This window comes from Parapedobacter sp. SGR-10, assembly GCF_011030405.1.
Taxonomy (GTDB): domain Bacteria; phylum Bacteroidota; class Bacteroidia; order Sphingobacteriales; family Sphingobacteriaceae; genus Sphingobacterium.
Genome location: NZ_JAAJTJ010000005.1, coordinates 1 through 57,671, shown reverse-complemented (window position 1 = coordinate 57,671; position 57,671 = coordinate 1). Strand labels below are relative to the sequence as shown.

Below are 57,671 nucleotides of genomic sequence, written 5' to 3'. Positions count from 1 at the left end.
TCATCGAGACGATCCTCATCTATTTTACGTTTTATCCTGTCCAATACAGCCTGCAATGTAGTGTTCATAATCATTCCTCTTTTTTTATAGTATAATAACAATGATAGCGGCAAATATGTTTGAATTATTGTAGAGACACGATTCATCATGTCTCTACAATTATGATAATAAATCAATAAATCCTATATTCACACCTGAATTTATCCAAAAATTATATATGCAGGTAAAGAAATACTCCGGAGAACTCGTACCTTTCAACCCCGACAGCTTAAGACATTCACTGTCCCGCTCGGGTGCCACAGCAGACGAAGTGGAAAAGGTCTTTTCCCAGATCAAGCACAAGCTATACGACGGTATCAGTACCAGAGAACTCTATGAGTTGGCCTTTGAACTCTTAAAAAACCACCGGAATGTCTACGCCGCACGGTACAGCCTCAAGAAAGCATTACGCGACCTCGGTCCCGAAGGTTTTTATTTCGAAAAATGGGTATCCAAGCTGTTCCAGACCAACGGTTACGAAGCTATCACAGGACAAACCATACAAGGCCATGCCGTGACCCACGAGATCGATGTAATCGCTATGAAGGAAAATGAACTGTTGGCCGTAGAATGTAAGTTCCGAAACGATATCGACGCAAAAATATCGGTCACCACCCCCATGTACTTCATGTCCCGGATCAAGGATATATCCGATATAGACTATACCTTCTTCCAAAAAACGAAAAAAATAACGTCCGGATGGCTTGTGACCAATGCTTACTTTACCACCGACTCGATCAAGTTTGGTAAGCACTACAACATGAACTTGCTGGGCTGGGACTATCCCAAAGACAATAGCCTCAAATTGCGCGTAGACGACAACGGGGAATACCCGATTACCTGCCTGACCACACTCAACACCCGTGAAAAAACACTCTTACTCAAACAGCAGTGTATATTGGTCAAGGAGATTGTCCGTTACCCCAAATTTCTGCAACATATACGGGCAGATGCACAAAAGACAAAAAAAGTATTGATGGAAGCACAGGGGTTGATCGACAGCCCGTTGGAGCATGTTTAGGAGAGAAGAGGGTGTCTAAAAAGTCCTAAATTCCAATTCGTCATCCTGAGCATGTCGAAGGATCTCGTTCATAGTGAATGCTTTACTAAAATGAGATGTGTTCGACTTCGCTCAACATGACGACTTTTTAGACACCCCCTAATACCTATAGTTTAGGATATTTTCAAATAATAATCCAACGCTTCTTTGATATTTTCCTCCCCGACATAGCTATTGTACTGGCAATCGCCGATCGATTTCAACAACGAGAAACCAATTTTATGGTTTTCATTTTTCTTATCGTTCTTCATCAAGTCGATAAATTGCCCATACAGGTCTGAAGAGTAAGAATAAGCCGGATACAAAGACAACAAATAAGAGGTGATGTCCTGCAGCCCCTCATCCGACAGCCCACCATATTTATGGGAAAGATATGCCTCACAGATCATTCCGATGGCGATGGCCTCTCCGTGCAACAAAGGCTGTTCGTCATTAAGCAACGAATACCCCTCTATAGCGTGGCCTATCGTATGTCCAAAGTTCAATATCTTGCGCAGTCCCTTTTCAGTAGGATCTTCTGTGATGACCCTGTTCTTGATCTGTACCGAACGGTGAATGACCGAAGCGGGCACATCCGTATAGAGAGTCGATTTACATACTACATACAAATCCCGGTCTTGGATCAACCCGTGCTTGATTACCTCTGCATATCCCGAGAGCAACTGCCGCTCGTCCAGAGTCTCCAAAAATTTCGTACTGACAAAAACAGCCACAGGCTGTGTAAATGTGCCGACGATATTCTTGACATTGTCCAGATCGATTCCCGTCTTGCCACCGACGGAGGCATCCACCTGCGAAAGCAATGTCGTCGGAATATGGACAAAGTCGATACCACGCTTGAACGTAGAAGCCGCAAAGCCGCCCAAATCCGTCACGACACCCCCGCCTAGATTGATCATCAAGGCCTTGCGCTCTACTCCAAAATCGAGCATTGTCTTCCAAACCCCAATGCAATAATCAATATTCTTGTTTTCCTCACCCGGATCGACCTCTATGATATCGTAATCCAACAGATCCGGCATAAAGGACTGAAAGATGGGCAAACAGTGGTCGTTCGTATTCCTATCGACCAAAATAATGACTTGTGAATACGCTCTTTCTGCAATAAACGATTGCAAAGATTCTAGGTTTTCTTCAAAATATACGTGGTAGCCGAGGCTCTCTATAGCTTGCATAGTTTCTGTAAAAAATGAATGGTAAAGATAGAAAAATTATACGACTTTGACCTTCATGCCGTCAAACTCGACCACATCGCCACGCTTTACTTTCAGTCTCTTGCGATAGTCTATCTCACCATTGTATCTGACCAAACCTTCCATGACCACTTCCTGCGCCATGGCGCCATGCTCCACCCAGTTCAGGACTTTCAACAACTGAATCATATGGATAAATTCTCCCTCTAGTACAAACGTCTGCATCGTATTGGTTATTTAGCAAAATCCGTATATTATTTAACAAAATACATCATCAAAGGTACATGATAATTTAGTTAATTTTGTAGTGAAAGACCGGAAAAATGTTATTACAGGAAAATACAGAACGCTTGAATTTCGACAACACCGAAATAGCTTTTCGCAACAAATCCGACAAAGATCTGGATAGGGCCAGCTGGCTGTTCAAAATAATTGCAAGTCCTACGCTTATCAAGATCGGTACGCCGCTGACCAATGCTGCGCTCAAGATCGGATTGCCCATTCAGGGACTGATCAAAAATACCATCTACCGGCAATTTTGCGGTGGAGAGACCATTCAGGGATGTGCCAAGGCCATCGAAGAGCTTGGAAAAGGAAAGGTCACGACCATATTGGACTATTCGGTAGAGGGAGAAGATTCCGAAGAGAGTTTTGACGCCTGTTGCAACGAGGTCTTGGCTACAGTTTCTTACGCCAAGACAAATCCTCTTATCTCCTTCTGTGTATTCAAACCCACCGGACTTGGCCGATTCGACCTCTTGGCAAAAAAAGATGCCAAAGAGCCGCTCACACCAGAGGAAGAAGCCGAGTTCCAACGCCTGTTCGACCGTTGTGATCGAATATGCAAAGCTTGCCACGATGCCGACATACGCGTATTGATCGATGCCGAACATTCCTGGATACAGGAGACCATCGACGATATCGCCCGTGAGATGATGGAAAAGTACAACCGAGAGAAAGTCATCGTGTACAACACCTACCAACTGTACAGACACGACAAGCTGGCTTCCCTGAAAGCCGATTTTGCCTATGCACAGGTACGAGGTTTCTATTTCGGCGCCAAGCTCGTGCGGGGAGCCTATATGGAAATAGAGCGCGAAAGAGCGGAGGAAGAAGGCTATCCATCGCCTATCCAAGCGACCAAAATCGCTTCCGACGTAGACTATGACTCGGCTATCCTATTCTGTCTGGATCATATCGACCGTATCGGAATGATGGCAGGCACGCACAACGACAATAGTTGTATGCTGTTGGCACAAGAAATGGATAAACGCAATATTCCGCACGACCATCCGCATGTATTTTTCGCTCAGCTCTTAGGTATGTCCGACAACCTTTCATTCAATCTGAGTGCAGCCGGTTACAATGTCGCCAAGTATATGCCCTATGGCCCCGTAAAATCTGTCATGCCTTACCTATTCCGCAGAGCACAGGAAAACACCTCCGCCGCCGGACAGACCGGACGCGAACTGAGTCTTATTATCAAGGAGAAGAAAAGACGGAAATCGCATCAGTAGAGACGCAATGCATTGAGTCTCTACAGGTTTTCCTTATCTTTGCAGCAACAATGACAGACAGCGAAAGAAACAAACTACAAAAACTAAGGGAAATAGCTGACCCATTCAAAGCCCTGCTATTTGATGTGGACGGTACATTGGCAGACAATATGCACGCACACAAGGCTGCCTACGTCGCTACGGCAAAAGAATATGGCATCGATCTGGACGAAGCCTTGATTGACGAAACAGCCGGATGGCCTACTGTGGCCGTAGCCGAAGAAATCTCCAAAAGATATGGTGTGGAATTCGATTTTGCCCAGTTTTCCAAACGCAAATCCGCCATTTTCATCGAACGCTTTATACAGGACACCCAACCTGTAAACTATGTCCGTGAATTGCTGGTCGAGAATGTAAGCAAGAAAAAAATAGGTATTGTATCCGGCGGCAGCAGATCTACTCTACAGATCACACTACAGGTCATCGATGTACACGACAAATACGAAACCATGGTATGTGCCGGAGATACGCCACAGGGCAAGCCCTCTCCTGCTCCATTCCTGCTATGTGCAGAGCAATTGAATATTGCTCCCGAAGAGTGCCTGGTTTTTGAAGATGGCGATCCCGGTGTACAAGGCGCCGTCCGTGCGGGCATGGCTTGGGTGCGTATAGACCAACTCTAGAAGCTGGTCATAATCCGTATACCCCCGTTTGTATAGTCCATATCTGCTCTACGGTATTGTCCTACAGGGATTTTCAGATAAGGTTCTACGGATATACCTACCCTTTTATTCATTTTCACTTCTTTGCCGAGGGAAAAATTCACAAAACCACTGAAACCATTGGTGTTGACATTATTCTCCATCGACTCCACAGACTTGGTGATCGGTTTTACGGTCTCCTCAGCTTGTTGTTTGTTTTCAGGGTAACCATCGGTAAATGTTTCTTTATTCACATTGTCTACATAGTATGCATTACGTTCTTGATGTAGAATAGCGGAATAGGACAGTCCCGCCGCTGTATAGAAAGATCTGCTGACATTGAATTTCAGTTCGACAGGAATATCAATAGCCTGTACCGAGCCCCTAATGGCATTGATATTGGGGATGACTACTTTATTTTGATACGCCGTAGCACTCGCAGATTCCATCCGCAGAGCCGATTTTTCTTCCACCACCATAGCTTCGATACGGCTATCTTCCTGCACGGGATCTTTGAGCATATTGACCTCATAGGTATTATAGGAAGCACCTGTACGGACACTCAGTTTATTGCTCAGCTTATAAGCCAATGCAAAGCCTCCACCTACATTCATTTTCTGGCCCGTAGCATAAGGAGAGACAAATACACCCAATTCAAACTTATCATTCAGACGAACGCGTTGCGTCTGGTCCAGAGGTTCAACCTCTTTCATGGCCAGAACCCGTCCTTGCGGTACGGGAGAAGAAGCAAGGTGCTCATCTAATCTGCTTTTGCCCGTACTTTCTACCTGTTCTTCCGAAATAAAAGAATAGGTATAGGACAAATCCCTGCCCTGCAAAGGCAACATTGAAGGTATTTGTGCCTCCGCAGACACTTGTATATTGCTTTCGTCATGCAGCAGGGACAATCTGGTCTCTCCTTTATCCGGAGAAGAAGTCACAAAAGATTTCATGTCGTCAGCATGCAGGCTACCTTTCTCATCCATAGCCACGACATCTGGTGAAGGAGATACCGCTGGGTTCTTCTCCGGATCAACTACCCGCTCAGATGGGCCGATCTTGTCTTGACGCGGTGCGGTCTGCACCAACTCCTGTCCAGGGTTTGCCACTTCACGTGTCATATACCAGGCCCCCCAGCCCCCTAGCAACAACAAGACAGATGCAGCTGCATACCAAACCCTACTCATCCGATATACGGAAGCTCTGGGTACGACATGCTCCGACCTGAATTTTTCCCAAGCCCCGGCCTTATACGGTAGCCCTTCACTCTTCTTCAGCCTGTCGACAATGTAATCTATTATTTCTTTTTCTTCTTTCATTCCAATCCTATATTTTTAAGAATGATGTATTGTTTGTACTGCACAGAACTGATCTGTGTAAAGTTTTCTCAACCGACCTTTTGCCCTGGTCAGATACGTACGTGAGGTACTCTCCGGTACGTTCAGCATCTGGCCGATCTCCTGATGCGAATACCCCTCGATTTCGTAAAGACTGAATATAGAACGTTGTATTTCGGGTAATTGCTGCAATAACTTCAGGATATCCTGCTCTTCCAGCCTTGTCGACACCATAATAGCATGCGAAGAGAGCTCATTGGCAGAAACATCGTCCAACGAATCCATTTCTTTACGTGCTCTGATCTTGTCTATCGATGTATTGACGGCAATACGGGCTATCCACGATTTGAAGGTCTTCTCCATGATCCCTTCGTCACTGTCATATGTAAACTCGTGTATTTTGCGGAAAACCTTGACAAAGGATTCATTGACCACATCCTCGGCCTCCATCTCATCCTTGACATAGCGGAGTGCTACAGCCATCAAATAACCATAATATTTTTTGTAGAGAAAAGACTGGCTACGTTCCGTTGCGGACAATGCACACTCCTCCAATGCCTGCTTTAATGACAAAGGCCTCCTTTTCAGATATTTAGGTAAAATCTTCAAAAATGAACGTTCAGATTCTCTTTTATCTAAATATAATAAATCGTCTTCTAATATAGCCGTGCCATCCATAGCACTTTATTTATTATATATGTAAACGTAATAAATGTGCCACACGCTACAAAATAATATGACAAATTCCTTTTGTGCCCACATCTATATTTTCGTATATTACATATATCATAAAAATGTTCAATATTTCCGTGATGAAACCCTCATAATTGTCTAGATCGTATCGTGAGATCGCGTCTCATCGCCCCTATAAAAACAAAAATTACATACAGATGAAAAATATCTTAGTCCCCACCGATTTTTCAGAAAATGCAAATAATGCATTTCTGCACGCCTTAAAAATTGCCAACCAGCTGGATACACAATTATATGTACTGTATTGCTATCAGACACCTGTTGTCTCTTTTTCGCATGCCGGCCAGCCCACGCTTGTAGATGAAGTCTATAAGGAAATTGAACTGTCCAAATTTGACTTTTACAAAAAGCAAACCCCAAAGTTGCACCAATTGGCAGAGGAAAATAACCTGAACCATAGCAAAGTCATCTTTTTGTTTGAGTATGGCACAGTCGTTCAAGCGGTCATAAAGACCATAGAAAGTGAGCAGATCAAACTCATCGTCATGGGTACATTGGGAGCAAGTGGCCTACAAAAGCAGATTGTAGGAACCAATACGGTCAACGTTATCAAGAATACACGTGTACCTGTTTTGGTCATCCCTACACAAGCTTCGTTTACGACTATCAAAAAAGTAGCCTTCACGACCCTATTCCGCGAAAAGGACAAAGCCGCCCTGCAGGAAATTCTGCAGCTGGCTTCTTATGTAGATGCGCATGTACATGTATTGCATGTCTTCGATACCCAAAGCTCCACAGCAGATATCTTGCAGTACAGCGAGCAGTGGCGAAAATCATTTGACGGCAATAACCTGGATTTTGTCTTTCTCGAAAAGGAAGGAAGCGTGGAAGATACCATCGACACATTCATGCAGGACAACAACATTGATCTATTGGCTGTGATCAAAAGAAATCGAAACTTCTTTGACCGGATCATGAGCTCAAGCTTTAGCAACAACCTCGCTTTTCATGCCACAACACCGGTATTGGTGTTTCATGAGGAATAAATTAGGTAGACTTCCGAAGTTTCCCAAAAACTTCGGAAGTCTACCTCTATTTTCTTACAGCGAAGCAATAGCCGCATTCAAGGTTGCGGATGGACGCATAGCTGGAGAGGCCAATTCATCATTAGGGAAATAGTATCCACCGATATTTTGTGCCTTTCCTTGGGCTGCGATCAGTTCTTCGTTGATCTTGGCCTCGTTTGCTGCAAGGGATTTGGCCAATGGCGCAAACAAAGCTGCCAATGCAGCATCTTTTGTCTGTGCGGCCAAAGCTTCTGCCCAATACAGAGCCAGGTAGAAGTGCGAACCACGGTTGTCGATCTGTCCTACCTTACGCGCAGGAGATTTGTCATTCGCCAAGAACTTCGCATTAGCTTCATCCAAAGCATCCGCCAATATCTGTGCTTTCGGATTGTTTTGTGTTTGTGCCAAATGCTCAAGGGAAGCCTGCAAAGCCAAGAATTCACCCAATGAATCCCAACGCAAATAACCTTCTTCCAAAAACTGCTCGACATGCTTAGGCGCAGAACCACCTGCTCCGGTTTCAAACAATCCACCACCATTCATCAACGGAACAATGGACAACATCTTGGCCGAAGTACCCAATTCCAATATCGGGAACAAGTCCGTCAGGTAGTCACGCAATACGTTTCCAGTGACCGAAATTGTATCTTCACCTCTACGGATACGTTCTACCGAGAACTTTGTCGCTTCAATAGGCGAAAGGATACGGATATCCAATCCTGTCGTATCGTAGTTTGGCAGATAGGCATTGACCTTCTTGATGATCTCCCTATCATGCGCCCTGTTTTCATCCAGCCAGAACACCGCAGGGGTATTGGACAGACGTGCACGGTTTACGGCCAATTTGACCCAATCCTGTATCGGCGCATCCTTGGTCTGGCACATTCGGAAGATATCGCCCGCTTCTACAGGTTGCTCCATCAATACCTGCCCATTGCCATCCACTACGCGGATCGTACCGTTGGCCGATGCATGGAAAGTCTTGTCGTGCGAACCGTACTCTTCGGCTTTCTGTGCCATCAAGCCTACATTTGGTACCGAACCCATGGTCTTTGGATCATAAGCACCATTGGCTTTACAGTCTTCGATCACGGCCTTGTAAACACCTGCATAAGAACGATCCGGAATAATTGCCAAGGTGTCGCGCTCTGCACCGTCCTTGTCCCACATCTTGCCACCGATACGGATCATGGCCGGCATAGATGCATCTACGATCACATCCGAAGGTACATGCAGATTGGTGATCCCCTTGTCCGAATTGACCATCGCCAGATCTGGCCCATTATGGATAGCAGCTTCGATAGCAGCTTTCACTTCAGCTTCCTGTGCATGGCCCGCGATCTTAGCATAAATCTCTCCCAGACCGTTGTTTTTATTGATACCCAATTCGGCAAATAGGCCACCGAATTTGGCAAATACATCCTTGAAGTACACCTCGACGATAGCGCCAAAAATAATCGGATCCGACACCTTCATCATCGTGGCCTTGAGGTGTGCGGACAACAATACACCTTGTGCTTTGGCTTCTTCTATCGCTTGTGCGACAAAAGATTTCAATTTGGCCACATTCATGACAGAGGAATCGATGACCTCACCGGCTTTAAGATCGGCCAAACCTTTCAATTCGGTCACTGTGCCGTCTTGGGCAACGAATTCTATTTTGTACTGTGTGTCGTTAGCTACAGTTACGGATTTTTCCGTCGCGTAAAAATCTCCTTCGCTCATCGAGGTGACTGCGGTCTTACTGGCGGCAGCCCATGCGCCCATACGATGCGGATTGGCCTTGGCATAGTTTTTCACAGCCTTTGGGGCACGACGGTCTGAGTTACCCTCACGCAATACGGGGTTGACGGCAGAACCCAACACACGCGCATATAGTGCTTTGATAGTTTCTTCTTCCGCATTGCCCGGCGCATCCGGATAGTTTGGTACGGCATAGCCGGCTTTCTGCAATTCGGCAATAGCGGCCTTCAACTGGGGAATGGAAGCCGAAATATTGGGCAATTTGATGATATTGGCATCCGGAGTGGTTGCCAATTGACCCAACTCTGCCAAAGCGTCGGAAGTCTTTTGGTCTTCCGTCAAATAGTCGTTAAAATTGGCCAGGATACGTCCTGCCAATGAAATATCCCGAAGTTCTACAGCTACATTCGCCGTTTTGGCAAATGCCTGTACAATAGGTAGAAAAGAGTAAGTTGCCAGTAATGGCGCTTCATCTGTCTTGGTGTAAATAATTTTAGATGACATAGTTTCTATTGAAATTATATGAATTTTTCGTTATCAAAATTTGAATTTCGGCAATAGAACACGCCTATTTTAAAAATTCGCCTAAAGATAAGAAAACCAATGGAAATAGCCATAAAAGGTTTAAAAATGGCAGTGACAAAAAAATAGATGGCAGGAATAGATTATTTTGATTTGAATTATGATTTTATATCAAGCTTATTTGCGAAAATTCACCGAAGTTTTGCAAACTTTAGCGAAGTTTGCACACGTGTTATGAAATATTACCTTTCTGCCGTAACAGGCTTTGCTATCTGGGGTACATTTGCATGGGTACTAAAGCCTTTAAGTGCTTTTGCAGCGCTTGATATCCTTATCCATCGTGTCATTTTCGCCACTATCAGTATTGTTGTTGCCTGTATTGTTTTCAGAAGAAAGGAAATAACGGCCAGTATACATTATCTCTCGGATACACCCCGCAAAGAAAAATTTATGTTGGCGATAAATATTTTTTTGAGTGCTGTAATGCTAGGTCTGAATTGGTTTTTATTCATATACGTGATGAATTCCGTCAGTGTCAATGCAACATCCTTGGCGTATCTGATCTGCCCTATCTTAGCCACTGTACTTGCCCGTATTTTCTTACATGAGCAACTGAACAAGGGACAATGGCTTGCAGTACTGTTGAGTGTGGTGAGCTGTGTGATCCTGGCGTATGGTCATTTTATGGATCTTCTTTACAGCATGTTGATCGCGTTGTCCTATGCAATCTACCTTGTGCTCCAGAAGAACAGGTTTCGGATGGACAAATTTATTACATTGACCTTACATATCGTCCTCAGTACCTTTCTACTTCTCCCGATATTACTGTTTGTAGATGCTACAGATACGAAACCTGTTCTGTTCTATAGCTTGGTGACAGTCATAGCGGTAGTCTATACCATTATCCCACTATTCCTCAACATTTATGCTTTAAAGGGCTTAAACTCCTCCATTGTAGGTACCTTATTATACTTAAATCCGATTATCAGCTTTTTATTGGCTGTCTTTTATTACAAAGAGCCTATCAACACCGCACAGATCGTTGCCTTTGGAATGATCTTTACAGCTGTTGTCGTATTTAATGTTGCTTATCTTTATGGAAAGAAAAGGAATATAGATCACTAACCACAAACTGCTCATCGTATCTATCTAAAAAAACCAATTCCTTCCAAATTTGTTCATTTATTATATAAATACAAAAAACAATGCTATGAGAGCTATTTGGACGGGAGCCATTGGGTTTGGACTGGTCAACATTCCTATCAAAATCTACAGTGCAACACAAAGCAGTGCACTCGATCTGGATATGCTCGATCGTAAGGATCGTTCCAATATCCGGTACAAACGCATCAACGAAAACACGGGCAAAGAGGTGATATGGGACAATATTGTCAAAGGATATCTGCTCAAAGATAAATATGTGGTCTTGGAAGATTCTGATTTTGAGGAGGCCAGCCCCGAGAAGAACAAAATGATCAATCTGCACTCCTTTGTCAAAATCGAAGAAATAGACAGTATCTATTTTGAAACCCCCTACTACCTCGAACCGGCAAAAGGTGGGCAAAAGGCCTATCAGCTCTTACTCAAAGCCCTGGAAAAAAGTAAGACGGCAGGCTTAGGCTCCTTCGTGATGCGAAATGTAGAAAACCTGGCTGTAGTCAAACCACATCAAAACTTCCTTATCCTCAACAAAATCCGTTTTGAAGAAGAAATACGTGCTACCGATGACCTAAAGCTACCGGGAAATGTACGTCTGAAAAAAGAGGAAATGGATATGGCCCTCCAGCTGATCAAACAGCATTCACATCCCTTCGATATCTCCAAATATAAAAATGAATATATGGCCGAACTGCTAAAGATCATCAAACAGAAAGCCAAAGGTAAACATACCTCCATCCGCAAGATCAAAGTGGAGGATACTACATCGGCCGATCTACTGAGCAAATTGAAGGCGAGTCTCGCATGAGGGAAAAGGTGAGAATATATAGTCCTACAACCTCGAAAGTGCTTGCTTGATATTGGCGGGACTATCCCATAGCTTTGCCCAGGGATCATCGGTCTGCTCTACCCGCTTTAGCATAGTCTTGATTGTGTAATCTTCGATCCGAAGCCCAGATTTCAGCTCTTCCCAAAATAAGGGCGCACTGACAGTCGCTCCCGGCTTGGGTCGCAACGAATAGGGTGCGACGACAGTCTGCCCTCGCCTGTTTTGCAAGAAATCCAGGTATATCAATCCTTTTCGCTTCTTAGGATCACGGACAGTGCTGGTCGTATCGGGATGTTTTTCGTGCACCATCTGTGCCAATAGCTGTATAAAATCCCGCGTGAGGTCATAGTCATATTTTTTGTTGGCATACAGGTATATATGCAATCCCGTAGATCCCGACGTCTTCAAAAAAGCCGGCAGTTCCATATCGTCCAATAGCTCTTTAGCAGTCTGTGCTACTCGGACCACCTCTTTAAAATCTGCTCCGTTGGGGTCGATGTCCAATACCGCAAAATCGGGATATTCGGGTTTTTGGTAGGTAGAGAGCCAAGGATTGATTTCGATAGAACCGAGATTGGCAATATACAGTAGTGTAGCCTTGTCGTTGCAGATGATATAGTCCACGTCTTTGCCCGTACTCTCGGCAAGTATGGGTACAGTCTTTACCCAATCGGGTATCTTGTCCGGATCGACATCCTTTTGGAAGAAAGATTCTTCCTCAATTCCGTTGGGAAAACGGTGTAAGGAAACGGGCTTGTTTTTGAGATAGGGCAAGATACGGTCAGCCATCGATTCGTAGTAGGCGATCATCTGCCCTTTGACATAGTTGTCTTTGGGCCAATATACCTTGTCGAGGTTTGTCAACTGCACCTGCTTACGTCCTATGCGCACCGTACCTTCTTTCACTTGATTTTCCATAGTATTTTCTTTTTCGATTTCATGTATGTCTTTGTCCATACGCAAGCCTTTGAATACCGGATGGCGCAGGCGTCCATCGGCTGTCCACTCCGAGTAGTAGACTTCACATACGAGTACCGGACGCAACCACGTCACTTCCTTTTCCTTGGCAACTTTGGCTTTAGCATCAAAAGGCTTCTTGGTGGTCTCCACCTCTTGCATTTGCCGATGGAGATCTTTCAACTGGGCAGTATCAAAGCCTGTTCCGCAATTGCCGATATAGCGCAGCTCTCCCTCATCGTACATACCCAAAACCAATGCACCAAATGCAATACGGCCTCCCTGCGGTGGCGTATATCCGCAGATAATAGCTTCCTGACTTTGATTGAGTTTGAATTTTTTCCAAGCCGTACTACGTTTGCCTTCGAGATAGCTGCTGCTCTTTTCCTTGGCCACAATACCTTCCCACCCCTGTGACATTGCTTTATTTTGTACCGTTTCGGCAGTGCCTCGCAATTCTTCTACACTATGGACAATATCGGCACCCTTGATCCGACGTAGCAACAAAGCCAGCAACTCCTTGCGATCCTGAAGTGGATACCCCGTCAAATCCTCACCCTCTAATCGCAGGATATCAAAAACATAGTAGCGCAACCGTAGGGTACTGGGTATAGGTTCGCCGCTCGCAATCAACTGAAAGTGTGGACGACCCTGCTTGTCCTCAATGGCCAGTTCACCATCCAGACATACTTGTTTGTCCAATTGAGAAAGTTCTTCCAACAGGGACGGAAACAAAGGATTCATATCTTTTCCGTTACGGGAATAGAGATGGACTACTGCTCCATCACACACACTTAATATACGAAAGCCATCGTATTTTTTTTCATAGATCCAGTCCGAACCTGAAGGCAATTCCTGCACAAGCTTGGTCAACATAGGCTTGGGTGTTGTCGTTCTATCTGGAGGAGCCTTCTCGTGCTTTTTGTCCTCCTCTTTGAAGTCTACTCCGGCTTGCTTGACCTTCTTAGAAACTTCATCTTCGCTATTATAGGGTACATCCGAAGCATATCTATCCCGGTGCTTGATCAACAGCCAGGCTTTATCGTCGTCCCCCTTCATACGCACAAGTGCAAATTCGCCCCGCAGTATATGTCCGTACAACTTGAATTTCAGACTGCCTTTTTTCCAATCCTGCAGGAATTCCTTTTCGTCCTTCGCTTCCATAAACTCATAGTACCCAGAGTCAAAAATATGCACGACTCCTGCCCCGTAGTTGCCTTTGGGAATGATTCCTTGGAATGACGCGTAGTCGATGGGATGGTCTTCTACCTGCATGGCCAGGCGTTTGTCCTTCGGATAAAGCGAGGGTCCTTTGGGCACCGCCCAACTTTTCAACACCCCATCGAGTTCCAATCGAAAGTCATAGTGAAGCCGCGAAGCATGATGCCGCTGTACCACAAAGCGCAGCTTGCGGCTGCTTTCTTTTTTCGTCGTGGTCTTGCCCTGCGGTTCTTCGGTCTTGCTAAAATCGCGTTTCCGTTGGTATGTCGACAGTTTTGCCATAGCCTTTATGTTGTGAACAATCCGAGGGGGATTAGGTTTTTATATTTCACCCTGTTCCTCTCTCATGGCTGGCATAAAATAGATCAATCATCTTCTTTTTTGAATAAACCCCGAAAGAAATCTCCGGTTTTTTTCAAAAAGTTCTTTGATTCACTGTCCTCTTCCGGTTTTTTGTCGGTTTCCTTCGTTTCGCGTTCCGCTCCTTTGCCTATACCGACACACTGGAATATGCCTTGTTCCAAGCTTTTCCATATAGTTTTGAAATGGGAATATTCGGGCACACGGGTATACTCGACATTTCCCACGAGATAGACCTTATCGGCACCGGGATTGCTGTCGCGGATCAGTAGGGCATTGACAAGGAATGAAAGTACCCCCTTTTTGCTTTGTTCTGTATCGTCCTTGGGAGCATGGAGTAGGTCTATTTTCATCTCGTCATACTCAAAACGGAACACTCCCCTAGTCTTATAGTCTGTCGCCTGCATATCAAAGCGTATACCATGGATATTCCCCGAACTAAACTCCAGATTACGCAAAGGCGTCAAGATTCGGTTGAATGCCGATGCCTGCATGCTCCCCAATGTACCCGCATACGTATGGCTTCCTACCTTGCTCAGCATATCAAACCCAAATCGGGCATGCAACCTGCCTGAACCCATCACTCTAGCCTGCAGGTCGGCACGCATAAACCTGTCCTTGGACAGCTGCACTGTGTCGTTTGTCAAATTGGTGATCGTTCCTTTTGCATATTCAAAAGAAATGGATCCTTCCCGATCATACTCACCGCTATACTCATGGTACGATACATCGGTATTGTCCACGAAGACCGTATCAAACCGGATGGTCTGTCCCATTTTCATGACCTGCTGATGAGGTGCCTGACCAATTTTGTTGACATTGTCCTCTTGATAGCGTTTGTCCTTGTGGAATGAGGCACTGCCGCCCTTGAGATACGCATACCGAGCAAAGATCCGTTGATTATCCAACATATCCTGTAGGTTCAACTTCTCCAGCCGCAGTGTATCCCATTTCAATACAATCATTGCCTTATTCTGCTTATCCGTTTCAAAGTATTTCTGCTTGGTAATACGGGGATGGAGGGCAATCTTTGTCAAAAGTGCCTGTTGCTGCCGTGTATTGACGATACAATGATCGAAGCTGATCTTGTACACACTATTTGGGATATCATACGCAAACTCCGGTATTTCCACTTCTATTTCTTTGGTATAAACCATGCGGGTGGTATCGCGATGACCATTCTCATCAATCAGGATGTCGTCCAAACGTACACGGACCCGGTCTACGCTTGTCGTATCCAACCTACCGTTTTGCATATTGGACAGCTTAAGGTTAAGGTTGTTTATCATACTCCGCTGGATGTGTACCGTATGAAATATGTCCTTGATCCGTTCGTGCAACGGCATAGCGATGGAATCACGGGACTTGTTGTAGGCGTGTGACTCTGTGATCAAGTGTACGTCGGCATGATCGAATGCCACCTCCCTCATGTGGAGTTTTTTGGCTACAAGGGCTGACCATACGCCTACACCGCTTATGTTTAGCGATCTTAACTTGATATGAATACGATTGTCGGGTGCTTCTCTACGCTGGACCTGCGTACGATACACCGCAGAATCGGATAAAAGTTCGATATTTTTCAAGGCTATACTGCCCGATAGGAGATTAAGTTCCATGCTATCATACGATAGCTTGTACAATCCTTTTGTAGATGTACGTATATTTTCCTCCAATTTTGTCTGGATAATGGATTTCCAATGTTGACCAAGATACCACCCGATCCCCGCCAATATGACAATAATCGCCCCAACAATACCTATGATCCACTGTCTTTTGTTCTTCATGCTTGATGCAATGGTCTATATATACAACAAAGCTGTATGGGATATGTTTAGGGGAAGTCATCACAACATGAGAAATATGCTGATGACCCCACAGATACAGAAGATTGTTTTTGCTACCCAAACGGATAGCCTTGATATGTAAATAGGGACAGATTACTTCCTTATCTCAATCTCCACATCGTATCCTCCTCCATAGGTATCGCCTTGCATGAGACTTTCGGCGATAATCAACTGATAAGTGCCCGGTATATATAAGCTATCCTTGTAAGTCTTGCCAAAAGGGCCGTCCATCGTACCATCGGGCATAATGATCTGGTTGATACGGATATTACCCGTGTCGGAAGGTGTGGAAAGAGTGGCTGTGACCAACGATGGCTGTTCTATTTCGAAAGAGATCGTATCCCTTTCTCCTGCGACCTTAACGAGATGAAAGCGCAAAGGTTCGTTGGCTACAGTGGATAGTTGTTGTGCAGTCGTATCAAGTGTATGGTCTTGCGCTTTATCACCTCTCGACCCCGATTGACACGCATACAGAATCCAAAGCAGAGAGGCACATCCGGTTAGTATTTTATTTTTCATAGCATTCCTTTCCTAGTGTACAACACCGCGCGGCAAAAATTGTTTGTTGTGAATAATTATTCGTGTTTGTTTTTATAGAATGAATGAGATCGCTTCGCTAAGTTCATGGGCTCACTATGTTCGGTTCTTTCTTTGATTTCGATGCGTTAGGTAACATGGCAGACCGGAGGTTGTGAATTGCTTTATTCGTAATTTGTCTGTCTTTAATGGTACTCATGAGCTCACTGCGTTCGGTTCTTTCTTTGATTTACTGATATTTACAACAACTTTGATTTACCGCCCGTTGCCATCCATGTGTTGTGAATTGCTTTATTCGTAATTTGTCTGTCTTTAATGGTACTCATGAGCTCACTGCGTTCGGTTCTTTCTTTGATTTACTGATATTTACAACAACTCATCGACGGTATCCGTGACCTTATATATGGTTGTGAATTGCTTTCTTTCTTTGATTTACTGATATTTACAACAACTCTTCAAAAACAACTATACGACCAACTAGAGTTGTGAATTGCTTTCTTTCTTTGATTTACTGATATTTACAACAACGTATCATAAATCAAAATTCTGTAAATCAATAGATTACAAAGAAAATTAGAACTAAAAAATCCAAGCCATATTTGCTTGGATTTTTTGGCTTTATGCCATTTTTCAGTATCCTATAAAACGCTTTTTTGCCTGATTCTCTTTTATGTTTTGTTACAAAAAAGAAATGTGGAAAACTTTTAAAAGCAAATTCTCAAAACAAGATGACTTAAAGAAATTACGGACATCAACAAAATGTCGGTTGAATTTCCTTGGGAAAATTCATTACACCGGCATTTCTGAAGTATTTATTCTCTGGTACATGGAGTTTGTACGGCCGGTTGAATGCTTCTTGAGAAATAGCAAAACGATTAGCCAGCTTACGGATTACCTCTTTAGAAAGTCCCTTTTTATAATTTAGAATATCAGAAATACACCCTTTACTGACTTCCAGAGAAATAGCCAGATCCTTGGATTTTAATCCATGATCTTTCATAAGTGACTTCAACAATTCAATTGGGTCCATTTCATTAAAATTGCTGTTCAAAGCATCATAATGTTCTATCAATAATGTTAATAATTCTACCTCTTCTGTATCTACAGAATCCCCATCCAACAATGCTTCCAACTTTTTGCAATAGGAATCGTATTGCACCTTATCTTTTATGACGCTATATTGTAAAGTAGCCATGTTCTATTTTTTAATAGTTATTCACTGTATATTGTAAACCCTTCGCACATAACTTATCGTATGCTGTATATTCCGTTGATATGCACCCAGGGTTTCCGGGCATATGCACCCAGTTTTAGTGCTGTGCTTTTTTGTTTAGCATGACAAAGTTACCGTTTTTTACGTAAGCTTTCTCCCTTTATAGTAAACCTGTGTGCCGTATGTACAATTCTGTCGAGTATGGCATCGGCGATTGTCTGCTCAGGGAAGATATCGAACCATGCGGCTACGGGTAACTGGCTCACTATAATGGTTGATTTTCGGGCATGCCGGTCCTCAATTATTTCCATGATATCATTCTGTTGCTGACCGTCCAGCGTAGTTAGCCCGAAGTCATCGAGAATGAGTAGATCCGCTTTAGCGATCTTTTCCAATCTTTTTATCAGTACCCCTTCCAGTCTGGCAATTTTTAATGCGGGCAGTAGTTTTTGGGTGTTATAGTACATCACAGAATACCCCTGTCGGCACGCCTGATGCCCCAGGGCTGTTGCGAGCATGGATTTACCCACGCCCGTAGCACCTGTGATCAGGATCGATTCTCCGTTTTTGATATAGTTGCCAACGGCGAGCGCACTGAGCATGCCCGGGTCAATGCCGCGCTGCGCTGTGGCATCGATCTGCTCAAGGGCAGCGGTGTAGCGGAAGTTTGCGTTTTTCAGCAATCTGCTATAGCGGTTGTTCCATCTGACGTCGCTTTCGGCCTGTATCAGCATCTGTAGGCCATCGACCAGTGACAGCTCATGTATTTTTCGGGTCTCATAAAGTGCCTGGAGGCATCCGGCCATGCCCGATAGCCGTAAGGCCTGTAGCTTTGATTTTTGTTCTTCCATTTTTTTAGTTGATTTATTGATGTAATTAATTGTAATAGTCCTTGCCCCGGATGTTTTCGTGCATCGGCAGCAATGTTGTCTGTCCGGCTACCTGTTGCGCCTTGGCAAGGGCACATTGCCGTATGATGCCGCTTAACCGTTTGTAGCTCAGCAGGTCATTGCTGTACGCAATTTCACAGGCCTCCTCAAAGACATCCGGCTGGGTCTTGCGCTGCAGGCTGAGCAGCCCATCGCAGGTCCTGAAAGCCAGTTCAGGCGTCTTTTCCATCTCGAAGATCCGCTTGATCAACCGGGTGAGGCCAGTGGACCGCTGGGCGGCCATGCCGATGTAATAATCGGGACTTCGCCTCATTTGGTGCCCGTTGTTGGAGGCAAAGTGCTCCAACTTCGTAGTGTATCCCGAGCCCTTTTCGCGTGGATGGGCGGCGATCTGCTTGCCTTCGCAGTAGATGCTGACCAATGTCCGCGTATAGATGACCTGTGTTTTTTTGCCGATATATTGGGAGGGTACCGAATAGTGCCTGTTATCCTGTCCCAGCAGCACACAGTTGTTGGAGGCGACGACCAGCTCTGCGTAATACCGTTTTTCAAAGAGGGCCGGCGGCAGCGCTTTGAGCAAATGCTTTTCATCCGCCAGAAAGCGTTCCTGACGGCTGACGGGTTCACGCTGCATACGCGTCTGGTTATGTTCCCTGACCTTGTCCATGATGGCTGCATTGAGATCGGTGATCGAGAAGAACAATTGATTGCGCAGTTTGGCAAACACGCGCTGATAAACCAGCTTTACCGTGTTCTCCACGCTTGGTTTGTCTTTAGGCTTCCTCGGCCTTGCGGGCAGTACCACCAGACCATAATGTTCTGCAAAGTCTTCCATCACCTTGTTCAGTACAGGCTCATACCTGTCTGATTTGATAACGGCCGCCTTTAGATTGTCCGGGACAAGGACCTGGGGAACGCCACCAAGGTGTTCAAGACACTTGCCCAGCGCATACAGAAAGTCATCGGTCCCTTGGGTCGGGACAGCAAGAGCGTAAGAATAATTGGAGTACGGCAATACGGCAACGAATACCTGGACCTTGACAAGTTCGCCGCTGTCCCTGTCGATATATCCCGGTGTGTCGCCTACAAAGTCAACCTGGAGACGGTGTGCCGGGTCATGCGTAAAGACAGCGCCGCCCTTGCGGGCAACTGACAATTGGTTCAGGTGGTGGCAAAACTGGGAATAGCCGTATCCACCGGGATGCGCCCCCCGGTATTCCTCCCAGAGCAGTTTACGGGTGACGTACTTGCGACCCAGTTCCTTTTCCAGGTAAGGTATAAGCGGTTTGAGGTCATCAAACTTCTCCTGGAGATAAGCGGGGGAGATCACCTCACCAAAAATCGGATAGGATTCGTCCATCGGCTGTGGCCATGCTTATTTCTAGCTCTTACTCGAAAATAGATATATTGCCCGGGCGTAAAACCGGGCATATATGACCGAAATGATTTCGTATTGACATGGATCTCACCCCAAATTGGCTCTCCGGAATCATTCACTCCCATAGCAAAGCAATACTCATAAAACATATCCCTCCCTACCGGTTTAAAGCCAAACCCTACTTCGCCGCTCCTGCGTCCATCGCACAGATACGGATCGGCAGGTGTATCAGGCGACTGTCCCTTACGCTTTCCTGTCAATACCGGAAAACCTGAGCTCAGCAGTTGTGCCAAATCCCCGTCACAAACCATATTGACATAGAAAGCAAGATTTTGCAACAGATCAGACAATCTGCGCTTGCTCTCCCGCTTATAAGCAGCTGATAAGCGGCTTTTGTTTTTCGCTTCGATTACTTTCTCGAAATAGTCGGTATAGGCTTCTTTCACTTCGGCGAGAGATGGGATGGGATCAACAAATAATGAAGAATTTTCCATTCGATCCAGAATATGAGCTGCCGTAACAACGAGCTTTTCATCAGCGTACCGATAGAAATTTGCTTTGGCCCGGATGTACTTCATATCGTAAGGTGATTTTTGGAAGTTTATCAATTAGTTTATATCACAATGACTGAGGGATTGGCCCCCTATGAATGCATTTAAAGATAAGATTTTTTCGAGAAATTCCTATAGCCTTTTCATATTTTCCCTGTTTTCAACCTATACAGTCTAGCTGTAAGAAGTACATTGTGACCAAGCTTGCAGAACTTGCTCAAAAAGTGACGTTGCTTTTATCTAGACGTACATGACTTGTCCTCAAACTGCTCTTACCTGTATTCAGGCTCATGGAACTTGTTTAGGAAGAGTGCTTACGTAGACCTGGACTCAAACAACTTGTTTAAGAACAGCGCTTAATTATACCCAAACCTGGATAACTTGTTTAAGAACTGTTCTTACTTATAGCCAAACTCAAACAACTTGTAGGAGAATCGCGCAAACAGATTAGGGAACTGTTCATACATGAAAGTAGATATAGTTTACTTGTCACTCTTGCTACGTAACATGCGCTAAAAGAAACAGTTATTTAACAAAAAAACATATACGTTTCTTTTAAAGATATTTGCAATACAATAGAGTCGACAGTTCTTCAAAGGGAAGTATCTTAAGATCCTGTTGAACAACACTGTTTCTTTGTAGAATCTGAGGTTGTTTTTAAATAAGTAGGCAAAGTTTGTCAAAAAAGCAAAGAAGATACTGATAAATCACCATAACGACCCCAAAAAGATCCGTTCATCTGTTGCAAACGTCATTGAGATCGTCAGCCAGAATACCGCGTTTGATATAAATTACAATCGTTTTCTTGCAAAGTAGGATGAGTCTGTATCCATGTTACGTAGCAATATTAGGTGTTTTTTTACTCCATTTTCTCAACAAAAAAGCCTGTCTATCAATTGACGGACAGGCTTTTTCTTATATTCTCTATAACTCCTATTCATTAATCGCTTTCCACAACATATCCTTCAATTGGGTAATATTCTTACCAGCAACGGAAGAGATAAAAATCGAAGGAATGCCGGCAGGGAGCTGGGCTCTCATTTCTTCTTCCAGTTCCTCGTCCAGCATGTCGGATTTGGTCACAGCCAGCAGGCGTGGTTTATCCAACAATTCCGAATTATACGTGGCCAGTTCATTCAACAGGATATTGTACTCCTCCTCTATTGTCCTATCCGTATCTGCCGGCACCATAAAAAGCAAGACCGAATTGCGCTCAATATGACGCAGGAAACGAATACCCAAGCCTTTGCCTTGTGAAGCTCCTTCGATGATACCAGGGATATCGGCCATGACAAAGGACTTGTTGTCCCGATAGGCTACGATCCCTAGATTGGGCACTAATGTCGTAAACGGATAGTTGGCAATCTCGGGCTTGGCTGCCGACACAACGGATAATAAGGTAGATTTGCCCGCATTCGGAAAACCGACCAATCCTACATCGGCCAATACTTTGAGTTCAAGGATGATCCACTCTTCCTTACCGGGCATACCGGGCTGTGCAAAACGGGGTGTCTGCTGCGTAGGCGATTTAAAATGCCAATTGCCCAAGCCTCCTCTTCCTCCGGGTGTAAGTACTTTTGTCTCGCCGTCTTCGGTAATCTCAAACAGCACCTCCCCTGTTTCGGCATCCTTGGCCACCGTACCAAGCGGTACTTCCAGGATCTCGTCTTTCCCATTGGCACCGGAGCGCAAGGCCGAACCACCGGGTTGGCCGGCTTCAGCAATGATATGCTTGCGGTACTTTAAATGGAGCAAAGTCCAATGCTGTGAGGAACCTTTGAGGATAATATGCCCTCCACGGCCACCATCGCCACCATCGGGCCCACCTTTTGCCGTAAACTTGTCCCGGTGCAAATGTGCAGATCCTGCTCCACCATGTCCTGAGCGGCAACACACCTTTACATAATCGACAAAATTGGAACCTTGAGCCATTGTTAGACGTTAGATATTAGACGTTAGATATTAGATGCTATCTAACGTCTTAAATTCACTAAAAAATTAAGCGTTATAGCCATCTATGACAGCAGACAGTTCGTTAAAAATAGTGTCGATATCGCCAATACCGTTGACTTTGGTCAATTTGCCTTGTGCTTCGTAGTATGGCAATACGTGGATGGTCTTACCGAAATACTCTTCGATACGTTTCTTCAGCTTGTCCGCTGCATCATCTGCACGTCCGGAAATCTGCTGACGCTTGGCGATACGTTCCGTCAGTTCTTCTTCGGTCACATCCAAAGCAATCACTCCACTGATAGCGGTACCATTGTCTTCCAGAAACTGATCCAAGGCCTCTGCCTGCGCCACCGTACGTGGAAAACCATCGAAGATAAACCCTTTGGCTTGGGGATTTTTCTTGATTTCTTCTTCCAGCATCGCGATGGTGATGGAATCGGGGACCAGATTACCTTCGGCAATGATCTGGCTGACCTGCTGTCCTAAAGCGGTCTGATCCTTGATATGCGCACGGAAGATATCTCCTGTAGAGATATGTACCAGTTGGTATTTTGCGATAAGTTTTTCAGACTGAGTCCCTTTTCCAGCCCCTGGAGGGCCGAATAAAACTAGGTTTAGCATAATGTTGATTTTTTATTATAGTAAAAAATAAAAGCCTAATCCCGATGAATAGAATTAGGCTTCTCAATTAACCAAGTGCGCTCCAAGGGAGTCGAACCCCTAACCTTCTGATCCGTAGTCAGATGCTCTATCCAATTAAGCTAGGAGCGCAAATACCATCACTTCACAGGTGTAGCCCTTTCTGTTTTGGTGTTGCAAAGATAGGGAAATAATGTTTTTGTGCAAATTTTTTTTCAAAGAATATCAGAAGCTAGAGCCCGTAATGATGTCTTTCAGCTTGTCTACCTGGTAATCTACCAATTTCTGCAAAGGTCCCGACGCCATCATTCTCATCATCATATTGAATTCGGCTTCAATGGCAAAGGTCGCCTTGGTCTCCTGCTCAGAAAGCTCTTCCAGTTTCCAGCTCAGTTTCATGGCAAAAGGGACTTCTTCGGAAGGAAGGCATACGATCTCACGGTTTTCTATCCGTTGGGAGACCTTCAATGCCAACTTGATCATATTCTTAATGGTAAAACGGGCTTCATCAGCCGTAGAGGACCAATCCTGAATATTATCGGGCATCAATTGCTCGTGATTGTTCAAGTCAGCCAAGAAGGCATACACCTTATCGATAGGTTTTGCAATCTCTGTGCTGTTCTGAATTACCGTCATTTTTGAAATATTTTAGGCTTCCGAAGACCAGGTCGATGGATTTTTCCGCCACTGCTCCAACATCTCCACATCACTTTCCAGAATATAACCTTTTTCCAGAGCAACTTTGATCAACGCATTATAGTCGCACAAGCTAAACAAGGCACATTTTGCTTCGGCAAAATTCTGGGTCGCTTCATCAAAACCATAGGTAAAGATAGACACCAAGCCTACCACATTGCAACCTGCCTCACGTAATGCCTTGACGGCTTGTAACGAGCTCTTGCCTGTAGAAACCAAATCTTCAACGACGACAACACGCTGTCCGCTGACAATTTCGCCTTCGATCTGATTTTGTCTACCATGGTCTTTGGCACTGCTGCGTACATAGGAAAAAGGCAAACCCAAATCCTGGGCAACCAGTACGCCTTGTGGAATCCCTGCCGTAGCTACTCCCGAGATCATTTCTACAGAACCAAACTCGTCCTGTATCAATTCTGAAAGCTTTTGGCGGATGTACGTACGTATAGGAGGATGTGATAATGCGATGCGGTTGTCGCAGTAAATAGGAGATTTCCAACCCGAAGCCCATGTAAAAGGATTTTTAGGTTGCAATTTTATTGCTTTAATTTGCAATAAGGATTCAGCAATTTTTTGTTCAACCTCATTTAGATTATTCATGGCGCAAATTTATAAAATTTATATGAACCAAAGTCTGCTTATTTTAGCAGATTTTGTCCCCCTTGTCAACAAAAAGCTACAAACAATTGGAATACAAGACATTGATCTGGAAAAACTTTTCAATAACTCCACAAAGGATTCTACCAAGGTTTATCTATTTATCCACCCCGAAATAAATAAAATTTTCAAGAATATACTTTCATCCGTACCATCGATAAAAGCTGCAGGAGGACTGGTCAAAAATGGCAGTGGAGAATATCTCTTCATCCATCGCCTGGGCAAATGGGACCTCCCTAAAGGCAAGGTAGAGGAAGACGAAAAAATGCGGGAAGCTGCCTTGCGAGAGGTTGAGGAAGAATGTGGCATCAAAGTCGATTACCTCGGCAAAAAGATCGCCACCACATATCACACCTACTATATGCGCGGCAAATTCGTGCTCAAGCAAACACAATGGTATGAGATGGGCGTCAACAAACAGCCACGCCTCATTCCGCAGCAGGAAGAAGACATTACGGAAGCCATTTGGTTGGACGCAAAGGACTTGAAGAAAATCAAGGAAAATACATACCCTTTGATCGAAGAAATTTTGGAAAATATATAGTACCATACACCTCCAAAACCAAACAGCCTGGAGACTGTTTATATACTATATATAAATGTATTTAATATTTTTCAATCATGAGCAAAAAAATAGGTCTTATTGTAGGCAGTCTTCGCAAAGAGTCTTTTAACAGAAAGGTGGCGAATATCCTGATAAAAATGACATCGGAGGCAAGCAAGCATAGTTACAATATACTTGAAATAGGACACCTTCCTTTTTACAATCAGGATTTTGATGAGGAAGGTTCACCGAAGAGTATAGCGGATTTTAGGCAAGAAGTAGACAGCTACGATGCTTTTATATTTTTTACCCCCGAATACAATCGCTCTATTCCGGCTGTACTCAAGAATGCATTGGATGTCGCTTCCAGACCCTACGGACAAAGTAAATGGAACGGCAAACCTGCCGCTATCGTATCTGTATCCATAGGAGCAATAGGTGGGTTTGGTGCCAATCATCACCTGCGACAATGCTTTACTTTTCTCAATATGCCTGCTTTGCAGCAACCTGAGATGTATATTGGTAATATCACCAAATTGCTGGATGAAGAGAGAGGATTTAAGGAACAACAGACAATAGATCTGTTTCAGTCATTTATCAAGGCTTTTGAACAATGGATTGAAAAGGTTTAGTCCACTTGGGTAGTTAAGTTTCCCTGCTGTTTTTCCCATGCCACGACAAGCCTGGCCATCATGCTATAACGCTCCATCCCTTCAGGCTGGTTGTTATGCATCAAGTATTGGTCGTAAAAAAGATTGGACAATCTGTTTATCCAACTACTATATTGCCGCCAAAAAGCCCGTTCCTCCTCCAGGTCCTGTCGGACCTTGGGGGACAGCATATGTCTATATTTTTCATATCTCTGCTTATCGACAGTATACAACGGATATATAAGATACTGTGTAGCTTCGTAATAAGCCGAATACCTATACCAAGCATTCGGATGATCCATCAGCTTGCGAAAGGCAATAAAATTACATTCATCCTCAAAACCGACACCCATCTGATGCGCAAGTTCATGCACATTCACAAAGGGATAAGATACCAGAGGAATACGTTGGTTGACGTGGGCTTCCAAAGTAAAAGGATTGAAGTAACCCGACACCGAAAAGTAGGAAATAATTGTACTGGATAAAGGAGATTTTCCATGTATTTGGCTATGGCACAACATATCCTTAAACACCGTATCCTGCCTCATCCATTCCTGCAGATCTTTGCCAACTCCTCTCCTTTCTCGGCCATTCAAGGCTAAACTATCCCTCAGATCGTTTGTAATACCTATATATTTTTCAATCACTTGTGCATAGTCTTCTATAGAGATACTTTTTACATCAAGACCGATTTGATCGGCTAGCGGAACCCGAAAATAGTTCAATCCCCAATTGACATAGAAAAAGGTATAGAGAAAGGTGATCAACGCAACAAGCTGTATCGTCCTGCAAACAGCATCCTGCCATTTCTTCCGAAATAAAGCGCTTATTCCCCTGTACAAAAGCACGACAAACAGCACGACAACCATACCATACATCAAGTCCCCCACACTAAAGGGAAGCCAGGAAAAAAGAATAATGGACAAAAAGGAAAATTTGGGATAGAAACCTCGGGAATAATACTGCTCAACCCAATGTGGATTGCTTTGCACTATACCGATAAAAAATTGGAGCAATAGGCATATGACAATTACCCCCAGATAGAATCTGTTTTTACCCTTTGCTACCCTGCCCCAATCAACTTTCATTTTCGTAGTACAACTTATAGTAGTTCATCCCCTTGTCTTCGTCAAATCCATGCTCCAGGTATTCTCGCTTTCCGTGTACATATACATGAAAATTCTTGTCCAGCTTGATGACACTTTTATAGTTGGACTGCATCTTCTTGACAGCAGGAGCCGCAATGGCAAAATTGCTTTGAAATGGTTGGTCAAATTCTTCGGAAAAAGATTCCTTATAGTCGTTGAACAAGCTTGCCGCCTGCGGATTGCCAATGACTTCTTCCTCAAATTCAGCACTGTCAAACGTTTCTTTGGACTTGAAATAGTTCATGGAGCGATTCAGCAGGTCGATCTTGTCAGCCGTTTGCAGTTCAAACACTTCGTCCAGCTTTTCGTTGACAAAGTTCTTGTACACCTTCATGATATTCCCGGTCTGCTGGTACTCGTCGTTCCGGTATTTGAGCTGCAAAAAGCTATCCTTCCAATACACGGCTTCAGAGGAGTTTGTCTGGTCTACGACCAATACCTTATAGCCTTCTTCTTGCTCATCATTCACGATGACGACACCCTTGTCCAGTTTGTTGATATTGATAGCCTCCTGTTCGTAGTTGAGCTGAAAACCTCCTTGATTCGGGTAGACTTTGAGATAAGCTTCTTTATTTTCGGATTTGAAGATACCGACAGCTTCTCTATCCTCTCCTTCCATCTGCACGTTTTTCAAACGGACAATATACAGTTCGCCCGACTTTATCTTGGGATGTTCCGAGATCTCGTACAGGTGCCTCGCAATTTCCTGGCTATAGGCGTGGAATTCGATTTCCTTGTCAAATAGTTTCTTGGTAAAGTGGTACACCTCGTTGAGCTGAAGCTCTTCGTTGGGATGAAAGAAGCGGTACACTTCCTTCACTTTGGCAAAGGGTTTCATAAAATACTGCATCAGCAGGTCGGGAAGTACTTCGTCTCCCTGTAGGGATACAGGTTCTTCAGATAGTATATAAAATTCCTCGTTGGCCTTATTGCCTACGTGATGGATAGATAAGTGTTCTAAAACGGCATCTTGATGAAAAAACATGGCTCAAAGTAAAAATTAAAAAGTCATAAATCAAAGAGTATATCCTTATTTTTCCCGCGGATCTTAACAAATATCTTTATGCTGATATCGCAGACATTTCAATTCATAAAATCTGCAGGCTCAAATCTGCCTACATCTGCGAGAAACAAAACTATTTTTGTATCTTGGGTGAACAAAAATCACCAATTATGAATGAAAATGAAATTTCGTATGAAATACGTGGTTCTATTTTCGACGTATATAACCATCTTGGGCCAGGACTATTAGAATCAGCTTACGAAGCTGCCTTAGGGTATGAACTTAGCAAGAAAGGATTATCGTATGCAACACAAGTGGGCTTACCAATGGTCTACGATACGTTACGGTTACAAATAGGATACAGAATAGACATACTAGTCGAAAAGAAAGTTATCATTGAAATAAAATCAGTCGAAAATCTTTTAGATGTACATCATAAGCAGGTCATTACCTACTTAAAACTATCTGGACTAAAATTAGGTTTATTAGTTAATTTTAATTGTGATGATATTTCAAAATCTATTTTCAGGAAGGTAAATGGATTATAATTTATCTCCCGCTGATACACGCAGATATCCTTACGCAGAGTGCGCTGATTTCTATGTTCTGCGATTATCCGTGGATCAAAATCTGCGCACATCTGCGGGAAATCAAAAAAACAAATCAATCGCGGCACGATAAGTCTCCACATGCGCATTGACAATATCCCGGATATGAGGTGAATATCCCCCTCCCATGCTGATCTGCACAGGTATATTTCGGTCACGGCATAATTGCAAAACCAATCTGTCCCGTTGCCTACACCCCGCTGCTGATACTTTCAGCTTCCCTAGCTTATCCGTGTCCAAAATATCCACTCCGGCTTGATAAAACACAAAGTCTGGTTTTACAGCAGAAAACAACTCAACAAGGTTCTTTTCCAAGATTTCCAGATATACCTCGTCCCCTATACCATCATCCAATCCCACATCCACATGCGACTGTGCCTTGACGAATGGAAAATTCTTTTCCCCATGCATCGAAAAGGTTACAATATCACGATGTTTTTCAAAAATATCGGCTGTACCATTGCCTTGATGTACATCCAGATCCACGATCAAAATACGCTTTGCCATATCCTGATAGTGGAGATAAGCTGCGGCAACAGCCTGATCATTCATCAAACAAAACCCCTCTCCAAAATCCCGACCTGCATGATGTGTACCTCCCGCCGTATTGAGCGACACTCCATATTCTATAGCATACAAAGCAGACTTGATCGTACCATCCACAATGTAACGTTCCCTATCGACCAAACCCTGCGACAACGGAAAACCGATACGCCTAACCATTCGGGCATCCAATGTCAGATCAAACAACTGCCTAACATAACCGGAGTCATGTGCCAGACAGGCAGTCTCAACATCCACTAGCTGAGGCACAAAGAAATTAGCCTCCGTAACCAATCCCTGATAAAGCAACTGTTGCGGTATAAGTTCATACTTCAACATCGGAAAACGATGACCTGCCGGCAAAGGATGTATATAACTGTTATGGTGTGCTATTTTTAACAATTTCAATCAATTTTGTTAGGTACGAAAATACGGGGTGCACGACAGATTTCCGTTATATCTCCAATATGCGTTTTATTGTCATTCTGAGTGCCAACGAAGAATCTATACAGCATGCTTTTTCAGATCGTTATTCATCTTTTGTCTGTTTTTAATGGCATTCATGATTACTTCGTAATTCGGTAACCCTCAGGATGACAAACGGATTTTTGTCATGTACAAAAGTACGAAGAACTAAATTATTATTATCTTAGTGGCAATCAAAATTCGTACTATCCGTAGTGTTGAGCGAAGCGGTCACTACGGATCAATAATAAGATGGAGTCTGAGACTCCTATCCATTTTTCAAAGTTCGTAGAGACCCTACGGAACTCTACGAACAGTAAGACGGTATTTTCAACATCAACACAAAAGATAAAACAATCTAAATGGAAGAAACAAAATCATTACCCCAACTCAGCTCCGAAGAAATCCGCGTGTTAGGTTCTTTATTGGAAAAGTCAAGGACAACACCAGAATATTATCCTATGACCATCAATGCCCTGCAAGCAGCATGTAATCAAAAAACTTCCCGAAAACCCGTGGTATCCTACGATGAGAATACCATCATATCCACATTGGATTCGTTGAAAAAAAAGGGCTTGGTATCGACCGTAGTGGGTGGTGGTAGCCGGGTGACCAAATACAAACACAATCTCGCTATACAATATCCTTTGGTTCCGGCCGAACTGGCGGCACTTTGCCTGCTCTTCTTGCGCGGTCCACTGACCGCCGGAGAGATCAATTCCAATTCCGGTAGGCTATACGAGTTCGAAACACTAGACGAGGTACAGGAGCTGTTGAACAAACTGTCGGAGGACGAGCCGGCATATGTCAAACTCCTGCCCAAACGTCCGGGCCAGAAAGAAGCCCGTTATATACATCTTTTTGGAGAATTCAACGAAGAAGAATACGAAACCTCCTATCCTTCAACAACAGCTAACCCTAATCAAATTCAGGCTTTGGAAGAACGTGTGGCCACGCTTGAAGAGCAGTTGGCAACATTACGGGAAGAGTTTGACAGGCTATTGGCGGAGCTCACCTAAAACCAACACAAATGAGATATTTTTTCTTTTTGATCATTGCCCTTGTAACTGTTTTCCAAGCAGGAGCACAATCTTTTATTCCTCTCGTGGAAGGTATCAAATCCGGTTTTCGGGGATTGGCGACACATGGTAAACAAACCATCTGGGTCAGTGGTAGCAACGGAACGATTGGCTACTCCACAAATCAAGGGAAAGATTGGAATTGGGTCAATCCCAAAGGGTACGAAACTTTTGACTTTAGGGATATCGAGGTTTTTTCGGCCAAGGAAGCCGTAGTCATGAGCTCAGGTACACCCACAGTCATTCTAAGGACGACAGATGCCGGACGTACGTGGAAGGAAGTCTTTCGTGATGACAGACCTGCTATTTTCCTCAATGCGATTGCTTTTGAGGGTAAGAAAGGATATGCATTGGGAGATCCCATAGACGGACTGTTCCAACTTTTCACGACGACCGACAAAGGCAAGACATGGCAAGACATCAGCCAGGATATGGTACTTTTTGCCGATCAAAGCGAAATTGCATTTGCTGCTTCCGGGTCTTCCATTCAACTGCTCAAAGATATCTTGTACATCGGCACAGGGGGCAAATATTCGAGCATATTCGCCTACAACCCCAAAGCTTTGCGTGTAGACAAGTACGATTGCCCAATATGGTCAGGGCAGGCATCGACGGGGGTATTTGCCATAGATTTTTGGGACAAGAACTATGGAATAGCGGTCGGCGGCAACTATATGGATGATAAGGAAAGCCCCAATAATGTACTGATCACTCGTGACGGTGGTCTATCTTGGATCAAGCCTCAAACGGGTGTGCACGGTTATCGATCGGATGTAGTGTTCCTAACCAAAGATCGTGTGCTCGCTACGGGAACATCGGGGACGGATTTTTCGCAAGACGGTGGCATGAACTGGAAAAACATCTCTTATCTGAGCTTCAATACCCTGGCCAAGACTAAGGATGGAAAAAGTATCTATGCTGCCGGATCAGAAGGAAAAGTATACAAAATAGTTTTGTAGATTTTGGTCTTTCGATGATAAAGCGAAAGACCAAATCTATCCTATATTTACCACATTATGCGTTTTGCCGTTGAAACTGAATGTATCGCCTAATGATAGGCCAACCAATAGCTTGCCAATAGGAGATTGTGGAGAAACGCAAAAAACCTCCTCTTCATCTATTTTTACATGACCGATACTGATTGCCATAAAATAATACCCTGAGTCGGTTTGCACCAAACTACCTAAGCTCACAGCATGGCTTTTCTGTTTGGATGAGGTTAGTTTATCCAACGTATTCATATCTTGCCCTGCGATCGCCAATTGTTGTTGGTATCGGTTCAAGTCTTGCTGAATCATTTCGCGGCTCGTTTCGTACTTATCGCCTGCACTGCTTTTGGTTTCTTCCTGCAAAGCAGATGTAGCGTCTCCGATAGCAGTTTGAATCTCTTGTATCCGTTTGTTGACAAGATCCCTGCAATATTCCAATATTAATTCTTTATCCATGATTGTGGGTCGGTTCTATATCAACGTAATAAGCGCCTGTATGAGTATACTAGGCGCTTATCGCTAAATTGTCTTAACAGCAATCCCCTAGGGGGCAATGTGTCACATCAATGACTATTCTCCGTCAAAAGTTACTTTGACCAAATGTCTGTCAATCTCCCATTTTCCAGTACCTTCTTCACCGATCACATCAAATAACTCAAGTATCCTTCTGGCCACATATTCTTCTTCTACCTGTTCTTCCAGGAACCATTGTAAGAAGTTGAATGTCACAAAATCCTTTACCTTCATACATTTGTCCGCAATATTGTTGAACTGCTCAGTCACGAACATCTCCTGCTCCAAAGTCTGCTCGAAAACACCTCTGAACGATTCGAAATCCACCGGAATATTTGTTATTTCCGGAGAAATGGCACGTCCACCTCTATTGCTGATGTAATGGAAAATTTTCAGCATATGCTCCCGCTCTTCGTCAGACTGCTTAGCGAAAAAATTTGCCGCATTGTCCAATCCTTGATCATCGCACCAAGCGGACATGGCCAGGTATAGCGATGAGGAATGTGCCTCGACTTTGATTTGAGCATTCAATATATTTTCTATCTCTTCGGACAAGGATGATTTTAATTTCAATAGATCTTTCATATCAATCGTTTTTTATTTGTCTTGTTTTTAAACACAACAATAATTTCCCATTATTGTTTGATACAAAGATAAAGCCAATGAAAGGGATATAACGAAGAAAAGTACAATACGAATTCAGTCTAAATTAGCCACCTAAACAGCTAACTTATTTGGAATCAGTATAATTTCAGACAGAAGATGAAGACAGGAATATAAATAACTTTGGGCTTGGCTCAATCAAAATCAGAAAGCAGCAAAGACAGCCCCCCGCTGTAGGATAGCTTTTACTTCACCTTTCAATTCCAGAACGAACTTTGCTCCGGACAAGAGCTCACGCAGATTGAGAATATCCTCTACGGTCAATAGGAAACAACGCTCTGTCCGAAAAGGCATGACGATCTCAAAGTCCGAAGAGCGGGACGAATCGCACAGCATCTTCTCGATATCGATAGCGTCGATCCTTTTCTTGAAATGGATAAAATCACTGACCTTGAATGCCGTCGTTGTATGTTGGAATTCCAACCAATAGCAATTCTTTCTACTGCACTGATACACTGCTCCAAAATCGGTCTTGAATACTTCCTCTACGTGTGCTAACGGACAAACCATCTTTCCAAATCAACTACTTATTGTTCCTACTTTTTATAATAAAGCCGAGCAAAAATAACTTTTGTTAAGAATTAATCCAAATAAAAAAGCGACTATTTTACTAGTCGCTTCATTTTTTTAAATATTTTATCAGTTATGAAAGTGAAGAGCTTTAAAACTCGCTTTCCTCTTCTGTCAACAACTCTTTGTGGTTGCTGACATTCGTTCTGTTTTTGGTTTTATGTTTGTTGATCTGTCTTCTCAATGATTCTACGGCAATATCTGTGGCTTCTTCAAAGGTTTTGGCCTGCGCTTTGGCAAAAAGCTGGTTGCCCGGAATATTTAACTTCAATTCCACCACTTTGTTTGCCTCGTCTTCCACGTTTTCCAATCTCAAATAACACACTCCTTCGATGATATTATCCAGATATTGCTCCAATTTGCTGGATTTGCGCTTAATGAAGTCTATCAGTTTCTGATCTGCATCGAATTTAATGGATTGCACGGTAATGTTCATTTTTCCTCCTTTTTTAAGCTTTTGGATGAGCTTGTTTGTAAATTGATTTTAAACGTTCTGCTGAGTTGTGCGTGTACACTTGGGTCGAGGCCAATCCAGCGTGGCCCAATAGTTCTTTGATCGCATTCAGATCCGCTCCGTTGTCCAAGAGGCTAGTCGCAAAACTGTGCCTTAAAACATGTGGGCTTCGCTTCTTCTGTGATGTTATCATCGACAGATACTTTTGGACTATCCTATAGATCAACTTGGGATATGCTTGCTTTCCTTCTTTAGTAACGACCAAACAGTCGGAAATGTTTGCTAAATTTTTCTGTTTTTTCTGTGTTATATATTTTTTTAGTTCATCGATTAAGGTTGTGTGCATCGGAACAAATCTCTCCTTGCTCCTCTTTCCGAATATACGGATTTTTTTATTAAAAAAATCAATGTCATACTCTTTTATTTTCAGCAATTCCGAAAGACGTATACCTGTACCGAACAGCAGTTCCATAACAATAAAATCCCGATAGTTTTCGAAATCATCGTCCGTTTTTTCCCATGATTCCAACAGGTGGTTCAACTTATCTTTTTCCACAACTGTAGGCAGTTTTTTCGGTGTCTTCAAGACCTGTACTAAGCGCATAGGATCACTTTTCACCAGGTTTTCACGAAGCAGAAATTTATAATAGGACCGCAATGCAGAAATAGCACGATTGATAGTGACGGCTTCCTTACCCTCTTCTTTCATTGTAGCAAGGTAGTAGCGAACCAATTTATGATCAATCTCTTCAAAAGGCACCGATTCCCGTTCTACAAACGCGATAAAACGGTTTATCTCCATCTCATACGCCGTAATAGTATGTAGAGAACAACGCTTTTCGTGCGTCAGATATGTCATAAACCGGCTTTTGTACATCCTTGCTTAAATTCTCCTTTAAGTTAGGACATAAATATGGAATTCTATAATAGTTTGCCGTAAAAGATTGTTAAAGTTTGTGAAATAGCTGGCGTAAGGATAAACGAAGTGATTCTTGTGACATAAATGGGCAGCTAAGGTGTATCTGTCTACCGCAGGCAGGCACACAAATATTAGTAAGCTATATAGGTAGCACGTATACATATCCCCCTTTGGAGGGGGGCGCGAAGGGAATAGCGTTGGGCAGGGGGAGGAAAAAGCTACAAAAACAATTGATAAATAACGTCTTGTATATAAATCCTCCCCCTACCCCCTCGGAGAGGGGGACAGTGATTAACAACGGCATCATGAAAACAAGTAGAGTGCAAGTAACAATAATATTAAAAGATGCTACCGGACAGACAGGCTTGCGCCAGGCGAAAAAATAACGCTCGGTCTCGCCCTCCGTAATAAAACCTTACTTGAACCCTACAAAACTGGCAAAACACAAATTCTTATGCAAGACGTCCACATGTTGGAATCCTGTCTTTTTCAATAAATCTAACTGATACATCAGACTTCGTGGCGAATCTTCCTTTTCTATATAGGCAAACACATGATCCCGGTAAGCTTCGTCTTTTAAGGATGTCAGATACTGGCCATACCGCTTAGTATAGATTAAATCCTGCAAAGCGGCCGTATCCTGTTCGATCAGGTCAAAGATCCAAATACTTCCACCCGGTTTCAGCAGGCTGTAAAGTTTCGCAAAAGCCGTCCGCCAATCGTCATTATCCCGCAAATGGTGCAGTACCGCTGTGGCGATGATCACATCAAAAGACTGTTCGGGAAAGTCTACACGACGGAAATCACCTTGAAAAATACGGGTATTACCTCCACTATTGACAGCTTCTACCCGCTCCTTTGCCTTGTCCAACATCGGTCTGCTCAGATCGACCAGTGTAATATCCAGCGGCTTGACATACTCCAACAATTTGACATCGTAATTGCCTGCTCCACAACCGATATCCAGTACCGAAGATCCTTTAGGATAAATGGTGGCAATACTTTCCGCAATCAATTGCATATTGAACGAAGCATCCAATGTAGTCACCTGCCCTGTCTCCAGATTGGAAAAACGTGCGACATCGTTATTAAACCGTTCCTCAATTTCCTTTAGTGTCGATTTCTCCTGCATCATCATCTAGATTAACTGATCCAAAGATAATTAAATCTATCGTACTCTCATTGCCTAAACCATCTACATCCCTCATTCCAATATTATTTCCTAAGTTTGAAACAAAAAACAAACTTCCATGAAATTATATACCATAGACACCGGATATTTCAAGCTCGATGGCGGAGCAATGTTTGGCGTGGTGCCCAAATCCCTGTGGCAACGCACCAACCCAGCCGATGCCAACAACCTCTGTACCTGGACCAACCGGTTACTGCTGATCGAAGACGGCAAAAGACTGACCTTGGTAGACACAGCCATAGGCGACAAGCAGGATGATAAATTTTTCAGCCACTATTATCTACACGGAGATGATACACTAGACAAATCTCTGGCAAAATACGGTTTCCATCGGGACGATATCACGGACGTGTTTTTGACCCATCTGCATTTTGACCATTGCGGCGGTGCCATCAAACGGGAAGGTGAAAAACTAATCCCTGCTTTTAAAAACGCAAGATTTTGGTCCAACGAGAAACATTGGAATTGGGCCACAGCTCCCAATCCCCGCGAAAAGGCCTCTTTTCTCAAAGAAAACATCCTCCCTATACAGGAAAGCGGACAACTGAACTTCCTCGAAGAAGGGCAAAACTATGCCGACAACATCGCCATTCGCTATGCCTATGGGCATACCGAAGCCATGATGCTCCCGCAGATACGGTACAAAGACAAAACCATCCTCTATATGGCCGATCTGTTGCCTTCAGTCGGGCACATTCCTATCCCCTATGTCATGGGCTACGATGTACGCCCTTTGGTCACCATGGACGAAAGGCAATCCTACTGGGAAGAGATCGTGGACAAAGAGTATATACTGATGTTTGAGCACGATCCCGTGAACGAATGCTGTACGCTCCAACGTACCGAAAAAGGTATTCGGGTAAAAGATATCTTCAAATTGAGTGAGGTATAGGCTGATTTTTTTAGTTCCAAACTTGGAACCAAAGAAATCATAGAACACCGGTTTATCTGATCTTTTTCACTACATTTGCACTAATAATTTTAGCGAAAATGAAGAGATCCGGAACAACAGACCTACCGCTCCACTACGGAAAAGTACCTCCTTGGCTTTATGAAAGGATGTCATCCTTAGGTTTATCCATCATCGAAGCCATCCTGATCGATTATGGCAAAGAAGAAGTTTTAAGACGATTGGCCGATCCATTTTGGTTTCAAAGCTTTGGGGCAGTCATGGGCATGGACTGGCATTCGTCCGGCATCACGACTTCGGTCATGGGTGCACTCAAGCGAGCGATCAATCCCCAAGCAACCTCATTGGGCATCTATATCTGCGGTGGCAAAGGACAATTCTCCAGGGAAACACCCGCAGAGCTGATCCGTATAGCAGATCAGACAGGTCTGGATGGCCATAAACTCGTTCATGCCAGCAAACTCTCGGCCAAGGTAGACAATACAGCCATTCAAGATGGTTATCAACTGTACTTGCACAATTTCATCCTGACAGACAATGGAAGCTGGGCTGTCGTCCAACAGGGTATGCACGAACAAGATGGTACAGCTAGGCGATACCATTGGCTTTCGGAAAACATCCAATCTTTTGTCGAAGAGCCGCACACCGGTATCAATGGTATTTCGCAGGGTAGGATATTAAACCTGACTGCTTCGGGAGCAGCTGCAAACAGAAACGGTATCCTACAGATTTCGCAAGAAGACTCCACTAAGATTTTGCAGGATTTTCGTCGGCTCATGATGCCGGGGCATCATGATGTCCGTTCGACGGATGTAGACCTCAAACGCCTCGGATCCTTACTTTATGTGACGCGCGAATTGCAGTTGGATCATTTTGAGGATTTGCTGTTATTGAAAGGTGTAGGGCCACGAACCATGCAATCACTAGCACTTGTCAGTGAGGTCATACACGGCGCACCTTCACGTTTTAGCGATCCTGCCCGTTTTTCATTTGCCCATGGAGGCAAAGATGGACATCCTTTTCCGGTACCCATCAAAGTTTATGATGAAAGTATACAGATTTTACAGAAAGGCGTAGAACGTTCCAAACTCGGTCATGCAGACAAATTAAAAACGATCAATAAACTACACCAACTGGTCATAAAGACAGAAGAACATTTTACGCCCAACTTTGATGTGCAACAGGTCATCGGACAGGAACGGACAGATTCTTGGAAGTATGGCGGCAGAACAGTCATGGGAAAAGCCAAAAGACCATTGGCTTCTCCCAGATCATCCCAACTCTCTCTATTCTAAGCGAAGGGGAATATTATTATTCAACAGAATGTTAATCCCTATCCCTTTTTCCTTTTCTTTTTTTGTCATACTTGTGATGGTCCTTGTGTTTTTTAGAACTGTAGTGTACGGAATGATGCCCTCTATCGCGCAATACCTTTTGTGATCTGTAGTTTGCATACCTTGCATATTGACTGCGGTGATGGCGATGATGCCTCCACGGATTGCTATCATTTATCACAACCTTATAGGTACGGTAGTGATCAAACTTTTTATAGCGGCCCGGCAATTTTGCCCTGGTTACCCATCGATTGCCTTGATAATATGTATATCGTCTGTGCACGACATCGTAGTATACATCTATTTCGGGCATATAATAAAACCTGGCATAATCATACCCTACAGGACCCCACAACGGCTGGCTACCTATATTGACATTGACCTGTATCTGTCCATGCGCGGAATGGACAAAACCTGAAGCAATAAATAGAATTGATAGATAGAATAACTTTTTCATAGCAACCTCCCTTTGTTTTTTTGTTAACAGTAAATATTTTTCATATACCCCTGTGACTCTGCGATGACATAGAAAGCTTAATATTGGATTGTAAAGAAAGTGCTACAATTTAGATATAAGTCAGTCAACCTTAAAATAACTCAAAAAAGATATTACTATAGTCTATTATTATTGGTTTTCATGATCACCCTTCAATTTTTTCAGAAGATAATCTGTCATCAATCTGTATAGATGAAAACGTGTCTGCGTACCCGCGATGGCGTGATCCTTGTCGGGATAATAATATTGTTCAAACTGTTTGCCCTCTTTGATCAGCTGCTGCGAAAACACGGCACTGTTTCGAAAGTGCACATTATCATCCGCAGTACCATGTATCAATAAAAGGTTGCCTTTCATACGATCGATATAGGCCATAGGTGTACTCTGCGCATATCCTTCGGGATTATCTTTTGGAAGGCCCATATGTCGCTCGGCATAGCCGGATTGGTATAGTTTCCAGTGCGTGACCGGGGCGACCGATACGGCCGTACTAAAGACATCTGCTCCGTAGGTGATCGCCATGGATGCCATAAACCCACCAAAACTCCACCCCCAATAGGCTATACGTGTACTGTCTACTGTTGTATATCGGGTGGACAACCATCGTGCGGCATCCATTTGATCCTCTATCTCCTGTATACCTAACCGACCGTAGATTGCTTTCTTAAAGTCGGCTCCCCGATATCCCGTACCCGTATTGTCCACACAGACGACGATTATTCCCTGTTGTGCCAGGTATTGATGCCAAAAGTTGACCGTCCCCCAGCTGTTGGTCACCCGCTGCGAGCCCGGGCCGCCATAGTTTGCAAAAAGAACAGGGTATTTTGCCCCTTCCCGATAATCCGGGGGGTAAAGTATCCACGCATTCAGATCCACACCATGTCTGTTGGGTATATGTACAAATTGAGGGGCCGACAACCTAAAATAGTACAACGTGTCCTTTAACCTTGCATTGTCTTCTATGGATATCACTGTACCATCCTTGACCGAATGCACAGTTGCGACAGGAGGAACATCAATGGTCGAAAAAATCCTAAGATAATGAGTAAATGCCCGATTGAAGGACAAAGTATTCCATCCGGATGTATCGGTCAGACGTTGGATATTTCCTTTGGATAGTCCGATGGACAATACCTGTCGTTCACGTGGATCTTCGGCCACACTACAATAGAGCTTCCCCCCTTTTTCATCAACTGCCAACAGTCTATCCGTATCGTATGAAAAGGGTGTAAGGAGGATTTCTTTATTTTTGCCCAGATCATATAGATATAATCTTCTCCACCCTTCTTTCTCACTCATGTAGATGAAGCGCTTTTCATCGGCAAAACTATAAAACGCATCAAAGGTAGCCCTATCTATATAGCGTTTGTCTCTTTCGGTAAGCACCGTTTTATAGATTACGTTTTGCATATCTACTTGTCCGATTTCAAAACTCTTTTGATTCCGGGGCATTTTGTAGATGAACAAGGAACGGCTGTCTTTAGCCCAATATATCCGGGGATAATAGTACTCCGCCTCGTCAGGTTTATCTCCCAACTGTGTCTCACCCGTATGTAGATCATAGATGTGGATACTCACCTTTGCTATTGGTTCTCCTGGTCGATAATAACGATACGAATAGTTTTCCCCGGCTAGGGACTTGGCATCATATATTGGAAAAGTATGGGTGGGCACTTGGGACATATCAAACGTATAATAGGCAACATACCTCCCATCGTAACTCCATTTATAGGCTTGTACCACACCAAATGTCTCTTCGTACACCCAATCTGATATGCCATTTTGTACCCCTTCATCATGAGACGCATGTGTTATCTGTATTTCTTTCCTAGCATCTAGATCATAAAGAAAAAGGTTATTGTCCCTACAATAAGCCAATTGACGTCCTATAGGGGAAAATGAGACATTACGCACAGGACGATCCGTCAGCTGAAACAAGCTGTCGTTCTTGATATCGTACAGCCAAGGAATACTCGTAAACGAGAAACGATAGATCTTGTTTCGTTGGCTATGTAACAGCAAAAGGTCTTCTTTCTCATTCCACACATGTCCATTCAGAGAGAGTCCACGCCCCCCTTCCTGTTGAGATAATCTGCGCTTAGTCAGTATGGTATCCCGCAATTTTCCATCTGCAAGCCGAAACCTCAACAAGTCTCCTTGGATCCCTAGTTGATAATAATGGGTACCGTCGGTCGAGAAGCGAAAGTTTCTAGTGCCACGTGCTTCAAAGGTATTTTTCCCATATACATCCTCTAACTGGATAAGCTGTTGTGCACGAGTACTATCCTGAGCAAGACAAGTAGGATATATTATAAAAAAAAACACAACAGAAAGGTACAATTTAGCAGTCATATGCAATAAAAAGATTAGGGGGCAGATAAAACCGGTAAGATCAACTTGGATGAATGTATCGAATTATGTAGTATACGGATAATAGAGGGTACGAAATCTTCATCCGTGCAGTTATAGATATCGAGAAATTGCTGTGGGTTGCGATCGACCAAAGGAAACCACGAACTTTGTATCTGCACCATAAGCCGATGCCCTTTCTTGAACGTATACGCTACATCAGGTAAAGTAAAGCAAACTTGCTCGGGTTGGTTGGGCACAAAAGGTTCCGGCTTATCAAAGCTCTTCCGAAATTTTCCACGAAGCACCTCACCCCGAACCAACATTTGGTAACCACCCATCGGATAGGTAGGCGACGTTATCCTTCGGTGTCTGCTCGGAATCGGATCGCCATAACTAAAGTCCTCTGGAAATACGTCGATGACCTTGACAACAAAATCCGCATCGGTGGTGCTCACACGTACTTGCAGATCGGCGACAAGAGGGCCAGCAAGTGTCAAGTCCTCTTCCAACACATCCGTCTGAAAAACAAGGACGTCCGGCCTGCGGGCAGCAAATCGCTGGTCATCTGTCATATAAGTCAATGTACGCACCCTATGTACCCCCTCCGTATAAGGCACAGGACGGGAAGGGTCACTGACATAAGAACTTTCTCCCTGAGATTCTTGCGAAGGAGTCCACGAGAGCTTCTGCTGAGCACGTAGGTAAATTGCTCTATGCTCTATATCCGGTGGAGGCCAATGGGGAAACGTATGCCATTGATTTCTACCCGAAATGTATATATTTGCTGTACCGTTCGGAACTTCCCATTTGCCCTGACCTAATAGGTAATAGTGAAAAAAAGGATATTCTATATGCTCAGCGTACCATCTGGATGTTTTTCCGGGAAAATGGATATTTCCGATAAAGTCAAGTGTGTCCCTGACCCATTGCATGTGATACCAAGGCCCCATGACTAGAGTTAAAGGCGAAGCTGGACTCATTTCACGCATACGCCTGTAAGTTTCCCAGCCACCATACGTATTCTCCGCATCAAATGGACTACCCACAACCAGTGTAGGTACAGTCAAATCCTTCAAAAAATTGGTTACTGTACGTTCATACCACCACGGACGGTACGTCCTGTCTACCATCAGGTCGTTCCAAAAAGGAATACTATCACCGGTCAGTGTCGTGAAATTTTTCAATGCCCCATTTTTAAGGAAAAAATCATAATTGTCCACGTACGGAAATGGTGAACTGGTATTATAAGTAGAGGTAGGAGAAGATCTGAATTTATCCTGCTCTGTAAAAAAACTAAATGCATCTATAAGGAAAAATGCGCCATTGTGATGAAAATCATCACCGATAAACCAATCCGTTACAGGAGCCTGTGGATTGATTGCCTGTAGAGCCGGATGTCTGCTTAAAGCCGCCATTAAGGTATAGAATCCACCATAAGATCCACCGTAAACACCGATTTTACCGTTATTGCCCTGCACATTATTGACCAACCATTCCATCGCATCATAAGAGTCGGTACGTTCATCGATGGCTTCTGGATATTGCAACGTGTCGACTAGTGGACGAATATTAACAAATGTTCCTTCGCTTCGCCACCTTCCACGCACATCCTGTATAACCAAAATATAGTTGTGCCTGACATACTCGTTGAAATGACCATCCCACCAAGGACGGAAACCTTTTCCATAAGGTGCTGACGAATAAGGCGTACGAGTCAAGAGGATAGGATGATCTTTTCCCTCTTTGGGCCTATAGATAGATGTAAACAAACGTACACCATCCCGCATAGGCACCATTACCTCCTCCTTGACATAATTGTCCGCCATCCATAACGAATCTGGATTTGTTTGAGCATTTATAAACGAAATACCACCGATCAAATACAAACAGACAAGCAATGCTTTCATGGGCTATAAGTTTAATTTGGCACGAATAAGATGGGGCATGGCATCCTTGTGTACCATGAAGGAAATCGTGTGCAATCGAATATAGGGCAACGATGCGTAAATATAACCCTTTGTAGGCCTTATACCATCTCCCGAAGAATTTTTGGTATAATAGAATATATTACCATGTTGATCCTTTGCACGACCCGTGATATGCATCAAATGATCGTCTGTAATGGTATAATCCTCAAACAACTGTTGTCTAAATGTCTGAGAAATCTCTTTTTCAGCATGTACTGCCGAAGCCAAAAACTGATCTTTTTTGCCTTTTTCTATTTTGCTGACGTCCTGCTGTGGTGCCACTGCCAATCCCAATGTATTTGAAAAACCATTGTTGTGCGTATCGGCATCCCACTCGACCGTAAAACCATGGTCTAGTGCATAGTCAAGAACGTGTACCAACTCGTCCAACGGTAGATTATAATGAAGTCCATTGGACCAATTGTCGGGTACTTCAAGAATGAATGGCCGATAATACGGATGGTGTGAAAAAGATGTCAATGTCACATAGTCTTCGGCTTTCAGCCCCAAATACTGGGCAAAACTCTTAGCGTTATAGCTCTTACCCTGGTACGCAAACTCCTTAGGCACTTCGCCAAAAAAACGATCCAACAAACGATCCACTCCTACACGCCAATCCACACGAACACCTCGCTTTTGTGTAGCTATGACTGTATCTACATACGCTTTGAGCGTGTTGTACAATTCTGTATGATTGTATTTCCCATCCTTTGTACCCTTTTGGTCATACACACCCTGTGGCACGATACCATACGTATCGATCAGGCGGATCACATCATGGGCCAATCCCCCTTGTGTAAACCGTGCACTGCCCTGACGCAAGATATAATTAGCAGCCTTTTCCTTATACGCATGCCGTACCACATACATCTCGGCCAGGTCCAACGAACCTTTGCCTTGACGGATCAATTCGGATTCCCAAAAGGAGATCGTCGCAAAACTCCAACATGTACCCGTATTGCCCTGCATCTTGAAAGGGGTATAAGGATGTTTCAGATCTTCCGTAAAACTATACTGTCCGACAGAAACCTGAGCGCGCAAAGGCACTATCAACACAAAAAATACCAGAGATAACAACAAAACTTTTTTCATACCATCATTTATTTAATATTCTATTCTCGTTCGATATATAGCTAACGTCTTTCGAAAACCAGATTATCCGCCCTGGCCATGCCAAAACTCTCTTGTGAGAGATCTGCCCTAAACCTAGTGATATTTTCTTTGCCTTGACCATATTCAAGTGTAAGGAAAATATGGTTTTCGGTAAGAAGTGACACCTTTTTTCCTTCATCGATAAATGCAGATATCACGGAGGTCGATTGTCCATTTTCAAAATTCATTCGAAATGTTTTTTCTGTCTCCGACCACGCTATCGAAATCTCTCCTCCGGCTTCCTCCGAAAAATAGCGTCCGGACAATCCGGACAGCCTTGTATCAGACAGGTCGATCGGTTTTACCTTCCTGTAATGCTGTATACCATTCGCTGTAGCGATTTCCACATCCTGACCAAAAAAACTGAATTTTCGGGTACCGGTCTTCCAAGGATCATTGTACATGCCATTCCACTCGGGATCACGAGCCAAATACAAGGAATCGCCACGATGTATCCATTCCAATACCTGTGGTCCATCAATACGTTTGTATATACCCGCTTGTATAGCAGGATCTATCGATTGTATATGCGCAGGATTGTATTGCATAGGCAATCTTAATGAATGAGCTCCTACAAACATATCCGAGACCAATCGTGCCACAGCAATAGAAGGAACGCTTGCATCATTAGACAGATATGCCACAGATAGTTTCAATACCGGATAGTACGCTAACCACGAACGGTACCCCGCCGTAGAGCCTGTATGACAAATTTCCGTCTGCCCGTTGATCGCGCGGACAAACAATGCACCACAGGTATATTCGCTTTTCGTTCCGTTGGCAAACGTGTACGGCAATAGTCTCAGCTGCTCAAATGCTTCACCCCATGTAAGGTCGGCCAACCATTGGTTCCATCGGATCAGATCTTCGGTCGTGGTCAACAGCGCGGCATGACCATAGGTATTTTCAAATGGCATGAACTGTTCATACACATTTTCATGCATCCGATAGGCTATCGCCCGATCCGGTACGACCCGACGGAAGTCTGTCCGCCATTGGGTATGTTTCATTCCTACAGGATCAAACAATTCCGATTGGGTAAAATCCGTAAAAGGACGCCCCGTAATACGCTCTATCAACAATACCATCAGATTATGATTGGAATTGCTATAGGCAAAATGGGTGCCCGGAATGAAATTTAGGCTCTTTTGCCGGAATATAATATCATACACATGTTGCTGTGTGTATACCCGGGTAGTCCTGGGCCATCCACCCATTGCGACGACAGTTCCCCAATCCTTGATCCCACTGGTGTGGGTGAGTAGATGGTGGATCGTGATCTTATGACCATAATCGGGCAATTCGGAGATATACTGACGAATATCGTCCGTCAGGGCCAACTTACCATCTTTGATCAACAGCAACAAAGCCGCAGCCGTAAACTGTTTGGATACCGAACCAGCTTCAAACAATGTACTCGAGGTATTTGGCACACGATGTTCTAACTCTGCCATTCCAAAAGATTTCTGGTAAATGATCTCTCCTGCCCGAGCAATCTGCAATACACCTCCCGGTGTTTCTTGGTTCCAAGAAGAGAGTGCCTGCTCGACAATGGCTATACTATCAGATGACCATTGTGCTTTTGCAAATTGCACAAACAGCAACAACAGCGGCCATACGATATATCGGATATTTCTGCTCTTATTCATTGCTCTTATTCATGTATACATGCAACTATTCAATCAACGAGGAATACCATAAAAAAAGTCAGCAGCATCATCGACAACATACAGACCTGCGACCAAATGGAGTGAATTTGGGTCTGGGTTTTCAACCCAGTCCACCCTAAATGTCTTGGCGGCAAAAAAATCTGCGGTGAAAGGTTTCATGATACGTTCGTCATTAAATAAGGTGTTATTGTCCCGTCTAAGATACGTAAATTGTAGTGTACCATTGGAGTTGACCTGCAAACGATACCAGATCCCTACAGTAAAAAGTGTCCCATCCACAGGATGCTTATAACGGAAATGAATAGACACTTCACCGCTCGCGAGAAAACGCATCACGGCATAGTCCAACAATATACGTCCGATAGGCGGCCCCATATAGAGCAAATTGTTTTCTTTGGCCTGATCCCACCTATCGTTTAATCCCGGAGACAGGCGAGGATCAAGCTGATCGCCGTTGAATTCGATCGTGGCAAATTCCTTACCGTATCCCACCATAGGGACAAGGGGAAATAACGGCGTCTGCGAAACCACCAGGTTTATCCGTTGACCATCTGATTGCACAAAATAGGTTTCGATATTGTCATCCCAGTAAATTTCACTAAATGTATATGTTCCTTTGTGAAATGGAGTTTTCAGCGAAATGCCCCTGTTATTGTACGTGTACGGTATGGAGACAAACTGCCCGTTTTGTGCCCCTGCAAAGAGCACAGTCTTCTTTTCGGTATTGACCATAAATTTCAAATCACCTGCAACCGAAGCAGCAAAACGATTTCGCTTTATTTTGGTTGCCACTTCCAATACCTGTCCCGATTGCCAATCCTGCACATCCTGTTGGGTAGCCTTGACCATATAGAAGTCAATCTTATTAAGCTTTCCCTGAAAGCGTAAGGTGTCTCCTGCTGATTCTACAAAGGCAAATTCATAATCGGATCCGTAACCTTGTCCGGGCTGTCCGTCAAACACATTACGATTAGGATCTGCCAACAGGTGCAGGTAAGAATACGTGTCAAAAATCAACAGGGACTGTTGGCTGGATTTAAGCCGCCAGGTGGATTCATTTACTTCGGTAACCGTTTCTTCATTCAGATCGCCGACCATTTCCACCCGTCCATCCTCATGAAAAACAAAATGAAAGGAGTAGCCACCGCCAAATTTGGTGAAGATGTGGCCGTTCCAACCGTGCTCTGCAGACACTAACTGCTCTTTGTAGGCAGTCAACACTGCATTGAGCCGTTCGTCAGGATCTCCCAATACGGGTTTCAGTTCTTTCTGACAGGATGTGATGGCTAATGCCAAAAATACCAGGATATTATATAAACTAAATCTTTTCATTATTTTATCAATTAAATACTGTTGGCATATTAGCCGCAGTCGTAGCTGTTAGGATCGGAAAGTTATTCACTAACCCGAAAAAATAGTTATTCGGACTGTTGACCGGAATGATCATACCATATTTCTCCCCTGCCGGCGGAACAGCAACAGATTCGGGCGCGTAAATAATACGCATCCCACTGGCATGGATAATATATTTGTCAAAAAATGGTTGCAGGATCGTTCGAAGATTAGCTGCATTACCATTAAAGGTATCATTCGTTAAGTTCGTCACTTTGACTATACCATTTGCATCGATGGAAAGATTTAAATTGTAACGAGCGACCGAATTGGGACTGGTGATGTTCGAGGCATGCCCGTAGAACACGGCTAACTTGGCATCATTAAGTGTTGCCCCAATATATAGCGCCATACCGAAGAGCGTTCGGTGATTAGCCGGATAACTTGCATGCGATTCACGAACTGCCGTTTTGACGGCTTCCCAATCATCTTTAAAACCCTGTGACTGTGCCGTATGGTCCGAAAACAAAAGTGTAGAATACAATTTATCAGATCCTGTCCCGAGTTTATCATGTAGTGGCTCTTGTGGATCGGTAGTACCAAAAGGCCATATATTTGACGTCAAATCAATATTGCCCAATTCACCGACAATGAAATACGTCGGATCATCGGCCTGAACAATGTGCACATATTTTTCGTCTTCCTGTGGCGGGGCGATTGCTTCGCTTGCCCATTCTACCAAAAACGGATTCGCATCAAACCATTCCCTGAGAAAAGGATCCAATGCCGGCAAGATTCGCAAGTTAGCCGCTGATGTAGGGCTGGAGAAATACGTAAACCGATAGCTGCCATCCGATTGGGGTGCAATCTGGTAATTCAGGCGCTGAGGTTCGCTCGACAATCCATTGGCTTCATAATAATAGAAGATCAGTTGTACCGTGTTGTTGCTGGTGAAACGCATGGCGAACTGGTTGTGGAACGATCGTCCACCACTCATAATCAATAGATTTGCCTCGGCTTGTGCCCATAGGTTCTTCACATTGGCCGGAATAGACGGATGTTCCATATCGACAATCACCGAGGAATAGGCTTTTTCCAGACCCAATTGCGGATAAAGCGGTGCATCAAAATCCGGCTCAATCACGGGCTCCTCGACCAGTTCATCCATTTTGGCAGCCAGTGCATCTGCCCATGCCCATATATCCACACCCCATACCTGTGCGAAATAGTCGACCAGAATAGCTGCTTTCTGCCGGATCAGCACCTGCCCTTCTGCATTGGCAGAAGCAATGATACTTTCAAATCCCACCCGGCCATTCACGAGAATGTTTGCGGTTATTTCGGCAAAATCCTCATTTGGTGTACTCATGGAATACGCATTCATGAATCCTGCATTCCGTGCATTTTGCAGGCTCACGGCATTCCAGTTTGACGTATACGCTCCGGGAGTGACGCTCTTGAACTCTACCGGATACATGACCTTTTGGTGCAAAATATGCGTCAACTCGTGGTAGATCAGCCGCACTTTACTTTTGATCTCTGCAGCACTCTCTCCTCCAAAATTATTGACCCCGAAAAGAAAGACTTTACGGGCATTTTCCGCAATACCGGCATAAACCGTACCGTCTACATTATAAAAATAACTTCCCGCCAGCATAAACTGCTTTGGAAAGTGTTTTTTCACAAAGTCGGCCCCGTTCACTTGTGCGGTCACATCGATGACGGCCGCTTTGACAAAGTTCATAAATGGCTGTATTTTGTCCATTTCCACAGGCACAAACGTCCTGTTCTGTGCAAATTCGGATGCGTCCCAACGGTACTTTACTTCGATATTGTAGGGATCTGTAAAAGTTTCCCGTAACCAGTCGTCTATCTCTGTACGTTGCCATCCATCGCGGTCGTATTCACCGATTTGCTTATCCAGAGGTGGTTCGGTCTTGCAGCCTGCTGCGAACACCGCCAAAAAGAAAAAAATATATCTCAATGCTTTCATCTGCCTGTTATATTAGTCTGTATTATCTGTTTATTCATACACTCCTATTACCTTGGATTGGGCTGTATTCCAGGATCGTTCAGTGCCTCCTGCGGCAATTGCAATGTCTTTCGGAGATCGTTGGCCGTCAACGTATAGCTACGCCCCTCTATATCCATATGGACAACCGGCAAGCGATGCCGAAGAATATCAAACCACCGCATCCCTTCGTGGATAAATTCAGGCCGCTTCAAATCCAGGATGGCTTTGATCAATGCCTCATTGTCCTGACTCACTGCATAATACGCTTTTGCCTTGTCAAGGGTGAGGTCATGGGTAGCAGGATTGTAATCCATGACCCTTTGACGGATAAACGTATTGATGTCGTTCAGGGCATCATCGTAGCGCTCCAGCATAATGTATGCTTCTGCCCGGTTGAACAGGACCTCCTCGGTAGTCAGCGCAGGAATGACCGTATAACCATATCCGGTCGTTCCACTGCTTCCACCTATCCGTGCAAAAAAGTAGGTGAATTTGCGTACATAATACGAGGTCAACCCTACTTGTCCGGTGATGTACGCCAATGTGCCTCCGGTGATATTACGTTCACCGCTCAAACCAAATATCTGGTTGCGTTGACCAACCGAGGTGCTGTAGCGGTAATCCCGCCAACGGCTTCCCCACCAGGATTGGGTTTCGATCAGCAACAGGTTTGCCGGTTCGGTAGCTTTGGTGTATTCCACGGCCAGCTCATTGTAACTCAAATTGCGGTAGCGTCCTGTCCAGGGCCGCATTTTACCGACAATATTTCCATCAGGAAAGACACTGTTTGCATGCTCGATCGCTTTTTCGGGTTTTTGCCAGAAGAGATAAAACCGTGTGGCAAAAGCATGGGCTGCCTTTCTCGTGAAATGAAACGGAGCCACACTATACACATCATCTTTTAGCAGCGGCAGCCCCTCTTTCAGATCTTTTTCGATCTGCTCATAGACATATTCCACGCTATGGCGAGAGTAGCTTTGCTCGACCACGGTCTCAGGCTGTGTGACGTAAGGTACGCCCAGGTCTCCGTCTGCCGTGTTTTTGTCGTAGGATCTGGAAAATAAATTGACCAACATAAAATGCGCATAGGCACGGGCCAACAGGGCTTCGCCTTTCCAGGGCAGATAATCCGATCCTGCCCCCATCTCTTCGATAGCACGTAGCGCATGGTTAGCCACAGCAATAGCTTTATAAGCATCGTTCCAGTAACTGGTCGGCGAATCTCTCGATATGGAACGTACGTCTCTCCAAAAATACGAATCCGTGTTGATCGCATCGGTACGCCCCTCCACATAATTGTCTGTCACGTTGTCCGTCATCGCTTCGGCAAACATCATATAATTGCCCGAGGGATAAGCCGTAACCAATAGTTTTCCGACTTTTTCCGGTGTATTGATCTGGGTACGCTGATCGGGTGCCTGTTCGAGGTATTTTTTACATCCCAGCAAGGCGAAAGCTGAGCATGCTACTAACAACAATATTGTATGGTTATTCATCTTCTTCATAGTTTAAAATCCCAATTTTAACGATAAGGTAAACTGTTGAGGCATCGGCAAAGCCACGCCTCCGGCATTAAAAAATTCGGGATCCTGTCCCCGAAGACGCTTATCGGAATACAACAAAAACAGATTGGTTCCATGTAAATTAAAAGAGAGACTATTCACCCCCAGGGCTTTCACCAGCCGTTCGTCCATATTATATCCCAACGAAACGGTTTTCAGACGGATAAATGACCCATCGACTACCCTATAGTTCGAGTAGTTGTACGTATGATAGGGCCAGGCCGCTCCAAGTTCGGTATACTCCCTGAACTCCAAAATCGAAGGTATACCCGTGAACTGTTCATCTCCGATCAGCACCCGTCTGTCAAAAAACTCATTGGGCATGGCCGAAATATCCGAGTACACACTCTTATAAAATGGATTCAAACGTATTTTATTACCGGTCTGATAGCTGAAAAACACATTTAGGGAAAACTGTTTATAACCAAATGTATTGGAAAAACCTCCGGTCACCAACGGATCCACAGATCCTTCGTAGATCAATATGTCCGTAGCACTGCTTTGCATGTTGACATTTACGCCCGGACGACCATTTTCGGTAATATACGAAGGTATTCCCGTGAACGGATCCAATCCTACAAACGGAATGGAATACAATCCCCTGACGGCTCCACCTTCTTTCACCCCTCCTGTGGGAACGACCATGTTGTAAATCACAGGTGTGTTTTTCAGATTCGTTATTTTATTCTTGTTGTAGCCAAAGGTCAGGTTGGCATTGTACTTAAAATCTTCTTTGTTCAGTATCTTCCCTCCCAATGTCAACTCCACACCATGAGATTTCATGTCGGCATAGTTGGCCTGTTTGAATGCCTGTCCCCCGATACCGGAAGTACGATAGGAACCGATCAGGTCAAAACCATTTCTATTATAATAGTCAGCCGAAAAATTAAGTTTTCCACGGTACAGACCAATGTCTACACCGATGTTTGCCTCGTATTGTTTCTCCCAGGTGAGTTCGGAGTTTTCGAGGCTCACCAACTGGATACTGGATTCCAATTCCGAAAGATTCGGTCTGAAGGTAGACCCGTCCCTGAATATAGCCGATGAGTTGGTTGCGCTACCCATACTAGCCGTCAGTCCATAGGTACCCCGCAGTTTCAAAAAATCAATTGCACGGGCATTTTCCATGAACTTCTCTTCATCAATATTCCAGGCCGTACTCAAGGTCCAGGTAGGTAGCCACCTCGCCGTCGTACTCATGCCCATTTGATTGGATCCATCATAACGGAATGTCAGGTTAGCTACGTACCGGCGGTCATACGCATAGTTGGCATTGACAAAAAATGCAGCGTACCGATCATACCATTCATTCAGTCCAAAATAATTGTCGCTGCTTTCCAACAGTTGCTTGATAATACGATAATCTGTAAACGGTACTCCTCCACTATCAAATTGGTATCCATATCCTCTGTTGTAATTCCTGCGTCGTGTAGCATACTTGATCTCCTGACCGATGAACGCGGACACGGTATGTTTTGTGTCGAATTCTCGGTTCCATTTCAATGTATTACGCATATAGAAGTTGACCATCTCATCGTCGGTGATATGCAACAGTCCTCCTTGGGGCAATACGACCATCGGCTCGGCAATAGGAAAATCCGGATCCGTGTATAGATAGGGATTATTGGACACGACCGAAGAAGACCAGTTTGCCCGATAGGCCTGTGCCATATTGGAGTATTCGGTCACTCGCTGATCCCGGCCTGTCTTGACATACCGCATAGATCCCAGCACATTGAATTCAAAATCTTCCAGAAACTTGTAACCTACATCGCCCTGTAGCTTTAAGTCCATCACGCGAACATTGAGGCTATTGTTCTCCAATTCGTTCAGGATATTGAAGGGAGCATACGAGCGTCTGAAATATTCCAGGTTTCCGTTCTCATCGTATGCAGTCAGCGTACGGCTGGTATTGAGCGCATAGCTAAATGGATTGATATCAAAATCACGGGTATACTCTCCCCGGACAGCATCATCTACACGGGTATTGGATCCAGGCGCATCCTGGTTTCTTACAGATGCACTCACGATCGTACCTAGCTTGACCTTGTCCGAAAGGTTATAGTTGGAGCGTATATTTGCCGTATAGCGTTGCGCACGATCTGCGATAGTCCATCCACTATCATTGTAATAACTGGTCGAAAAATAGTGCTGTGCATTCTCTGTCCCGGAAGATATCGATACCGCATGTTCCTGTACAAAAGAATTGTTGAACAACAGGTTAAACCAATCCGTATTGGCATTGGCATATCGGGTCAGAAAGGCATTCTGTGCTTCCGGGGTATTGCGTAAGCCAAACTGACCGGAAGTCTCATCATAGATATTGATCAGATCATACATCTTGGCAAATACTCCGCCATCTTTTGCTGTAGAAGTCGTAGAATGATTTAACCATCCCTTACGTTCCAACTCAAGGTACACCGACATCTGATCCGCTGAATTCATAATATCATACGTCCGGTAGCTCGGTTTCAGATAGGAAGAAAAATTTCCGTTGTACATCACCCTAGCTTTTCCGGATTTTCCTTTTTTGGTCGTGATGACCACGACCCCGTTCATCGCACGCGCTCCATAGAGTGCGGTAGCAGAAGCATCTTTAAGCACTTCAAAACTTTCTATATCATTTGCATTTATTCCCGCTACAGATGATCCCAACAGCGTAAGCGGGTCTCCACTGGAAAGCTGGTCGTTGGACACATTGACCACATCCTCCAGTACGACACCATCGACGACCCACAGCGGTTTGTTTTCTCCGCTGATGGACGTCGCACCTCGTACACGGATCTTCGGAGCCGTACCAAATGTACCGGAAACATTTTGTACGGATACACCGGCTACTCTTCCTTCGAGCATTCGGCTCACATCTACCACCCCTTCCATCTTGATATCGTCCATCTTCACCTGTGTGGCCGCTCCCGTAAAAAGTTTTCGGTTGATCGTCTGGTATCCCGTCACTACCACATCATCTAGTACACTGACGATCTCAGGCATCATCACACTTGCACCCACCTGAGATACCGGCAAGGTCACCTGTTGAAAACCCACAGAGCTAAAGATAATGACATCCGAATCCTTCACATCCATCAGTACAAACACACCTTCCGCGTCCGTCTTGGTAGACTGGCTCGTTCCTCTTACGGACACCGTAGCCGCTGGAATAGGCTCGCCTGCCTGATTCGTCACTTTGGCCCGAAGTGTACGCTGTATCGCTACTTCCGGTTTTTCTTTTTGACTTTTGACAGGAAATCCGGGTCTGGGAACCAACACGATGGTTTTCCCTTCGAAATAATAGGAAAAAGGCTGATTCTTAAAAACGATCTCCAATGCGTGTTCGAGGCTCACCTCTTTGAGATGGACAGAAATACCGTCAATACCTTTCACCGCTTCATCGTTGTACAGAAACATATAGCCGCTTTGTTGCTTGATGCTTTGTAAAACAGAAACCAGCGATCCACGTTGCATCGAAATCGATATCTTCTGCGAGTAGGTCTTTCCGAAGACCTGCATACCGGACAAATACAGTAGTATGACCAGTATTTTGACCGTGCGTTTGCACGATTTCATGTAATGTATTAGTCTTTCACACATTAGGGTTAGTATAAATTTAAGTTAATTAGCATATTCTTTATGATGGAGCCTAAAAAGCTATTCAATTCGTCATCCCAGAGCATCCGCTAAGCTCGTTTTATAAGTAATATGAAGCATTTTTGAACCGAGCTCATTCATGCCTTAAAAAAACAACTGCTTCATGAAAAAATTTGCTTCGTAGCTACTTCGTGGTCAAGGTGACGACTTAGGCTTTTCAGATACCGTCAATTGATTATTCTTCAAAGCAAATTTGATCTTTCCCGACTTTTCCAACATATCGATGACCTGGCCCAACGGTACATCTCGGGATATACCTCCCGTAAAATGCAAATGGGGAATGGTTGTATAGTCTACCGAAATCGCATACCAACGGGACAATTGTCTAACAATATCCGACAACCGGGTATTCTCAAACGCAAAATACCCTTCCTTCCAAGCCACCGGAGCGTGAGTATCCACTTGATCTATCTGTATACCGTGTATCGTCTGATAAGCCTGTTGACCTGGTTTAATAATCGCTGAATGCCCCTCTACGGTCTGTATACTGACACTACCTTCAATCAACGTGGTTTTAGTAGCTACCTCGTCGGGGTAAGCATTTATATTGAACTTGGTACCCAATACTTTTACATCCATCTCCGGTGTACGTACGACAAAGGCGGCACCCTGCTGGCTTTTAGTTACGTCAAAATATGCCTCACCGCGAAGTGTAACAGATCTCTCCCCTACACCAAAACTTTCCGGATAAGTCAGTTCTGATTCAGCGTTGAGCCATACCTGTGTACCATCGGGCAAAACCAGTTTGTACTGTCCTCCTCTTGGTGTCTTTACTGTGAGGCTACGGCTATCTTTGGGCAATACCACCGAACCATCACCATATACGATTTCCTGCCCACTCAGCCTGATCTCCTGTTGGTCTGCACGTAGCTCGACCGACTGTCCATCCGAGAAAAATAGCGTGGCTTGATTTCCTCCCGGTGACACTTCCTGTAAAGAAATCCGTTGTTGGGAGATCTGTTTCCTGTCGGATTGATACACAATGAAAACAATACTCAGTAGCAGACACAAGACGACAGCCGCCGCATACGGCAACCATCGGAGACGTCTGGTCTTTGGTACAGCCAGACCCGAGCGATGCAATGTTCCATTCCATATAATTTCTTTTTGCAGGACAAACAAAAAGTCTTCATCCTTCAGGGAAGTTTTTTTCCCTTCCTGATAATACCAGTTTTCCAAAAGAGCCCGCTCCCGTGGACTTGCCTCCCCTTGATTATATTTGTGAATGATCTCACGAATCTGTTCGTTGTTCATAAATCAGATTTATCTGGATTATATGAGTATAACAGGTCAGGATGGGATTGGGGGTATACCTTTTTTATTTTTTTATCGCAACAATAGTAAAACACAGATTCCTCCTATATCCTTCAATCGGGGTTTTAGGATTTTCAAGGCATTTTTAATCTGTTTTTTTACGGTTTCGGGCGAAATATGCAATCGCTCGGCAATTTCTCTATGGGACAGGTCATCCTTGCGGCTGAGCTCAAAGATTTCCCGCATCTTGGGGGGCAAGCGATCGATTTCTTGCTGTACTCTTTTTAGGAGTTCCTCACTATCCAACAATTCCTCTGTTATATTGCACGGGCTATCGGCATATTGAGCTATGGAAATTAAATAATTACTGCGTACTTTTTGACTCGCAATGACATTCAACACCCGGTTGCGAGCCTGCACATAGAGATAAGCGGACAAGTTAGTTTTATCCAAAAGATTTTCACGATGAATCCACAAACTGCTAAATACTTCCTGAACAATATCTTTCGTATCCTCTTCATCTTTAAGAACACGAAATATCTGATAATAGACCGCTGCCCAATGTTCATTGTAAATAGTCCTAAATGTGTTCACATCTCCGGCTTTCAGACGAAGAATCAACTCTATTTGGGGATCTTTAGATGTGATTTCTTTAGATTTCATTTAACCAAAGATAAATAAAAAGCAGTGAAAACAAGAGCAGCATCCTTGAAGCATGAACAATGCTCCGACAAAAACAATCCAAAGCTCGTATTCTAATGGTATTTTCCTATCTTTGCGTCAATTTTCAAATAAAAACAATTTTATGGCATTACAATGTGGTATAGTAGGTCTACCCAACGTGGGCAAATCGACCTTATTCAACTGTCTTTCGAACGCTAAGGCACAAGCCGCCAATTTTCCGTTTTGTACGATAGAGCCTAATGTGGGTGTCATTACCGTACCGGACGAACGGCTCAACAAATTGGCCGAGTTGGTAAAACCACAACGTATTGTACCCAATACCATAGAAATCGTGGATATCGCCGGATTGGTCAAGGGCGCTTCCAAAGGAGAAGGTCTCGGCAATCAATTTTTGGGAAATATCCGTACGACCAATGCCATTATACATGTACTACGCTGCTTTGACGATGGCAATGTCATCCATGTTGACGGATCTGTGGACCCGATTCGTGACAAGGAGATCATTGATACTGAACTACAGCTCAAAGACCTGGACACTGTCGTAAAACGTATACAGAAAGTAGAAAAAATGGCCAAAACCGGAGGCGATAAGGACGCAAAGAAAACCTTCGAAATCCTTTCTGTCGTCAAGGAGCACTTAGAGTCCGGTCGTTCGGCACGTACAGCACCTATTTCGCAAGAAGATTTTGAATATATAGAAGATTTGACCTTATTGACCGTCAAGCCTGTATTGTATGTCTGTAATGTGGACGAGGCCTCTGTCAATACAGGGAATGATTACGTCAACCGTGTCAAAGAGGCGGTGCAGGAAGAAAATGCGGAAGTACTGGTTATCTCCGCACAGATCGAATCCGAAATTGCCCAGTTGGAAAGCTACGAAGAGCGCCAGATGTTTCTGGACGACCTGGGGTTGAGCGAATCAGGTGTCAACAAACTTATCCGGGCGGCATACTCCCTTCTGGACCTAGCCACCTATTTTACCGCAGGTGTTCAGGAGGTCAGAGCTTGGACGATTGAAAAAGGATTTACCGCACCACAGGCTGCCGGCGTGATCCATACGGATTTTGAGAAAGGATTTATCCGGGCAGAGGTGATCAAATACAACGACTTCATTCAGTACGGTTCAGAAAACGCTGTTAAAGAGGCCGGGAAACTCGCCGTAGAGGGCAAATCCTACATCGTTGAAGACGGTGATATCATGCACTTTAGATTTAATGTATAAATA

Annotated in this window: 51 protein-coding genes and 1 tRNA gene (1 of these 52 running past the window's edge); 14 read left to right on the top strand and 38 right to left on the bottom strand. The window is 44.1% G+C overall.

What is annotated here, in order from left to right; translation table 11 throughout:
• A protein-coding gene (locus G5B00_RS06035) for a DUF2892 domain-containing protein (protein WP_163872374.1) crosses the window boundary here: on the bottom strand, window positions 1–68 show its start. It extends 232 nt beyond the left edge of the window; the window shows 68 of its 300 coding nt (coding positions 1–68); its start codon is at window positions 66–68; its stop codon lies off the left edge, out of view.
• 149 nt (window positions 69–217) lie between these two features.
• On the opposite strand from G5B00_RS06035, the gene G5B00_RS06030 reads away from it, so the two are divergent.
• Window positions 218–1,060, top strand: coding sequence for an ATP cone domain-containing protein (locus G5B00_RS06030; RefSeq protein WP_163872373.1), 843 nt, complete (start codon window positions 218–220; stop codon window positions 1,058–1,060).
• A 152-nt stretch (window positions 1,061–1,212) separates the two neighbouring features.
• Here G5B00_RS06030 and aroB read toward each other — a convergent pair whose 3' ends face one another.
• Both aroB and G5B00_RS06020 read right to left on the bottom strand, forming a co-directional pair.
• On the bottom strand, window positions 1,213–2,274 hold the full coding sequence (aroB, locus tag G5B00_RS06025) for a 3-dehydroquinate synthase (protein WP_163872372.1): 1,062 nt from the start codon (window positions 2,272–2,274) through the stop codon (window positions 1,213–1,215).
• Between the two features lie 36 nt (window positions 2,275–2,310).
• Window positions 2,311–2,517: an RNA-binding S4 domain-containing protein gene (locus tag G5B00_RS06020; RefSeq protein ID WP_163872371.1), complete on the bottom strand. Its 207-nt coding sequence runs from the start codon at window positions 2,515–2,517 to the stop codon at window positions 2,311–2,313.
• A gap of 98 nt (window positions 2,518–2,615) precedes the next feature.
• Here G5B00_RS06020 and G5B00_RS06015 point away from each other — a divergent pair, with 98 nt between their 5' ends.
• Together G5B00_RS06015 and G5B00_RS06010 are read left to right on the top strand one after the other, a co-directional pair.
• Entirely contained in the window at window positions 2,616–3,809 is a 1,194-nt protein-coding gene (locus tag G5B00_RS06015) for a proline dehydrogenase family protein (protein ID WP_163872370.1), read from the top strand.
• A 50-nt stretch (window positions 3,810–3,859) separates the two neighbouring features.
• Window positions 3,860–4,471 (top strand): HAD family hydrolase, encoded by a 612-nt coding sequence (locus G5B00_RS06010; RefSeq protein ID WP_163872369.1) that lies wholly within the window; start codon window positions 3,860–3,862, stop codon window positions 4,469–4,471.
• Here G5B00_RS06010 and G5B00_RS06005 read toward each other — a convergent pair.
• The gene (locus G5B00_RS06005) at window positions 4,468–5,808 is read right to left on the bottom strand and encodes a hypothetical protein (RefSeq protein ID WP_163872368.1); all 1,341 of its coding nucleotides are present in this window, start codon (window positions 5,806–5,808) and stop codon (window positions 4,468–4,470) included. The genes G5B00_RS06010 and G5B00_RS06005 overlap by 4 nt on opposite strands.
• 15 nt (window positions 5,809–5,823) lie before the next feature.
• Window positions 5,824–6,399 (bottom strand): RNA polymerase sigma factor, encoded by a 576-nt coding sequence (locus tag G5B00_RS06000; protein ID WP_240894406.1) that lies wholly within the window; start codon window positions 6,397–6,399, stop codon window positions 5,824–5,826.
• 317 nt (window positions 6,400–6,716) lie between these two features.
• Between G5B00_RS06000 and G5B00_RS05995 the strand changes: the two genes are divergently transcribed.
• A complete protein-coding gene (locus G5B00_RS05995; protein WP_163872366.1) occupies window positions 6,717–7,565 on the top strand; it encodes a universal stress protein in 849 nt (282 codons plus the stop codon).
• Between the two features lie 54 nt (window positions 7,566–7,619).
• Here the strand turns inward: G5B00_RS05995 and G5B00_RS05990 are convergent, their stop codons facing one another.
• Window positions 7,620–9,833, bottom strand: coding sequence for an NADP-dependent isocitrate dehydrogenase (locus tag G5B00_RS05990; RefSeq protein ID WP_163872365.1), 2,214 nt, complete (start codon window positions 9,831–9,833; stop codon window positions 7,620–7,622).
• Window positions 9,834–10,085: 252 nt separating this feature from the next.
• Here G5B00_RS05990 and G5B00_RS05985 point away from each other — a divergent pair, with 252 nt between their 5' ends.
• Window positions 10,086–10,976 carry an EamA family transporter gene (locus G5B00_RS05985; protein ID WP_163872364.1) on the top strand — a complete coding sequence of 297 codons (891 nt, stop codon included), beginning with the start codon at window positions 10,086–10,088 and terminating at the stop codon, window positions 10,974–10,976.
• An 85-nt stretch (window positions 10,977–11,061) separates the two neighbouring features.
• The gene (locus G5B00_RS05980; protein WP_163872363.1) at window positions 11,062–11,817 is read left to right on the top strand and encodes a Ku protein; all 756 of its coding nucleotides are present in this window, start codon (window positions 11,062–11,064) and stop codon (window positions 11,815–11,817) included.
• A 24-nt stretch (window positions 11,818–11,841) separates the two neighbouring features.
• On the opposite strand, the gene ligD is transcribed toward G5B00_RS05980, so the two are convergent.
• The 12 genes from ligD to pyrE all read right to left on the bottom strand — a co-directional run bounded on the left by ligD (window position 11,842) and on the right by pyrE (window position 24,677).
• Window positions 11,842–14,298: a DNA ligase D gene (ligD, locus tag G5B00_RS05975; RefSeq protein WP_163872362.1), complete on the bottom strand. Its 2,457-nt coding sequence runs from the start codon at window positions 14,296–14,298 to the stop codon at window positions 11,842–11,844.
• Window positions 14,299–14,381: 83 nt separating this feature from the next.
• A complete protein-coding gene (locus tag G5B00_RS05970) occupies window positions 14,382–16,160 on the bottom strand; it encodes a hypothetical protein (RefSeq protein ID WP_163872361.1) in 1,779 nt (592 codons plus the stop codon).
• 153 nt (window positions 16,161–16,313) lie between these two features.
• A complete protein-coding gene (locus G5B00_RS05965) occupies window positions 16,314–16,739 on the bottom strand; it encodes a hypothetical protein (protein ID WP_163872360.1) in 426 nt (141 codons plus the stop codon).
• A gap of 769 nt (window positions 16,740–17,508) precedes the next feature.
• Window positions 17,509–17,952: a type II toxin-antitoxin system HigA family antitoxin gene (locus G5B00_RS05960; RefSeq protein WP_163872359.1), complete on the bottom strand. Its 444-nt coding sequence runs from the start codon at window positions 17,950–17,952 to the stop codon at window positions 17,509–17,511.
• A gap of 149 nt (window positions 17,953–18,101) precedes the next feature.
• Window positions 18,102–18,821 carry an IS21-like element helper ATPase IstB gene (gene istB / locus G5B00_RS05955; RefSeq protein ID WP_163872358.1) on the bottom strand — a complete coding sequence of 240 codons (720 nt, stop codon included), beginning with the start codon at window positions 18,819–18,821 and terminating at the stop codon, window positions 18,102–18,104.
• A 25-nt stretch (window positions 18,822–18,846) separates the two neighbouring features.
• Window positions 18,847–20,220, bottom strand: a complete 1,374-nt coding sequence (gene istA / locus G5B00_RS05950) for an IS21 family transposase (RefSeq protein ID WP_163872357.1) — start codon at window positions 20,218–20,220, stop codon at window positions 18,847–18,849.
• Window positions 20,187–20,816 carry a fibronectin type III domain-containing protein gene (locus G5B00_RS05945; protein WP_163872356.1) on the bottom strand — a complete coding sequence of 210 codons (630 nt, stop codon included), beginning with the start codon at window positions 20,814–20,816 and terminating at the stop codon, window positions 20,187–20,189. The genes istA and G5B00_RS05945 overlap by 34 nt, the downstream gene beginning before the upstream one ends.
• A gap of 906 nt (window positions 20,817–21,722) precedes the next feature.
• Window positions 21,723–22,721 (bottom strand): GTPase ObgE, encoded by a 999-nt coding sequence (gene obgE / locus G5B00_RS05940; protein ID WP_163872355.1) that lies wholly within the window; start codon window positions 22,719–22,721, stop codon window positions 21,723–21,725.
• Between the two features lie 66 nt (window positions 22,722–22,787).
• The gene (locus tag G5B00_RS05935; protein WP_163872354.1) at window positions 22,788–23,363 is read right to left on the bottom strand and encodes an adenylate kinase; all 576 of its coding nucleotides are present in this window, start codon (window positions 23,361–23,363) and stop codon (window positions 22,788–22,790) included.
• Between the two features lie 76 nt (window positions 23,364–23,439).
• A tRNA-Arg gene (locus tag G5B00_RS05930) sits at window positions 23,440–23,513 on the bottom strand.
• A gap of 93 nt (window positions 23,514–23,606) precedes the next feature.
• Window positions 23,607–24,017, bottom strand: a complete 411-nt coding sequence (locus G5B00_RS05925) for an SRPBCC family protein (protein WP_163872353.1) — start codon at window positions 24,015–24,017, stop codon at window positions 23,607–23,609.
• A gap of 12 nt (window positions 24,018–24,029) precedes the next feature.
• Window positions 24,030–24,677, bottom strand: coding sequence for an orotate phosphoribosyltransferase (gene pyrE, locus G5B00_RS05920; protein ID WP_163872352.1), 648 nt, complete (start codon window positions 24,675–24,677; stop codon window positions 24,030–24,032).
• A gap of 22 nt (window positions 24,678–24,699) precedes the next feature.
• Here pyrE and G5B00_RS05915 point away from each other — a divergent pair, with 22 nt between their 5' ends.
• Window positions 24,700–25,278, top strand: coding sequence for an NUDIX hydrolase (locus tag G5B00_RS05915; protein WP_240894404.1), 579 nt, complete (start codon window positions 24,700–24,702; stop codon window positions 25,276–25,278).
• 77 nt (window positions 25,279–25,355) lie between these two features.
• Window positions 25,356–25,910: an NADPH-dependent FMN reductase gene (locus G5B00_RS05910; RefSeq protein WP_163872350.1), complete on the top strand. Its 555-nt coding sequence runs from the start codon at window positions 25,356–25,358 to the stop codon at window positions 25,908–25,910.
• Here the strand turns inward: G5B00_RS05910 and G5B00_RS05905 are convergent.
• Together G5B00_RS05905 and G5B00_RS05900 are read right to left on the bottom strand one after the other, a co-directional pair.
• Window positions 25,907–27,016, bottom strand: a complete 1,110-nt coding sequence (locus G5B00_RS05905) for a DUF3810 domain-containing protein (RefSeq protein WP_163872349.1) — start codon at window positions 27,014–27,016, stop codon at window positions 25,907–25,909. The two genes, G5B00_RS05910 and G5B00_RS05905, sit on opposite strands and share 4 nt — an antisense overlap.
• On the bottom strand, window positions 27,006–28,061 hold the full coding sequence (locus G5B00_RS05900; RefSeq protein ID WP_163872348.1) for a nucleoid-associated protein: 1,056 nt from the start codon (window positions 28,059–28,061) through the stop codon (window positions 27,006–27,008). The genes G5B00_RS05905 and G5B00_RS05900 overlap by 11 nt, the downstream gene beginning before the upstream one ends.
• A gap of 188 nt (window positions 28,062–28,249) precedes the next feature.
• Between G5B00_RS05900 and G5B00_RS05895 the strand changes: the two genes are divergently transcribed.
• Entirely contained in the window at window positions 28,250–28,627 is a 378-nt protein-coding gene (locus G5B00_RS05895; RefSeq protein ID WP_163872347.1) for a GxxExxY protein, read from the top strand.
• A 102-nt stretch (window positions 28,628–28,729) separates the two neighbouring features.
• Here the strand turns inward: G5B00_RS05895 and G5B00_RS05890 are convergent, their stop codons facing one another.
• A complete protein-coding gene (locus G5B00_RS05890) occupies window positions 28,730–29,632 on the bottom strand; it encodes a histone deacetylase (protein ID WP_240894403.1) in 903 nt (300 codons plus the stop codon).
• A gap of 425 nt (window positions 29,633–30,057) precedes the next feature.
• Between G5B00_RS05890 and G5B00_RS05885 the strand changes: the two genes are divergently transcribed.
• Both G5B00_RS05885 and G5B00_RS05880 read left to right on the top strand, forming a co-directional pair.
• Window positions 30,058–30,714, top strand: coding sequence for a YceH family protein (locus G5B00_RS05885; protein ID WP_163872346.1), 657 nt, complete (start codon window positions 30,058–30,060; stop codon window positions 30,712–30,714).
• Between the two features lie 11 nt (window positions 30,715–30,725).
• Entirely contained in the window at window positions 30,726–31,733 is a 1,008-nt protein-coding gene (locus G5B00_RS05880; protein WP_163872345.1) for a WD40/YVTN/BNR-like repeat-containing protein, read from the top strand.
• 36 nt (window positions 31,734–31,769) lie between these two features.
• Here the strand turns inward: G5B00_RS05880 and G5B00_RS05875 are convergent, their stop codons facing one another.
• From G5B00_RS05875 to G5B00_RS05850, 6 genes are all read right to left on the bottom strand, one after another.
• A complete protein-coding gene (locus G5B00_RS05875) occupies window positions 31,770–32,219 on the bottom strand; it encodes a 3-oxoacyl-ACP synthase (protein WP_163872344.1) in 450 nt (149 codons plus the stop codon).
• 114 nt (window positions 32,220–32,333) lie between these two features.
• Window positions 32,334–32,861: a ferritin gene (locus G5B00_RS05870; RefSeq protein ID WP_163872343.1), complete on the bottom strand. Its 528-nt coding sequence runs from the start codon at window positions 32,859–32,861 to the stop codon at window positions 32,334–32,336.
• Window positions 32,862–33,083: 222 nt separating this feature from the next.
• Window positions 33,084–33,449: a DUF6686 family protein gene (locus G5B00_RS05865; RefSeq protein WP_163872342.1), complete on the bottom strand. Its 366-nt coding sequence runs from the start codon at window positions 33,447–33,449 to the stop codon at window positions 33,084–33,086.
• A gap of 151 nt (window positions 33,450–33,600) precedes the next feature.
• Window positions 33,601–33,945: a ribosome hibernation-promoting factor, HPF/YfiA family gene (hpf, locus tag G5B00_RS05860; RefSeq protein WP_163872341.1), complete on the bottom strand. Its 345-nt coding sequence runs from the start codon at window positions 33,943–33,945 to the stop codon at window positions 33,601–33,603.
• A gap of 13 nt (window positions 33,946–33,958) precedes the next feature.
• The gene (locus G5B00_RS05855; RefSeq protein ID WP_240894402.1) at window positions 33,959–34,822 is read right to left on the bottom strand and encodes a tyrosine-type recombinase/integrase; all 864 of its coding nucleotides are present in this window, start codon (window positions 34,820–34,822) and stop codon (window positions 33,959–33,961) included.
• A gap of 475 nt (window positions 34,823–35,297) precedes the next feature.
• Window positions 35,298–36,020 carry a class I SAM-dependent methyltransferase gene (locus G5B00_RS05850; protein WP_240894401.1) on the bottom strand — a complete coding sequence of 241 codons (723 nt, stop codon included), beginning with the start codon at window positions 36,018–36,020 and terminating at the stop codon, window positions 35,298–35,300.
• Between the two features lie 112 nt (window positions 36,021–36,132).
• Between G5B00_RS05850 and G5B00_RS05845 the strand changes: the two genes are divergently transcribed.
• Together G5B00_RS05845 and G5B00_RS05840 are read left to right on the top strand one after the other, a co-directional pair.
• Window positions 36,133–36,966, top strand: coding sequence for an MBL fold metallo-hydrolase (locus G5B00_RS05845; RefSeq protein ID WP_163872339.1), 834 nt, complete (start codon window positions 36,133–36,135; stop codon window positions 36,964–36,966).
• A gap of 98 nt (window positions 36,967–37,064) precedes the next feature.
• Entirely contained in the window at window positions 37,065–38,279 is a 1,215-nt protein-coding gene (locus G5B00_RS05840; protein WP_163872338.1) for a DUF763 domain-containing protein, read from the top strand.
• Window positions 38,280–38,310: 31 nt separating this feature from the next.
• Here G5B00_RS05840 and G5B00_RS05835 read toward each other — a convergent pair whose 3' ends face one another.
• The 11 genes from G5B00_RS05835 to G5B00_RS05785 all read right to left on the bottom strand — a co-directional run bounded on the left by G5B00_RS05835 (window position 38,311) and on the right by G5B00_RS05785 (window position 56,425).
• Window positions 38,311–38,775 carry a hypothetical protein gene (locus tag G5B00_RS05835; protein ID WP_163872337.1) on the bottom strand — a complete coding sequence of 155 codons (465 nt, stop codon included), beginning with the start codon at window positions 38,773–38,775 and terminating at the stop codon, window positions 38,311–38,313.
• Window positions 38,776–38,943: 168 nt separating this feature from the next.
• The gene (locus tag G5B00_RS05830) at window positions 38,944–41,139 is read right to left on the bottom strand and encodes a S9 family peptidase (RefSeq protein ID WP_163872336.1); all 2,196 of its coding nucleotides are present in this window, start codon (window positions 41,137–41,139) and stop codon (window positions 38,944–38,946) included.
• A 41-nt stretch (window positions 41,140–41,180) separates the two neighbouring features.
• Window positions 41,181–43,073 (bottom strand): CocE/NonD family hydrolase, encoded by a 1,893-nt coding sequence (locus G5B00_RS05825; protein ID WP_163872335.1) that lies wholly within the window; start codon window positions 43,071–43,073, stop codon window positions 41,181–41,183.
• A 3-nt stretch (window positions 43,074–43,076) separates the two neighbouring features.
• Entirely contained in the window at window positions 43,077–44,225 is a 1,149-nt protein-coding gene (locus G5B00_RS05820) for a C1 family peptidase (RefSeq protein ID WP_163872334.1), read from the bottom strand.
• A 41-nt stretch (window positions 44,226–44,266) separates the two neighbouring features.
• Window positions 44,267–45,934, bottom strand: coding sequence for a serine hydrolase domain-containing protein (locus tag G5B00_RS05815; protein ID WP_163872333.1), 1,668 nt, complete (start codon window positions 45,932–45,934; stop codon window positions 44,267–44,269).
• A gap of 33 nt (window positions 45,935–45,967) precedes the next feature.
• Window positions 45,968–47,287, bottom strand: coding sequence for a DUF4302 domain-containing protein (locus G5B00_RS05810; protein ID WP_163872332.1), 1,320 nt, complete (start codon window positions 47,285–47,287; stop codon window positions 45,968–45,970).
• Between the two features lie 7 nt (window positions 47,288–47,294).
• Window positions 47,295–49,280: a substrate import-associated zinc metallohydrolase lipoprotein gene (locus tag G5B00_RS05805; protein ID WP_163872331.1), complete on the bottom strand. Its 1,986-nt coding sequence runs from the start codon at window positions 49,278–49,280 to the stop codon at window positions 47,295–47,297.
• Window positions 49,281–49,327: 47 nt separating this feature from the next.
• A complete protein-coding gene (locus G5B00_RS05800; RefSeq protein ID WP_205966320.1) occupies window positions 49,328–50,797 on the bottom strand; it encodes a RagB/SusD family nutrient uptake outer membrane protein in 1,470 nt (489 codons plus the stop codon).
• A gap of 12 nt (window positions 50,798–50,809) precedes the next feature.
• Window positions 50,810–54,427, bottom strand: coding sequence for a SusC/RagA family TonB-linked outer membrane protein (locus tag G5B00_RS05795; RefSeq protein ID WP_240894399.1), 3,618 nt, complete (start codon window positions 54,425–54,427; stop codon window positions 50,810–50,812).
• A gap of 216 nt (window positions 54,428–54,643) precedes the next feature.
• Complete coding sequence (locus tag G5B00_RS05790; protein ID WP_163872328.1) at window positions 54,644–55,762, bottom strand: FecR family protein; 1,119 nt, start codon at window positions 55,760–55,762, stop codon at window positions 54,644–54,646.
• Window positions 55,763–55,834: 72 nt separating this feature from the next.
• Window positions 55,835–56,425 (bottom strand): RNA polymerase sigma factor, encoded by a 591-nt coding sequence (locus tag G5B00_RS05785; RefSeq protein WP_163872327.1) that lies wholly within the window; start codon window positions 56,423–56,425, stop codon window positions 55,835–55,837.
• Window positions 56,426–56,567: 142 nt separating this feature from the next.
• Here G5B00_RS05785 and ychF point away from each other — a divergent pair, with 142 nt between their 5' ends.
• Window positions 56,568–57,668, top strand: a complete 1,101-nt coding sequence (ychF, locus tag G5B00_RS05780) for a redox-regulated ATPase YchF (protein ID WP_163872326.1) — start codon at window positions 56,568–56,570, stop codon at window positions 57,666–57,668.
• Window positions 57,669–57,671: the final 3 nt, after the last annotated feature.

Excerpts from the sequence above, each read along its gene's own strand:
- G5B00_RS05935 (WP_163872354.1), bottom strand. The coding sequence starts at position 23,363 with ATGCTAAACCTAGTTTTATTCGGCCCTCCAGGGGCTGGAAAAGGGACT.
- G5B00_RS05990 (WP_163872365.1), bottom strand. The coding sequence starts at position 9,833 with ATGTCATCTAAAATTATTTACACCAAGACAGATGAAGCGCCATTACTG.
- G5B00_RS06030 (WP_163872373.1), top strand. The coding sequence starts at position 218 with ATGCAGGTAAAGAAATACTCCGGAGAACTCGTACCTTTCAACCCCGAC.
- G5B00_RS05910 (WP_163872350.1), top strand. The coding sequence starts at position 25,356 with ATGAGCAAAAAAATAGGTCTTATTGTAGGCAGTCTTCGCAAAGAGTCT.
- G5B00_RS05805 (WP_163872331.1), bottom strand. The coding sequence starts at position 49,280 with ATGAAAGCATTGAGATATATTTTTTTCTTTTTGGCGGTGTTCGCAGCA.
- ychF (WP_163872326.1), top strand. The coding sequence starts at position 56,568 with ATGGCATTACAATGTGGTATAGTAGGTCTACCCAACGTGGGCAAATCG.
- G5B00_RS05825 (WP_163872335.1), bottom strand. The coding sequence starts at position 43,073 with ATGAAAGCATTGCTTGTCTGTTTGTATTTGATCGGTGGTATTTCGTTT.
- G5B00_RS05855 (WP_240894402.1), bottom strand. The coding sequence starts at position 34,822 with ATGACATATCTGACGCACGAAAAGCGTTGTTCTCTACATACTATTACG.
- G5B00_RS05870 (WP_163872343.1), bottom strand. The coding sequence starts at position 32,861 with ATGAAAGATCTATTGAAATTAAAATCATCCTTGTCCGAAGAGATAGAA.
- G5B00_RS05925 (WP_163872353.1), bottom strand. The coding sequence starts at position 24,017 with ATGACGGTAATTCAGAACAGCACAGAGATTGCAAAACCTATCGATAAG.
- istB (WP_163872358.1), bottom strand. The coding sequence starts at position 18,821 with ATGGAAGAACAAAAATCAAAGCTACAGGCCTTACGGCTATCGGGCATG.
- G5B00_RS06005 (WP_163872368.1), bottom strand. The coding sequence starts at position 5,808 with ATGAAAGAAGAAAAAGAAATAATAGATTACATTGTCGACAGGCTGAAG.
- G5B00_RS05850 (WP_240894401.1), bottom strand. The coding sequence starts at position 36,020 with ATGATGATGCAGGAGAAATCGACACTAAAGGAAATTGAGGAACGGTTT.
- G5B00_RS05800 (WP_205966320.1), bottom strand. The coding sequence starts at position 50,797 with ATGAATAACCATACAATATTGTTGTTAGTAGCATGCTCAGCTTTCGCC.
- G5B00_RS05865 (WP_163872342.1), bottom strand. The coding sequence starts at position 33,449 with ATGGTTTGTCCGTTAGCACACGTAGAGGAAGTATTCAAGACCGATTTT.
- G5B00_RS06015 (WP_163872370.1), top strand. The coding sequence starts at position 2,616 with ATGTTATTACAGGAAAATACAGAACGCTTGAATTTCGACAACACCGAA.
- ligD (WP_163872362.1), bottom strand. The coding sequence starts at position 14,298 with ATGGCAAAACTGTCGACATACCAACGGAAACGCGATTTTAGCAAGACC.
- G5B00_RS05820 (WP_163872334.1), bottom strand. The coding sequence starts at position 44,225 with ATGAAAAAAGTTTTGTTGTTATCTCTGGTATTTTTTGTGTTGATAGTG.
- G5B00_RS05885 (WP_163872346.1), top strand. The coding sequence starts at position 30,058 with ATGGAAGAAACAAAATCATTACCCCAACTCAGCTCCGAAGAAATCCGC.
- G5B00_RS06020 (WP_163872371.1), bottom strand. The coding sequence starts at position 2,517 with ATGCAGACGTTTGTACTAGAGGGAGAATTTATCCATATGATTCAGTTG.
- G5B00_RS05980 (WP_163872363.1), top strand. The coding sequence starts at position 11,062 with ATGAGAGCTATTTGGACGGGAGCCATTGGGTTTGGACTGGTCAACATT.
- G5B00_RS05810 (WP_163872332.1), bottom strand. The coding sequence starts at position 47,287 with ATGAAAAGATTTAGTTTATATAATATCCTGGTATTTTTGGCATTAGCC.
- hpf (WP_163872341.1), bottom strand. The coding sequence starts at position 33,945 with ATGAACATTACCGTGCAATCCATTAAATTCGATGCAGATCAGAAACTG.
- G5B00_RS05835 (WP_163872337.1), bottom strand. The coding sequence starts at position 38,775 with ATGAAAAAGTTATTCTATCTATCAATTCTATTTATTGCTTCAGGTTTT.
- G5B00_RS05840 (WP_163872338.1), top strand. The coding sequence starts at position 37,065 with ATGAAGAGATCCGGAACAACAGACCTACCGCTCCACTACGGAAAAGTA.
- G5B00_RS05900 (WP_163872348.1), bottom strand. The coding sequence starts at position 28,061 with ATGTTTTTTCATCAAGATGCCGTTTTAGAACACTTATCTATCCATCAC.
- G5B00_RS06010 (WP_163872369.1), top strand. The coding sequence starts at position 3,860 with ATGACAGACAGCGAAAGAAACAAACTACAAAAACTAAGGGAAATAGCT.
- G5B00_RS05790 (WP_163872328.1), bottom strand. The coding sequence starts at position 55,762 with ATGAACAACGAACAGATTCGTGAGATCATTCACAAATATAATCAAGGG.
- G5B00_RS05905 (WP_163872349.1), bottom strand. The coding sequence starts at position 27,016 with ATGAAAGTTGATTGGGGCAGGGTAGCAAAGGGTAAAAACAGATTCTAT.
- G5B00_RS05915 (WP_240894404.1), top strand. The coding sequence starts at position 24,700 with ATGAACCAAAGTCTGCTTATTTTAGCAGATTTTGTCCCCCTTGTCAAC.
- G5B00_RS05785 (WP_163872327.1), bottom strand. The coding sequence starts at position 56,425 with ATGAAATCTAAAGAAATCACATCTAAAGATCCCCAAATAGAGTTGATT.
- obgE (WP_163872355.1), bottom strand. The coding sequence starts at position 22,721 with ATGGCTCAAGGTTCCAATTTTGTCGATTATGTAAAGGTGTGTTGCCGC.
- G5B00_RS05995 (WP_163872366.1), top strand. The coding sequence starts at position 6,717 with ATGAAAAATATCTTAGTCCCCACCGATTTTTCAGAAAATGCAAATAAT.
- istA (WP_163872357.1), bottom strand. The coding sequence starts at position 20,220 with ATGGACGAATCCTATCCGATTTTTGGTGAGGTGATCTCCCCCGCTTAT.
- G5B00_RS05875 (WP_163872344.1), bottom strand. The coding sequence starts at position 32,219 with ATGGATAAAGAATTAATATTGGAATATTGCAGGGATCTTGTCAACAAA.
- G5B00_RS05985 (WP_163872364.1), top strand. The coding sequence starts at position 10,086 with ATGAAATATTACCTTTCTGCCGTAACAGGCTTTGCTATCTGGGGTACA.
- G5B00_RS05960 (WP_163872359.1), bottom strand. The coding sequence starts at position 17,952 with ATGGCTACTTTACAATATAGCGTCATAAAAGATAAGGTGCAATACGAT.
- G5B00_RS05795 (WP_240894399.1), bottom strand. The coding sequence starts at position 54,427 with ATGAAATCGTGCAAACGCACGGTCAAAATACTGGTCATACTACTGTAT.
- G5B00_RS05845 (WP_163872339.1), top strand. The coding sequence starts at position 36,133 with ATGAAATTATATACCATAGACACCGGATATTTCAAGCTCGATGGCGGA.
- G5B00_RS05895 (WP_163872347.1), top strand. The coding sequence starts at position 28,250 with ATGAATGAAAATGAAATTTCGTATGAAATACGTGGTTCTATTTTCGAC.
- pyrE (WP_163872352.1), bottom strand. The coding sequence starts at position 24,677 with ATGAATAATCTAAATGAGGTTGAACAAAAAATTGCTGAATCCTTATTG.
- G5B00_RS05965 (WP_163872360.1), bottom strand. The coding sequence starts at position 16,739 with ATGAAAAATAAAATACTAACCGGATGTGCCTCTCTGCTTTGGATTCTG.
- G5B00_RS05815 (WP_163872333.1), bottom strand. The coding sequence starts at position 45,934 with ATGAATAAGAGCAGAAATATCCGATATATCGTATGGCCGCTGTTGTTG.
- G5B00_RS05970 (WP_163872361.1), bottom strand. The coding sequence starts at position 16,160 with ATGAAGAACAAAAGACAGTGGATCATAGGTATTGTTGGGGCGATTATT.
- G5B00_RS05880 (WP_163872345.1), top strand. The coding sequence starts at position 30,726 with ATGAGATATTTTTTCTTTTTGATCATTGCCCTTGTAACTGTTTTCCAA.
- aroB (WP_163872372.1), bottom strand. The coding sequence starts at position 2,274 with ATGCAAGCTATAGAGAGCCTCGGCTACCACGTATATTTTGAAGAAAAC.
- G5B00_RS05945 (WP_163872356.1), bottom strand. The coding sequence starts at position 20,816 with ATGAAGTACATCCGGGCCAAAGCAAATTTCTATCGGTACGCTGATGAA.